Origin of the sequence: Aromatoleum evansii, from assembly GCF_012910805.1 — a bacterium.
Lineage (GTDB): Bacteria > Pseudomonadota > Gammaproteobacteria > Burkholderiales > Rhodocyclaceae > Aromatoleum > Aromatoleum evansii.
On sequence record NZ_WTVK01000048.1, the window covers coordinates 1 to 41,215 of the forward strand.

34 protein-coding genes are annotated in these 41,215 nt (G+C 66.6%); 18 read left to right on the plus strand and 16 right to left on the minus strand.

The genetic code is table 11. From position 1 onward, the window contains the following. Nucleotides 1-130: 130 nt before the first annotated feature. From GO615_RS20590 to GO615_RS20645, 12 genes are all read left to right on the plus strand, one after another. Complete coding sequence (locus tag GO615_RS20590; protein WP_169131535.1) at nucleotides 131-1,462, plus strand: spinster family MFS transporter; 1,332 nt, start codon at nucleotides 131-133, stop codon at nucleotides 1,460-1,462. 228 nt (nucleotides 1,463-1,690) lie between these two features. Continuing rightward, nucleotides 1,691-2,872, plus strand: coding sequence for a CaiB/BaiF CoA transferase family protein (locus GO615_RS20595; RefSeq protein ID WP_169131537.1), 1,182 nt, complete (start codon nucleotides 1,691-1,693; stop codon nucleotides 2,870-2,872). Nucleotides 2,873-2,903: 31 nt separating this feature from the next. Then, a complete protein-coding gene (locus tag GO615_RS20600) occupies nucleotides 2,904-4,112 on the plus strand; it encodes a CoA transferase (RefSeq protein ID WP_169131539.1) in 1,209 nt (402 codons plus the stop codon). 19 nt (nucleotides 4,113-4,131) lie between these two features. Continuing rightward, the gene (locus tag GO615_RS20605) at nucleotides 4,132-5,052 is read left to right on the plus strand and encodes an enoyl-CoA hydratase-related protein (RefSeq protein ID WP_169131541.1); all 921 of its coding nucleotides are present in this window, start codon (nucleotides 4,132-4,134) and stop codon (nucleotides 5,050-5,052) included. Between the two features lie 13 nt (nucleotides 5,053-5,065). Continuing rightward, the gene (locus GO615_RS20610) at nucleotides 5,066-6,229 is read left to right on the plus strand and encodes a thiolase C-terminal domain-containing protein (protein ID WP_169131543.1); all 1,164 of its coding nucleotides are present in this window, start codon (nucleotides 5,066-5,068) and stop codon (nucleotides 6,227-6,229) included. A gap of 20 nt (nucleotides 6,230-6,249) precedes the next feature. Then, complete coding sequence (locus GO615_RS20615) at nucleotides 6,250-6,681, plus strand: Zn-ribbon domain-containing OB-fold protein (RefSeq protein WP_169131545.1); 432 nt, start codon at nucleotides 6,250-6,252, stop codon at nucleotides 6,679-6,681. A gap of 22 nt (nucleotides 6,682-6,703) precedes the next feature. After that, nucleotides 6,704-7,483, plus strand: coding sequence for an enoyl-CoA hydratase-related protein (locus GO615_RS20620; RefSeq protein ID WP_169131547.1), 780 nt, complete (start codon nucleotides 6,704-6,706; stop codon nucleotides 7,481-7,483). Nucleotides 7,484-7,524: 41 nt separating this feature from the next. Then, on the plus strand, nucleotides 7,525-8,499 hold the full coding sequence (locus GO615_RS20625; RefSeq protein WP_169131549.1) for an amidohydrolase family protein: 975 nt from the start codon (nucleotides 7,525-7,527) through the stop codon (nucleotides 8,497-8,499). Nucleotides 8,500-8,509: 10 nt separating this feature from the next. After that, nucleotides 8,510-9,232 carry an EthD domain-containing protein gene (locus GO615_RS20630; protein WP_169131551.1) on the plus strand — a complete coding sequence of 241 codons (723 nt, stop codon included), beginning with the start codon at nucleotides 8,510-8,512 and terminating at the stop codon, nucleotides 9,230-9,232. Between the two features lie 19 nt (nucleotides 9,233-9,251). Then, nucleotides 9,252-10,427: an MFS transporter gene (locus GO615_RS20635; protein ID WP_169131553.1), complete on the plus strand. Its 1,176-nt coding sequence runs from the start codon at nucleotides 9,252-9,254 to the stop codon at nucleotides 10,425-10,427. 128 nt (nucleotides 10,428-10,555) lie between these two features. Continuing rightward, complete coding sequence (locus GO615_RS20640) at nucleotides 10,556-11,074, plus strand: nitroreductase/quinone reductase family protein (RefSeq protein ID WP_169131555.1); 519 nt, start codon at nucleotides 10,556-10,558, stop codon at nucleotides 11,072-11,074. Nucleotides 11,075-11,152: 78 nt separating this feature from the next. Further along, a complete protein-coding gene (locus GO615_RS20645) occupies nucleotides 11,153-13,150 on the plus strand; it encodes an oxidoreductase (protein WP_169131557.1) in 1,998 nt (665 codons plus the stop codon). Between the two features lie 347 nt (nucleotides 13,151-13,497). On the opposite strand, the gene GO615_RS20650 is transcribed toward GO615_RS20645, so the two are convergent. The 15 genes from GO615_RS20650 to GO615_RS20720 form a co-directional block, all read right to left on the minus strand. Continuing rightward, nucleotides 13,498-14,754 (minus strand): CaiB/BaiF CoA transferase family protein, encoded by a 1,257-nt coding sequence (locus GO615_RS20650; RefSeq protein ID WP_169131559.1) that lies wholly within the window; start codon nucleotides 14,752-14,754, stop codon nucleotides 13,498-13,500. 14 nt (nucleotides 14,755-14,768) lie between these two features. Beyond that, entirely contained in the window at nucleotides 14,769-17,177 is a 2,409-nt protein-coding gene (locus GO615_RS20655) for a xanthine dehydrogenase family protein molybdopterin-binding subunit (RefSeq protein ID WP_169131561.1), read from the minus strand. Nucleotides 17,178-17,197: 20 nt separating this feature from the next. Then, nucleotides 17,198-17,692, minus strand: a complete 495-nt coding sequence (locus GO615_RS20660; RefSeq protein ID WP_169131563.1) for a (2Fe-2S)-binding protein — start codon at nucleotides 17,690-17,692, stop codon at nucleotides 17,198-17,200. A 29-nt stretch (nucleotides 17,693-17,721) separates the two neighbouring features. Then, a complete protein-coding gene (locus tag GO615_RS20665) occupies nucleotides 17,722-18,597 on the minus strand; it encodes an FAD binding domain-containing protein (RefSeq protein ID WP_169131565.1) in 876 nt (291 codons plus the stop codon). Between the two features lie 83 nt (nucleotides 18,598-18,680). Next, nucleotides 18,681-19,376, minus strand: coding sequence for a nuclear transport factor 2 family protein (locus GO615_RS20670; RefSeq protein ID WP_169131567.1), 696 nt, complete (start codon nucleotides 19,374-19,376; stop codon nucleotides 18,681-18,683). Between the two features lie 115 nt (nucleotides 19,377-19,491). Beyond that, nucleotides 19,492-20,322 carry an enoyl-CoA hydratase/isomerase family protein gene (locus GO615_RS20675; protein WP_169131569.1) on the minus strand — a complete coding sequence of 277 codons (831 nt, stop codon included), beginning with the start codon at nucleotides 20,320-20,322 and terminating at the stop codon, nucleotides 19,492-19,494. 75 nt (nucleotides 20,323-20,397) lie between these two features. Beyond that, nucleotides 20,398-21,321 (minus strand): TIGR03619 family F420-dependent LLM class oxidoreductase, encoded by a 924-nt coding sequence (locus GO615_RS20680; protein WP_169131571.1) that lies wholly within the window; start codon nucleotides 21,319-21,321, stop codon nucleotides 20,398-20,400. Between the two features lie 56 nt (nucleotides 21,322-21,377). Continuing rightward, nucleotides 21,378-22,598, minus strand: a complete 1,221-nt coding sequence (locus tag GO615_RS20685; RefSeq protein ID WP_169131572.1) for a CaiB/BaiF CoA transferase family protein — start codon at nucleotides 22,596-22,598, stop codon at nucleotides 21,378-21,380. 15 nt (nucleotides 22,599-22,613) lie between these two features. Next, nucleotides 22,614-23,858, minus strand: coding sequence for a CaiB/BaiF CoA transferase family protein (locus GO615_RS20690; RefSeq protein WP_169131574.1), 1,245 nt, complete (start codon nucleotides 23,856-23,858; stop codon nucleotides 22,614-22,616). A 16-nt stretch (nucleotides 23,859-23,874) separates the two neighbouring features. Beyond that, nucleotides 23,875-24,660, minus strand: coding sequence for a DUF2889 domain-containing protein (locus GO615_RS20695; protein ID WP_169131576.1), 786 nt, complete (start codon nucleotides 24,658-24,660; stop codon nucleotides 23,875-23,877). Between the two features lie 29 nt (nucleotides 24,661-24,689). After that, nucleotides 24,690-25,853, minus strand: a complete 1,164-nt coding sequence (locus GO615_RS20700) for an acyl-CoA dehydrogenase family protein (RefSeq protein ID WP_169131578.1) — start codon at nucleotides 25,851-25,853, stop codon at nucleotides 24,690-24,692. Between the two features lie 40 nt (nucleotides 25,854-25,893). Then, the gene (locus GO615_RS20705; protein ID WP_169131580.1) at nucleotides 25,894-26,391 is read right to left on the minus strand and encodes a hotdog family protein; all 498 of its coding nucleotides are present in this window, start codon (nucleotides 26,389-26,391) and stop codon (nucleotides 25,894-25,896) included. Then, entirely contained in the window at nucleotides 26,388-26,933 is a 546-nt protein-coding gene (locus GO615_RS20710; protein WP_169131581.1) for a MaoC family dehydratase, read from the minus strand. Before GO615_RS20710 ends, GO615_RS20705 begins: the two co-directional genes overlap by 4 nt. Next, nucleotides 26,930-28,090, minus strand: a complete 1,161-nt coding sequence (locus tag GO615_RS20715; RefSeq protein ID WP_169131583.1) for a CaiB/BaiF CoA transferase family protein — start codon at nucleotides 28,088-28,090, stop codon at nucleotides 26,930-26,932. Before GO615_RS20715 ends, GO615_RS20710 begins: the two co-directional genes overlap by 4 nt. A gap of 13 nt (nucleotides 28,091-28,103) precedes the next feature. Then, complete coding sequence (locus GO615_RS20720; RefSeq protein WP_169131585.1) at nucleotides 28,104-29,285, minus strand: acyl-CoA dehydrogenase family protein; 1,182 nt, start codon at nucleotides 29,283-29,285, stop codon at nucleotides 28,104-28,106. 423 nt (nucleotides 29,286-29,708) lie between these two features. Between GO615_RS20720 and GO615_RS20725 the strand changes: the two genes are divergently transcribed. The 3 genes from GO615_RS20725 to GO615_RS20735 all read left to right on the plus strand — a co-directional run bounded on the left by GO615_RS20725 (nucleotide 29,709) and on the right by GO615_RS20735 (nucleotide 32,426). Continuing rightward, nucleotides 29,709-30,665, plus strand: a complete 957-nt coding sequence (locus tag GO615_RS20725) for an electron transfer flavoprotein subunit alpha/FixB family protein (RefSeq protein WP_169131587.1) — start codon at nucleotides 29,709-29,711, stop codon at nucleotides 30,663-30,665. Between the two features lie 14 nt (nucleotides 30,666-30,679). Further along, nucleotides 30,680-31,117: a Zn-ribbon domain-containing OB-fold protein gene (locus tag GO615_RS20730; RefSeq protein ID WP_169131590.1), complete on the plus strand. Its 438-nt coding sequence runs from the start codon at nucleotides 30,680-30,682 to the stop codon at nucleotides 31,115-31,117. Nucleotides 31,118-31,232: 115 nt separating this feature from the next. Beyond that, nucleotides 31,233-32,426 carry a thiolase C-terminal domain-containing protein gene (locus GO615_RS20735; protein WP_169131592.1) on the plus strand — a complete coding sequence of 398 codons (1,194 nt, stop codon included), beginning with the start codon at nucleotides 31,233-31,235 and terminating at the stop codon, nucleotides 32,424-32,426. Between the two features lie 48 nt (nucleotides 32,427-32,474). Here the strand turns inward: GO615_RS20735 and GO615_RS20740 are convergent, their stop codons facing one another. After that, the gene (locus GO615_RS20740) at nucleotides 32,475-32,729 is read right to left on the minus strand and encodes a hypothetical protein (RefSeq protein WP_169131594.1); all 255 of its coding nucleotides are present in this window, start codon (nucleotides 32,727-32,729) and stop codon (nucleotides 32,475-32,477) included. Nucleotides 32,730-32,738: 9 nt separating this feature from the next. On the opposite strand from GO615_RS20740, the gene GO615_RS20745 reads away from it, so the two are divergent. The 3 genes from GO615_RS20745 to GO615_RS29540 form a co-directional block, all read left to right on the plus strand. Further along, nucleotides 32,739-34,424 (plus strand): heterodisulfide reductase-related iron-sulfur binding cluster, encoded by a 1,686-nt coding sequence (locus GO615_RS20745; RefSeq protein WP_169131596.1) that lies wholly within the window; start codon nucleotides 32,739-32,741, stop codon nucleotides 34,422-34,424. Nucleotides 34,425-35,046: 622 nt separating this feature from the next. Next, entirely contained in the window at nucleotides 35,047-40,110 is a 5,064-nt protein-coding gene (locus GO615_RS20750; protein ID WP_169131598.1) for an NACHT domain-containing protein, read from the plus strand. A gap of 1,036 nt (nucleotides 40,111-41,146) precedes the next feature. Continuing rightward, nucleotides 41,147-41,215: transposase (locus GO615_RS29540; RefSeq protein WP_169131142.1), on the plus strand; the 69-nt coding region annotated here is incomplete at its 3' end.

The following is a 41,215-nucleotide window of genomic DNA, read 5'->3' on the forward strand; positions in this document are numbered from 1 at the left end:
AGATGTGGTATAAGAGACAGTGGTTTGGCTGGCACGACGGAAACCCATCCCCCTCCTGGCCTCCCCCTTGAAGGGGGAGGAATGCGAGCCCCGAGCGCATTCCCGCACTGACCGATAGATAGGAGCCCCAATGTCCGCATCAAGCCCCACGACACCCGGCTGGCGCAGCCACGCGCTGCTCCTGCTGCTCGCGCTGATGTACGCGGACAACTTCGTCGGGCGGCAGATCATGGCGGTGATGATCGAGCCGATCAAGCGCGAGTTCGGCGCGAGCGACACGGCGATGGGGCTCATCTCCGGGCTCGCGTTCGCGGGCGTGTATGCGCTGCTGGGCCTGCCGGCGGGGCGCATCGCGGATCGCGTCTCACGCGTGCGCCTGCTCGCCCTGTCCGGCCTGCTGTGGTGCGCCGCGACGGCGCTGTGCGGGCTCGCGACCGGGTTCGGGCTGCTGGTTCTCGCGCGCATGGCGGTCGCGGTGGCCGAGGCGCCGGCGACGCCGGCTTCGCTGTCCATCATCGCCGATCTCTATCCGCCGCAGCGCCGCTCGTTTGCGATCAGCTGCTTCACCGCGGCGCCAACCTTCGCCGCGATCCTCGCCTTGAGCGTGGGCGCGTGGCTGGTCGGCACCTGGGGCTGGCGCAACACCTTCGTCATCGTCGCCTTGCCGGTGCTGCCGGTCGCCGCCTTGCTCGCGTTCGCGGTGCGCGAGCCGCGCCGTGGCGTCTGGGATGGCCGACATGCCCCCGAGGGCGCCGCCGCCGCGGGCATGTGGGCGACGCTGCGCAAGCTGTGGGCCTGCCGGCCCTATCGCTATCTGGTCCTCGCCAGCGCCGTGACGACGCTCGGCGCCAACGCCTACGGCATGTGGAATCCGACCTTCCTGGTGCGTTCGCACGACCTGCCGCTGCAGCACGCCGGTCTGCTCGCGGGTCTGATCGGCGGCACTTCGGCCGGCGTCGGCATGCTCTTCAGCGGCTGGCTCACGGACCGCCTGACGCATCGCAGCCCGCGCTGGCACCTGCGGATCCCGCTCTTCGGGCACAGCATCGCGGTGGTTTCGCTGGCGGCGTATCTGCTGTGGCCGCGTGCGACGTTGCTGCAGGCCGGGTCGGTCGCGGTGCCGACGGCGATGCTGTGGTGCGGGCTCAACGGCTTCTTTTCGGTGTGGTGGGTCGCGCCTTCCTACAGCTACATCACCCATCTCGTCGCGCCCGGCCAGCGTGCGGTCGCGCTGGCCTGCCTGACCATCCTCACTACGCTGTTGGGTGTCGGCGTCGGGCCGCTGCTAATCGGCGCGTTCAGCGACGGCCTGCAGCCGTGGTTCGGCGAGGATTCGCTACGTCACGCGCTGCTCTTCGTGTGCCTGACGACCTGTACGGCGATGCTCGCGATCCGGCGCGTGAAAGGGCTCGTCACAGGGTCGCCGGACAACACGCCTGCGATGGCAGGGTCGGTGCCCTGAGGCAGGCATGCCAGAGTGGAAGACGCGACCGTGGGTGAGAGCAGAAGGGGCCGGAAGGCCCCTTTTGCGTGCCGGATCGTCGCCGTTTCCGTACCGTCCGCAATTGATCCGCCATCGGCCGCAAATGACTCGCTGCCGTCCCTGACGCGGAAAGTCCGCTCGCTAAACTCGATTCGGCATGGAGGTGAAGTTCGCCTCCGACTCCCGAATTCGTCACGAGGATTTCCGATGAGCCGCGCTCTCGACGATGTGATCGTACTCGACCTGACCCGGCAGTTCTGCGCCTCGCTGTCGGCCGCCTTCCTGGCCGACTTCGGCGCGCGGGTGATCCGCCTTGACCTGCCGCCCGCGCGGGAATCGAGCGGCGGACGCTGGAACCACGAGGCCGACCTGATCCACCGCAACAAGGAGAGCCTCGCGCTCGATCCGGCGAGCGCGGGCGGTGCGGAGCTGCTGCGCCAGCTCGTCGCGAAGGCCGACGTCATCGTTACCGACTGGCAGCGCGACGAACTCGCGGCGCTCGGCATCGACTACGACGCCGCGGCGGCGCTGCGCCCCGACATCGTCTTCGGGCGCATCTCCGGCTTCGGCCCGCAGGGGCCGGATGCCGACCTGCCGCCCATCGACGAACTCGCCGCGGCGCGCACCGGCATGATGCCCATCCTCCCGCAGCCGGGTCAGCCGCCGATCTACACCGGCGCTGGCGCCATGCACGCGACGGTGATGCTCGCCTTCGGCGTGGTCACGGCGCTGCTGCATCGACAGGCGACGGGCGAGGGGCAGGCGGTCGACGTCTCGCTCTTCGGCGCCAACATGTACGGCGCGGCGCTCGACATCCAGGCCTTCCTCGCGATCGGCGAGGGCGAGCGTTTCATCACCCCGATCTCGCGCCTCGACGTGTCGAACCCGATGTCCGGTTCGCTCTATCCGAGCGCGGACGGCCGCTGGGTGACGCTGACGATGCCCGATACCGACCGCTGGTGGCCGGTCTTTTCCGCGGTGGTCGGCATCGCCGCCGACGATCCGCGTTTCGACACGCACGACAAGCGCACCGAGACGAACCGCCTTGAACTCATCCGCGAACTGGAAGTGGCCTTCCGGCGTCAGCCCGGCAGCCACTGGCGCCAGGTGTTCCAGGAAGAGCAGATGTCCGCCGACGTGATCGAGCGCTTCGACTACCCGGCCAACGATCCGCAGGTGCTCGCCAACCGCTACATCCTCGAACTCGACCACCCGAGCTTCGGCGCGGTGAAAAGCCTCGGCTTCCCGATCTTCCTGAGCGACAGCCCGGCGCGCCTCGAACGGCTCGCCCCCTGCGTCGGCCAGCACACCGCGCAGATCCTGCATGAGCTGCTGGCCTATCCCGAAGACCGCATCCACGCACTCCGCGCCGCCGGCGTGGTGGCCTGACCCGAAAACCCAGCGCGAACGGAGAACGCCCGTGGCGAAAGCACTCGAAGGAATCCGCGTCATCGACCTCACCGTGTGGTTCCAGGGCCCGGTGTCGGCCCAGTACCTGGCCGATTTCGGCGCGGAGGTCATCAAGGTGGAGCGCCCGCAGGGCGGCGACCAGGGGCGCGGCGTGCGCTCCATCAAGTCCCTGCCGGTGGGCGACTGGAACCAGTACTTCCTCGTCATCAACCGCAATAAGAGGAGCATGGCGATCGACCTCAAGACCGAGGCCGGGCGCGGCATCCTGTACCGGCTGGTGGAGAAGTCGGACGTGTTCCTGTCCAACCTCGCGCCGGAGATGTTGGAGGCGTGGGGGCTGTCGTACGACAAGCTAGCGGCGATCAATCCGAAGCTCGTTTACGCGACCAATACCGGCTACGGGCGCTTCGGCGGGGCGTCGAAGCCCTCGTTCGACATGACGGTGCAGGCGCTCACCGGCGCGATGGCCCGACTCGGCGAACCGGGCGAACCGCCGGTGTACCTCGGCATGGGCTCGGGCGACGCCTACGGCGGCATCATGTCCGCGCTCGGCATCGCGCTGGCGCTGTACCAGCGTCGGCGCACCGGGCGTGGCCAGTACCTCGATGCGTCGCTCTACGGCGCGCAACTCTTCCTCGCCGCGCCCTGGCTGCAGTCCTTCCTCGCCGGCAACACCGACGCCGCGCTGCAGCACTCGCGCAAGCAGGTCGAGAACCCGCTCTGGAACCTGTACCCGACCGCCGGCAAGTGGGTCTATCTGTGCGAACCCAACGAGGACGCGCGCTTCGTGGCGCTCTGCCGGGCGCTCGATGCGCCGTCGCTGCATGCGGACGGGCGTTTCGCGACCGCCGCGTTGCGCGCGCAGCACAACGAGGCGCTGATCGACGCGATCGAGGCCGTCACCCTCAAGCGCGACCACGACGCGCTGATGCGCGGCTGCGTCGCCGAAGGCGTGGTCGCGAGCCCGGTGAACAACCTCGCCGACGTCGTGCGCGACGAACAGGCCTGGCGCAACGACTACTTCATGAAGGCGTACTGCGAGGAAGTGCAGCGCGAGGTCGACGTGCGCGGCCTGCCGGTGACGCTGTCGAAAACCCCGGGCGAGATCCACTGTCTCGGCCCGCAACTGGGGCAGGACACCGAACTGCTGCTCATGGACCTGCTGGGCTACGAGTGGGACGAAATCGAAACCCTGAAGGCGCAGCGCGCCATTCCCTGAGCCATCCGGAGACGAATTGATGATGAACGAAAACGTGCCCGCATCCGCATGGGGCGAATGGCGTCCGGTTGCCGGGGAAGGCCTCGACGACTTCGTCGAGATCCTCTACGAGAAGAAGACGCATCGCGAACTGGGCGGCGGGGTCGCGCGCATCACGCTGAACAAGCCCGACAAGATGAACACGCTGACGCTCGCGACCGTCGACGAGATGTTCCGCGCCTTCTACGACGCGAACCACGACCCCGCGATCGGCGTCATCGTGATTGCCGGCAAGGGCAAGCATTTCGGCGCCGGCGGCGACGTGGAGTGGGAGCGCTGGGGGCTGCGCGAGGCCTTCTACAACCGCTACCCGCACAACCGCCTGATGCGCCTGTCGCGCAAGCCCATCATCGCCCAGGTGCAGGGCTATTGCATCGCCGGCCACAACCACATGGCCTACTGCTGCGACTTCACGATCGCGGCAGACAACGCGATCTTCGGCCAGGCCGGTCCGCGCGTGTCCTCGCCGGCGGACGGCTTCTTCGTGCCCTATCTGACCAAGGTCGTCGGCGCGAAGAAGGCGCGCGAGATGTGGATGCTGTGCCGCAAGTACAAGGCGCCCGAAGCGCTGCAGATGGGCCTGATCAACACCGTCGTGCCGCTGGCCGAGCTGGAGGCGGAAGTCGATCGCTGGTGCGAGGAGATGCTCGCCGTGAGTCCGGGCTGCCTGGAGGTGCTGAAGGCCGCGTTCGACCAGGAAATGGACGGCTACAAGGAGTCCTGCGTGACCTCCGCCGCGATGTATCCCGACTGGTTCGACATGCCCGAAGGCAAGGAGGGCGGAGCGGCCTTCCTCGCCAAGCGCAAGGCGCGCTTCTGGGACATCCGCGAGCGCGAGGCCGAAGCGCGGCGCGGCTTGATGGCGGACTACGAGGCGCAGCAGGCGCCGGCGTCCGAGTAGGGGAGGCGCGACGATGTTCAAGGACAAGGCCTGCATCGTAGGCATCGGCGAAACGCCCTTCTGCCGCAAGCCCGGCTCGGGGCTCTCGGAGATGGGCATCCAGCTCAAGGCGGCGGTCGCGGCGCTTGAGGATGCCGGGCTCAAGGCGGCGCAGATCGACGGCATTCTGCCCTTCCCGAACGTCGGCAAGGCCGAAGCGTTTGCCGCGAGCCTGGGCTGCGAGAACCTGCGCTTCGCGGCGACCCTGCACATGGGGGGAGCGGCGCCGGTGGGTTCGCTGCGGATGGCGGCAATGGCGGTGAGCAGCGGCGCGGCAGACTACATGATGGTGCCGGGCGGCTGGAACGGCTATTCCGGTGCGCGCGTGCGCGAGACCGCCGCCAACGACGTGAACTCCATCCCCGGGGGCGAGATCGCGCGGGACTTCTACATGCCCTTCGGCCTCACCGCGCCGCCGCAGTGGTACGCGCTGATGGCGCGCCGCCACATGCACGAATACGGCACCACCGAGGAACAGCTCGGCGCGGTGGCGCTGGCGATGCGCAAGCACGCGCAGCTCAACCCGGCCGCGCTGATGCACGGCAAGCCGCTGACGATGGCCGACTACCTCGCCTCGCCGACGATCGCCTCGCCCTACCGCCTGCTCGATTGCTGCGTGGAGACCGACGGCGCCGCGGCCTTCATCGTCACCACCGTCGAGCGCGCCCGCGACCTGCGCCAGAAGCCCGTCTACATCATGGGCGCGGCGGCGGGCCAGCCCTATCCGGCCGACGAGATCACCAACCGTGCGGACTTTCACCGCACCGGCCTCACGAACGCGGCGCCGGAAGCCTTCCGCATGGCCGGCGTGACACCGGCCGACGCCGATTTCGCGCAGATCTACGACTGCTTCACCTTCGAGGTCATCCAGCAGCTGGAGGAAGCCGGTTTCTGCAAGCGCGGCGAAGGCGGCGCCTTCGTCGAGCACGGGGGGATCGAACTGGGCGGACGCCTGCCCGTGAACACGCACGGCGGACTGCTCTCGCAGGCGCACGTGCTGGGCATCGCGCACGTCGTCGAGGCCGTGCGCCAGTTGCGCGGCGAGGCCGGCGCGCGGCAGGTGCCGGACGCCGAGATCGGTGTCGTCACCGGCTGGGGCGACTTCGGCGACGGCAGCATCGCCGTCCTGCGTCGCTGAACACGAATTGGAGAAGCGTCATGAGCGAAAACGCACTGCCCTGTGACAAACCGCTTCCCGCGCTGACCGGCCTGTACGGCGAGTTCTACGCCTGGTGCCGCGACCGCGAGCTGCGCTTCCAGCGCTGCACCGGCTGCGGCCGTTACCGGCACGTTCCGCGCGAGATCTGTGCGCACTGCAGTTCGATGGAGTGGGAATGGGCGCGTTCCAGCGGGCGGGGCACGGTCTTCACGTGGACCGAGGTCGTGCGCGCGCTGCACCCGGCCTTCGCCGCGGCCACGCCCTATGCGCCGGTCGTCGTCGAGATGGAGGAGGGCGTGCGGCTGCTGTCGCAGGTGGTCGATTGCGTACCCGGGGAGCTCGCCATCGGCATGCCCGTCGAGGTCGATTTCCAGCCGGTCAGCGATGCCGTGACGCTGCCCATCTTCCGCCGCGCCGCCGCGGCGCGATAACCATTCGAAAGGGGACACCACCATGGGCCTGAACCTGCCCGCCAGTCTGAGTTACGAGAAACGCGGCCGTATCGCGATCATCACGATGAACCGGCCGGAGGCGATGAACTCGCTGACGAAGGAGATGCTGATCGGCCTTGAGGCCGCCTTCGAGGACTACAACAACGACCCGGAACTGCGTTGCGCGATCTTCACCGCGACCGGCGACCGCGCCTTCTGCACCGGCCTCGACCTGAAGGTAGCGCTGCCGGCGCTCAACGAGGGGGACGCGCTGGGCTACGAGGATCCGGCCAAGCGCCCGTTCCAGAACGTCTACAAACCCATCATCACCGCGGTGAACGGCGTCTGCGTCGCGGGCGGGCTGGAGTTCCTGCTCGGCACCGACATCCGCATCGCCGCCGAGCACGCCAAGTTCGGCCTCGCCGAAGTGCGCTGGGCGGTCGTCCCGGCGGGCGGCTCCCACGTGCGCCTGCCGCAGCAGATCCCGTGGGCGATCGCGATGGAGATGCTCCTCACCGGCAACACCATCGATGCACAGCGCGCGTACGACATCGGCCTCATCAACAAGGTCGTGCCGGCCGACCGCCTGATGGACGAAGCCTTGGCCTACGCCGAACGCATCTGCGAGAACGGCCCGCTGGCCGTGCGCACGGCGAAGGAGATCGCGCTGCGCGCGCTCGACAACGAGCCGGCCTTCGTGCTCGAAAAGACCATGTCGGCGCGCGTGTTCGCCTCCGAGGACGCGCGCGAGGGCCCGCGCGCCTTCGCCGCCAAAACGAAGCCGGAATACGTCGGCCGCTGAGCCGCCGCAACCCCACGAACCCAAGGGAAGGAGACCGCAGCATGAGCAAGGATTACTTCGTCGCAATGACCGAATTCCACTTCATGAACCTGCAGACCATGAGTGAGATCGGCTACTACCCCGGCATGCAGCAGTTCCACGACAGCGTCAATGGCGTGCTGCGCGCCTGGGCCGGCCGCGACCTCGACAGCGAGTGGCCGCATCCGATTGCGAGCGAGCTCATCAAGTACATGGACAAGACCAGCGTCGACGTCGCGTTCTGCCTGCGCGAGCCGATGATGGACATCACCGGCGGCGTGGTGTCGATGTCGACCAACGGCTTCATGCTGCAGCAGATCGAGCCCTACCCGGAGCGCATGTACCTGGAGGCCAACGTCGGCCCGGTCATCAAGCGCGGCATCAAGCACGCCAACTGGGAACTGGAATACCTCGTGAAGGAGCGCGGCGCGAAGCTGTGCAAACTCTACACGCCCGAGGACGACGGCCCGCTCAACGACAAGCGCCTGTGGCCCTTCTACGAGAAGGCCGTCGAGCTAGGCGTGCCGCTGACCGTGCATACCGGCATGAGCTACGTGTGCCCGCAGCCGAGCAGCCATTGCCATCCGTCGCAGCTCGACGACGTGATGCTCGCCTTCCCCGACCTCAAGATCATCGCCTACCATGCCGGCTGGCCGCATTCCGAGGAATTGATCGGCCTGTGCGGCAAGCACAAGAACCTGTACCTGAGCCTCTCCGGCATCATCGGCTGGTTCCAGCGTGCCCCTTACCGCGGCTATCACACCATCGGCACGGCGCTGCAGTGGATGAGTTCCGAGAAGATCGTGCTGGGCTTCGATCTGCCCTTCGACGATCTCGGCCGCATCGTCGACTACATCAAGAACCTCGACATGCCCGCGGAGCTGCAGGAGAAGTGGGGCTACGCGCAGGTCACCGAGCAGGACAAGGCCAACATCCTCGGCCTCAACCTCGCGCGGCTGACCGGTATCGAGCCGAAGAAGCGCGCCCCGCTTCTCTGACGAACCGGCGATGGAAAAGGTTATCTACGCACTGTGGCGCGCCGACGGTACCGCGCGCGACGCCTTCGTCGAGCGCCTTCACGGCGAACTCGTGCCCCGGCTCGTCGCGCTCGGCGCGCTCGGCGCGCAGCTCAACGTCGCCGATGCCGCGGCGGACGGTGCGGCGCCCACCGTGCAGGCGCTCCCCACGCCGATGGACGCCTTCGTCTCCGTCTGGCTCGACTCGGCCAACGACGCGCTACGCAAACCCTTCGATGCCGCGATGGCGGCGGTGTGCGGGCGCTATGCCGCTTGGCTCGTGACCGAATCGCGGCCGATGCGCAACACCCGCTACCTGCCGGTGCGGGGCGAGCGCACGCCCGGTTTCGCGCAGGTCGCGCTGTTCCAGCGGCCGCCCCGCATCGAGCGCGAGGCCTGGCTGGACGTGTGGCTCGGCTCGCACACGCAGATCGCCATCGACACGCAGGACACCTTTCTGTACGTTCAGAACGTGGTCACGCGGGCGCTCACCGTCGATGCGCCGGCATACGACGCGATCGTCGAAGAGGGATTCCCGCCCGAAGCTGTCGGCAACCTGCACGCGTTCTACGACGCGGTCGGCGACGACGACCGATTCCGCTCGAACGTCGCGGCGATGCGCGCGAGCTGCCGGCGTTTCATCGACATGGACAAGATCGATGTGGTGCAGACCAGCCAGTACGTGCTGATGCCGCCGCGTGGCGGCGTGGGGTAGGCCGACGACGGAGGGGTATTTGAACGACGGGCGATTGATCGCGGTGCTGCGCGCCGCGCATATGACGCATCTGATCGACTTCATGGTCATGATGCCGCTGGGCGCCCATTTCATCGCGGCCTTCGGCGCGAAGCCCGCCGACCTCGGGCGGCTGGTCTTCGCCTATACCGCCAGCGCGGGCCTCTCCGGCGTGATCGTCAGCGCCGTCATCGACCGTTTCGACCGCGGCCGCGTGCTGCGCGTCGTGTATGCGGCCTTCCTGCTTTCGCTCGTGGTCACGGCCTTCGCCAGCAGCCTCGATGCGCTCGTCGTGGCGCGCGTCGTCGCGGGTATCACCGGCGGAGTGCTCTCCGCGCTGATCCAGTCGGTCGTCGCCGAAGTCATTCCGCCCGCACAGCGCGCCAGCGCCATCGGCCGGGTAATGAGCGGCCATGCGCTCTCCGCGGTGATCGGGGTGCCTGCAGGGCTCTGGGTGGCCGCAGCGTTCGGCTGGCAGGGGCCCTTCATCGCCGTGCTGGCAATCGCGTCCGCGGTCCTCGTCGGGCTGGGCCGCCACATGCCGTCGATGCCGGCGCGGCGTGCCGCGAGCGACGTCGCCGCCGGGATCTCGCTGCGAAACGTGCTCGCGGGCCGGGCCCTGGCCGGCCTGGGCCTGACCTTCCTCGTGACCGCGTCCTGCTACGCGGTGATCGCGTACATCGCCCCTTACTGGATCAAGAACGTCGGCATCAGCGAAGCGCGCCTGCCGTGGGTGTACCTGCTCGCGGGGGCCGTCAGCTTCTTCACGACGCCACATTCCGGGCGGATGGCCGACCGCCACGGGCGCTTCCCGGTGTTCGCGGTGACGACCGTCCTGTCCGTCGGAGGCATCCTGCTCGCCACGCACGCGCCGGCCCTGGCCCTGCCGGGAGCCCTGGTCGTGAGCAGCCTCTTCTTCGTGACCGTGTATGCGCGGTGGGTGCCCACGGTCGCCATCCTTGCGGAACTGCCGCCGCCTCCGGTTCGCGGCGCCTTCATGATGCTCAACGGCGTCATTACCCAGCTCGGCATGGGCGCGGGCGCGATGTTCAGCGGCGCCCTGATCGCGATCGGGGCGGACGGGCGGCTGAGCGGCTTCGGCACGGTCGGTGTCGTGGCGGCGCTGCTGTCGCTCTTCGCGATCGCGCTGGCCGCGCGCGTGAGCCGGCACCCCTGACGCCCCGGCGGACGCCCTGTCCGCAAATGAAATGCCAACGGCCGTATCGGAAGCCCTGCGGGCGCAAGGCGCGCGCTCCGCCTCACTACACTGGACTGCGGGTCGATCAGCTAAGGAATCCGCACAAAATGTCCACGCATAATCGCGACAATATGGTGAAGCCGGACTACATGTCCGAAGAAGAATGGCAGGCCATCAAGGACGCCACCGCATCGCTCGAACGCATTCGCGGCGACGCCAAGGCCGACGTCGAGCGCTATCTCGCCAACCCCGACGGCTGGGCCTCGGGCAAGGGCTCGCCGTCCGGCTTCCCGACGCTGCTGCTTACCATGCTAGGCCGCAAGTCCGGCGAGCCGCGCACCACGCCGCTGGTCTTCCTGCAGAACGGCAAGGATGTGGTCGTCGTCGCCTCATTGGCCGGGTATGACGAGCCGCCCGCCTGGTATCTCAACGTCACGGCCAATCCGAACTGCTGGGTTCAGCTGGATCGCAACAAATCCGCTGCCGTCGCCCGCGACGCCACCGATGAGGAGCGCAAGGCCCTGTGGCCGCGCCTCACCGCGCTGTTCCCGCCGTGGGGCTTCTTCCAGCAACAGACCGATCGCCCCTTCGGCGTCGTGATCATCTCGCCGACCGGGCCCGCCTGACGCCGCGCGCCCCCCGCGCGCCCCCCGCGCGCATCCGCCGGCTCCCTGTCCTGTCGCCTTCCCGTGGAGACGCTCGTCATGAGCAACGTGAATTTCGAACACCTCTTCAAGCCGCTGCAGGTCGGCCCGATGCGGATGCCCAACCGCATCTGCGAGACGACCAACACGATCAATTCCTCGCGGGCACCGGGTCTCATCGACGAGCACTTCATCGCCCACCACGGCGCGAAGGCGAAAGGCGGGACGGGGTGGATCGGCAGCGAGACCTGGCTGCTCAACGTCCCGCTGCCGCCCGGCGCGCCCGACGAAATCTCGCTGAAGGGCGGCTTCGGCTGCCGCTTCGCCGCGTATCAGAATCCGGCTTTCCTCGAAGGCTGGAAGACCTTCGTCGACGAGATCCACGGTCACGGTTCGGTCGTCGTCGTGCAGCTCACGCACCTCAATGCCTTGTGGTCGCCTTCGCCGGTGCCGGTCGTGGGCGCGCAGGACTACACTCCGCACGTGCTCGGCGAGGCCGAGATCGAGTTCCTGCTCGACGGCTATGCCGAGGCCGCCGCCGCGGCGCAGGCGAGCGGCGCGGATGCGGTCGAGATCCACTGTGCGCACGAAACGGTCGGCTACAGCTTCCTGTCGCCGGTCACCAATCGGCGCACCGACAAGTGGGGCGGCGGCCCCGGCGAGCGCATCCGTTTCGTCGTCGAAGCGCTCAGGCGCGTGCGCAGCCGCGTCGGCGATTCGATGGCCGTCGGTATCCGCGTGAATGGCCAGGAATCGCGCGCGGGCGGCTACGACAACATGCAGCTGCGCGAGATGCTGTTCCACATCGGCGAAACCGGGCTGCTGGACTTCGTCGACCTCGACGTCGGCCACTGCTGGGGCGCACCGTCCTACGTGCCCTCGTCCTATCACCCGCACGCCGAATACCGCGAATTCGGGAAGGCCGCGCGCGCCGACCTCGCGGACCTCGATCCGAAGATCGCCGTGCTGTTCACCGGCCGTATCAACGACCCCGTCCTCGCCGAGGAGCTCATCAAGGGCGGCTTCTGCGACCTCGTCGGCATGGTGCGCGCCGGCATTGCCGATCCTGATTTCGCGATCAAGGCGAAGGAGGGGCGCCTCGGCGAGATCCGCCGCTGCATCGGCTGCACGCGCTGCATCGACGAAGCGTCCGAGCCGGCCTACATTCCCTATACGCCGACCTGTTCGATCAACCCGATGATAGGCAACGAGCTGCAGTGGGAGGCCAACTTCCGTGCCGCCGACAAGCCCGGCCATGTAGTCGTGGTGGGTGGTGGTGCGGCCGGCTGCGAAGCCGCACGCATCGCAGCCCTGCGCGGCCACAAGGTCACGCTGCTGGAGCAGGGCAAGCGCCTCGGCGGCCAGCTCCTTCTCGCCGCGAAGGCGCCGGGGCGCGATTCCTTCGAGGATCAGGTGTACTTCGAGGAAAATGCGCTCGCGCGTCTCGGCGTCGAGGTCCGTCTCGAAACAGCCGCCGACCTCGCCGCGGTGAAGGCGCTGCAACCCGACGCCGTCGTCGTCGCCACCGGGTCGCTGCCGCGTGTGCCGGAGGAGGTGCCCGGCATCGAGCTGCCGCATGTCGTGCAGGGCTGGGACGTGCTGCGGGGCAAGGCGAAGACCGGCCAGCGCGTCGCGATCATCTCGCAGGAGGACTACTACCAGACCCCCTGCGTCGCCGAATACCTCGCCGAGCAGGGCAGGCAGGTCGAGATCTTCCACAAGTCCGTGCATCTCGCCACCGAAGTCGCCCGCTACTCCATCGGCATGGTACTGAAGCGCATGGAGCGCTGCGGCGTGAGGGTGCATCCCAACCTCATTCTCCGCCGGGTCGCGCCGGACGCGCTCGAATTCGTCTCCAGCTGGGGCGACCAGAGCTACCGCATGGAAGGCTTCGACAGCGTCGTGCTGATGTACGGCACGGTGCAGCAGCCGCAGCTTTACGAGGCGCTGAAGGCGGACGGTAGCGTCCCGCAGGTCTTCATTGCCGGCGGCGCCTGGGTGCCGCGCCGGCTGGCGGAGGCCACGCGGCATGGGGCGGCCGTCGGCATGATGATCTGACCCACTACTGCAGCAACACCCCGAGCCGCCCGGTGCCCTTCAAGGGCGCCAAGCGGCTCGTTTCATCGTGCCGGCTCGTCGAGGCCGCCGAAGATCGCTCTTAACGGCGAAGGCTCCCGAATCGGCATCATGCGTCGCGTTCAGGTTTGCGCCCGCCGGCCCGTGGCGCACACTATGCAGGCCATGGGCGTTCGCGTGTTCTGCGCTTCGGCGCCGCGGGTGTGAAGGCGCGCCTCACTCGCCAGCGTACGGTCGGAAGACATCGCCCGACACAGTGGGGCGCACATAGCAGCCGGGGTAACGTCCGGCCGCCCGTGGTCTTCGAGCGATTTTAATGGATGGGGGATTCAGGCCGTTTTGCGCGCCCGGCGTTCGTCGCGGCGCCGAGTCATGTCGGCGACGTCGGCGACCAGGCCTTCGCCGATCAGGGCGTCAACGTCGCCCTTGGCGTAACCCAGTTCCCCGAGGATCTCCCGCGTGTGTTCGCCCTGCATGGGCGGGTGGCGGGTGATTTCGCAGGGGGTGCCGTAGAAGCGGATCGGGACGCCGGTGAGGTCGAGGCGGCCCAGTTCGGGGTGCTCGACCGGGACGATCATGCGGTTGTGCAGGATCTGCGGATCCTTGACGACGTCCTCGACCTCGTTGATCGGGGCGGTGAGGACGTCGGCGGCGACGAGTTTGTCGACGAGTTCGGCGCGGTCGAACCGGCGCGTGCGCTCGGCCATGACGCGGTCGAGTTCGTCCTCGTTGGCGAGGCGGGCGTGGATGTCGTGGAAGCGCGGGTCGGTGTCCCAGTCGGTTCCGAGGGCGCGGCAGACCTTGACGAAGAACTTCTCGCCCGGCGTGGTGATGACGACGTGTTTGCCGTCTTTCGTCGGATAGACGCCGGAGGGGGCGAAATACAGGCTGCGGTTGCCGGTGCGTTTGGGGCGGTCGCCGGTGGTGAGCCATGTGCCGATGGAGCTGGCCTGCGCGTGCATCAGCGCGTCGAGGAGCGAGACCTCGATGCGCTGGCCTTCCCCGTTGAGTTCGCGGGCGCGCAGGGCGGCGAGGGCGGCGTTGCTGACGAGGAGCGAGGTCATCACGTCGACGGCGGGGAATCCGGTGCGCACGGGTTCGCCCTGCGGGTCGCCGTTGAGGGTGAGGACGCCGGTGTAGCCTTGGGCGAGGAAGTCGATGCCGGGGCGGCCCGCGTAGGGGCCGTCGGCGCCGAAGGCGGTGACGCGGATCCAGATGATGTCCGGCTTGTGCTTCCTGACCTGCTCGTAGGCTAGCCCGAGCTTCGACAGCGCCGGTTCGCGGATGTTTGTCACGAGGATGTCCGCAGTGGCGGCGAGGCGGGCGAAGATTTCCTGGGCTTCGTCGCGCTGCAGGTCGAGGACGAGGTCTCGCTTGCTGCGGTTGAGGCTGAGATACGGGCCGCGCTCCTCGCCGCGCTTGGGACCGAGGTGGCGGCTCTCGTCGCCGTAGTGGGATTCGATCTTGATGACGTCCGCGCCGAGGTCGCCGAGCAGCGTAGCGCCGTAGGGGCCGGCGAGCATCGTGGAGAGGTCGAGGACGCGCAGGCCGGCGAGGGGGCCCTGGCTGAGGTCGGGTCGGGACATGCGATGGCTTCCTGTCAGGCTTGATCGTGCAGCAGCTTCCACAGCCGCTGCGGCGAGGCGGGCGTCTCGCGGCATTCGAGGCCAAGCGGTGCGAGGGCGTCGTTGATGGCGCACAGCAAGGCGGCCGGCGTCGTGTGGATGGCGCCCTCGCCGCAGCCCTTGGCGCCGAGCGGCGCGACCGGCGAGGGTGTGACCAGGTGGTCCTTCACCGTCATCGGCACCTCGTGGATGGTCGGCACGAGGTAATCGACAAAGGTGCTCACGAGGGGTTGGCACTGCGCGTCGTAGACATATTCCTCGTACAGCGCCGCGCCCACGCCCTGCGCGACGCCGCCCTGCAGCTGGCCTTCGACCGAGGCAGGATTGAGGCGCGTGCCGCAGTCGTCGACGATGTAGTAGCCGAGGATCTTCACCTGCCCGGTGTCGCGGTCGATCTCGACCTGTACGACGTGCGTGGCGGCGGCCGCGGTGAGGTAGCTGCGGCAGCGGCCCTGGTCGTCGGGCTGGTTGCGGTTGGGCGACACCCACACGAAGGTGGCCTCCGGGCAGGGTTCGACGCCAGGGGGCAGCAGATCGCTGCGCGAGAGCATGAGGCCGGCGACCTCCGCGATGCTCATGCCGTGCTCTGGCGCCTGCTTCATCCGCAGGCGGCCGTTGAACAGTTCGATCTGCTCGGGATCGGTGTGCATGACGTGTGCGACGACGCGGCAGAAGGTCTGGCGCAGCTTGTCGCAGGCGCCAAGGATGGCGCCGGTGACGGCGACTCCCAAGCGGCTGCCGCCCTGGCCGAAGTGGGGCAGCGCGACATCCGTGGAGGCGGTGGTGACCTTGACACTGTTCATGTCGACGCCGAGGTAGTCCGCGACGACCTGCGCGGCGACGGTGAATTGCCCCTGGCCCTGGAGGTTGAAGCCGACCGCAACAGTGACGTTGCCGAAGACATCGACGGCAACCTTGACCCCTTCGGGTACGCCGACGCCCGGCACGCCGACGGTAGCATAGGCATTCCAGTCGAAAACACCCGGTTCAACCGTACTGACGACGCCGATACCAACCAGCCGGCCTTCGGCGCGGGCCTGTGCCTGCGTTTCGCGCAGCGCGCGGTAGTCCGCAAGTTCGAGGACGCGGTCGAGCACCGCGGCGTAGTTGCCGCTGTCGTATTCGTTGCCGCTCGGCACGGTGTAGGGGAACTGCTCGGGGCGGATGTAGTTGCGGCGGCGCAGTTCGGCCGGGTCCAGCGCGAGTTCGCGGGCGGCCACGTCCATCAGCGATTCGAGGACGAGGTTGTGCGGCGGGGGGCCGTAGCCGCGGTAGGGATACGTGGGGGCCCGGTTGGTCGCGACGAGGGTGAGGTCGTAGAAGGCCGCCTCGATGCGGTAGTTGCCGGTGAAGGCGGCGAGCGGCTTGGCGGCGGAGATGGTGCCGTAGCCTTCGGCGCCCGCGCCCTGGTCGTCGACCAGGCGCACCTTGAAGCCGGTGACGGTGCCGTCGGCCTTCACGGCGAGGGCGGCGTCATAGTAGCGATCCCACGACTGTCCGCCGCCGGCGAGCAGGTACTCCATGCGGTCTTCGATGTATTTCACCGGGCGGCCGCCGCTCTTGCGCGACAGCAGCGCGGCGATGTCGGTGCCGCGCGGGCCGCCCTTGCCGCCGAAGCCGCCGCCCTGCGCGTGGCTCACGACCTTGACCTTGTTGGCGGGCAGCCGGAGCGAAGCCGCACGCCCGATCGCCATGAAGCGCGGCGTCTGGTAGGCCCCGCGGCAGATGAGGCTGTTGTCGGCGAGATCCCACTGGCAGATGCAACCGAAGGTCTCGGTGGGGTTGGCGCCGACGCGGTTCCAGCGGAATTGGCGGCTGACGATGCGGTCGGCCGCGGCGAAGACGCGGTCGACCTCGCCCCAGGTGTAGGTACGGCTCTGGATGACGTTCGTGCGGCGCTCCTCGAAGACGACCGGCGCGCCCGGGGCCATGGCCTCGTCGGGGTTCGCGACCGCGTCGAGCAGCGCGTAGTCGACCTGGATCAGTTCCAGGGCGTCTTCGGCGACGTAGCGGCTGCTGGCGGCCACGGCCACGACCGGCTCGCCGACGAAGCGCACCTTGCCGACGGCGAGGCAATAGTTGCCCCAGCCTTCGGGCGCGGTGAAACAGGGATCGCACCAGCGCGCGACGTCCTCGCCGGTGAGCACGGCCTCCACGCCCGGCAGCGCGAGCGCGGCACTCGCGTCGATGCGCGTGATGCGGGCGTGCGGATGCGGGCTGCGCAGGATGGCGCAATGGAGCATGCCGGGCAGGGACAGATTGTCGATGAACTCGACGGTGCCGGAGACGAGGGCGGGGTCTTCGATGCGATTGACGGTCTTGCCGATGAAGCGCGGGGCATCGGTCGGCAGGTCTTCGGTGCGGGTGGGAATGTCGAACGCCATGGGGATCTCCGAAGGCCGCTTCAGGCGGCGGAGGCCGACTGGAGGCGGCGCGCGGCGAGGCGCACCGAGTCGAGGATGCTCTGGTAGCCGGTGCAGCGGCACAGGTTGCCGCCGAGGGCTTCCTTGATCTCGTCGTCGCTCGGGTCGGGGTTCTCGCCGAGAAGTTCGAGCGTGGTCATCATGAAGCCGGGGGTGCAGAAGCCGCACTGCAGGCCGTGCGCCTCGACGAAGGCTTGCTGGATCGGATGCAGCTGGCCGGTTTCGCGGTTGCGCAGCCCTTCGACGGTGGTGATGTTGGCGCCGTCGGCCTGCACGGCAAGCGTGAGGCACGCACGTGCCGAACTGCCGTCGATCAGGATCGTGCACGCCCCGCAGATGCCGTGCTCACAACCGACATGGGTGCCGCCCAGGTGCAGCTCGTGGCGGATGAAGTCGGCCAGGGTGAGGCGGGCTTCGACCTCGCGCTCGTAGGGCTTGCCGTTGACGGTGAGACGGATGGTTTGCCGGGTGCTCATGGGAGTCCTCGTGCCGTGGATCAGGGTGTTCAGCGCGCGCGTGCGGCGGCTTCGGCCAGCGCCCGCTCGACCAGAGTGCCGACGAGGTGGCGCCGGTAATCGGCGGACGCGTGGATGCAGCTCATCGGATCGCCGAGCGAGGCGGCTGCAGTGGCGCCCGCGCGGGCGAAGCTTTCGCTGTTCGGGACGGCGCCGCGCAGTGAGTCTTCCGCTGCGGTCAGGCGAACGGCGGTCGCATCCACGCCGAAGGCGGCGATGCGCGCATCGGTGCAGCGGCCGGCTTCGAGGCGCAACGTGAGGGCAACGCCCGCGAGCGCGAGATCGCCATTGCGCCGCGTGATCTCCTGAATGGCCCAGCCGCTTCCGGTTGGAAGCACGGGCATGCGAACCTCGGTGAGGATTTCGCCCGCTTCGAGTGCGGTGGTCATGTAGGTGACGAAGAATTCGTCGGCCGGGATAACGCGTTCGCCGTCCGGGCCGGTCGCGACCATCTGCATGTCGAGGATGAGGGCGACGGCGGGGTACTCGGAGGCCGGGTCGGCGTGCGCGAAGGAGCCGCCGACCGAGCCGCGGTTGCGGATCTGCTGGTGGCCGACGAGGCGCGTCGCGGCATGGAAGAGGGGCTGCTTCTCGCGCACGAGCTCGGACAACTCGGCTGCGCGCTTGCTCGCCATGGCGCCGATCGCGATGTAGCCGTCCTGCAGGCGGATGGCGTCGAGGCCGGGCACGCGGCGGAGGTCGACCAACGCCTCCGGGCGCGCCACGCGCATCGCGAGCATCGGCATCAGGCTCTGACCGCCGGCGAGGATCTTGGCGTCGCAGCCTTCGTCATCGAGACGCGCAAGGAGCGCCACCGCTTCGGCGAGCGAGGTCGGGGCGTGGTAGTCGAACGGTGCCGGTTTCATGGCGCGGACCTCGGTGCGGGGTCAGGGGAGTCGGTTGGAGCGAATGTAGGCGGGCAGAAAAATGCCCGCATCACCAAGACGGGTTATTGCGAAGGGCCGGGAGCGGGCGTCGGGTTGCCGGCGGGCGCGGCGGCGATGGGCGTCTCCTGGCCGCCGCGGCACAGGCCGTCGCCGTGGCAGTGGCGCTCGACCTTGCGGCCGTGCTCGGCGAGGTAGTCGACGGTGACGTTGGGCAGCGTCTCGAGTTTCTCGACGATCTCGTAGTGGCGCTTGTATTGGGTGCTGCGCAGCAGCCACTTGCCGTCCACCTTCACGTAGCGGTCGTGGTAGAAGGCGGTGCCGGTGGTGTAGAGGCGCTCGCGCAGGTTGTAGAAGTTGTCGTGCAGGTACCAGGTGCCTTCGGCTTCCGTGGCGCTGACGAGGCGGATTTCGGGGTGGTGGCCGTTGTGCTGGGCGATCACTTCGCTGTTGAAGTTGTTGCCGATCGCTTCGAGGTACTGCTCGCGCCCGGCGAGCTTCCATTCGTAGCCGCCGCCGATGAAATGCACGGTGACCTCGGGGTGCATGATGCTGCGCAGGAGATCGAGGTCGGCGCTGTCGATGCCGCGGAAATAGGCGTGCTTGAGCAGGCGGATGTCCTCGATGTCCTTGAGGGCCTGCACCTCGGCGCGCAGGGCCGCGAGCTCCTCGGCTGCGCGGTCGGCTTTGGGCGGTGCGGCGGCGAAGGCCGGCGTGGAGAGAAGGAACGCGGCCAGGGCCGCTGCGGCGAGTCTGCTCATGTCAACTCCATGTCAAGGCGCCCGTGCGCGAGGCGGCGACGGGGTGTTTCGGGCTCGGGTTGGCCATGAATGCGATGGGGCCGGCGCAATCTTCGTTGTGCTCGGCCGGTACTTCTCAGATGCCGCGATACACCGGTTTGCGCTTTTCGAGGAAGGACTGCGTGCCTTCCTTCGCGTCGAGCGACGACGCGACGATGACGCCGGCGATGCCTTCGTAGTCGAGCACCTGTTCCAGCGTCGCGGTCTGGCCCATGTAGATCATGCGACGGGCCATGTCGACGGCGACGCTGGCGCGCTGGGCGAGGGTCTTCGCGTAGTCGAGGGCGGCCACCAAGCTCGTGCCTTCGGGCACCAGTTCGTCGATGAGGCCCATCGTCTTGCATTCCTCGGCGCGGAACGTGCGGCCGGTCTCGACCATCATCAGCGCGGTCGGCAGGCCGACGATGCGCGGCAGGAACCACGACAGGCCGCAGTCGGGCGCGACGCCGACGTTGGTGAAGATCGCGGACATCTTGAGCGTGGCGTCCGCGAAGCGCCGGTCGCAGACCATCGCATACGCGAGCCCCGCCCCCACGGCATGCCCGTGCAGCGCGGCGACGATGGGCTTGTCGACGGCGATCATCTGGCGCGTTGCGTCCATGAACGGTCCGCCCGGGGTCTTGCGCTGGGAACGCGGGATCGGGCGCGAGGCGTCCGAGGTGCCCGGCATCGGCCGGTCGCTGTCGCCGGAGATCCAGTCGACATCGCCTCCGGCGCAGAAGGCACGCCCCGCTCCGGTGAGCACGATCGCGCGCACCTCATCGACGTAGCGCCAGCGGTAGAAGACCGTCGCCAGCTCTTCGGCCAGCTCCCAGCTCAGTGCGTTGAGCTTGTCCGGGCGGTTGAGGGTGACGATCCCGACGTTGTCCTCGATGCGGGTCGTCAGGAAGCGGTAGGTGTCGGTCATGAAGAGTTTCCAAGGGACATTTTTGGGGCGGAGGTCGTGAAGAAATCGGGTCGCGCAGTAGATCTATTCGCCACCTCAGCGGAATTGCGGGATGATTACCTTGTCATACCATTCGATCCATTCGAGGCACTGCTCGAAGGTTTCGAGCTTCGGCGGCATCACCTGCACCGAGGTGGCGCCGGCCTTCTGCAGGGCCTCGATCTCGCGCAGCACGCTGTCGCGGTCGGCGGAGACGTGGGTCTCGCCCTGCTCGGCATGCGAGTAGTCCTCGACCTTGTAGGCGGTAGTGGTGACGAGGATCTCGAAGCGCTCGGCCTTCTCCGCGTAGGCGGGCAGGCTCTTCATGTAGGCGATGCAGCCCGGGAGGTCTTCGGCGGTGACGAGCCAGGGGATCCAGCCGTCGCCGTGCACGGCGGCGCGGCGCATCGCGGCCGGCGAGTTGCCGCCGATGAAGATCGGCGGGTGCGGTTTCTGCACCGGCTTGGGCTCGACGAGGATGTTGTCGAACTTGACGAAATCGCCGTGGAAGCTCGGGTGTTCCGAGGTCCACACTTCCTTCAGGGCCTTCAGGTATTCGTCGGTCATCGGCCCGCGTTGCTCGAAGGGGATGCCCAACGTTTCGAACTCGCGTTCCAGGTGTCCGACCGCGGTGCCCAGCGTGAAGCGCCCGCCGGCGAGGAATTCCATCGTGCCGATCTGCTTGGCGAGCACCAGCGGGTGGCGGTAGGGCAGCGCGAGGATGTAGGTGAGCATGTGGATGCGCTCGGTCGCCCCCATCAGCACCGCCGACGCCGCGATGCCTTCGGCGAAACGCGAGCCCATCACGTCCTTCATGTCCGTGGGCATCACGATGTGCTCGGGAATGGTGAGCCAGTCCCACGAGAGCTCGTCGGCCCGGCGCGCGTAGCGCAGGATCTCGGGGCCGCCCGCGCGGGGCTCCCACGGCGCCATCGCGGCAGGGTAGTTGTTGAGGGCGGGCGTGGCGAGGGCGAACTTCATGGCGTGTCTCCTGTGTTGCGGGCCGCGGGCGCGGGGAGCGCCGGCTCCTGTGCTTGTCAGTAGATGATCCGGTCGCGCACGAGGCGCTCGTAGTCGGCGTCGGGGATGCCCAGCAGGCCCCTGAACACGCGTTCGTTGTCGGCGCCGATGGCGGGCCCGGGGCGCACGTCCGGGCGGCTGCGGCTCGTCTTCACGTAGGCGCCGTAAATCGTTTCGTGGAAGCCCAGCGGGTGCGTGACTTCGATGAAGGTCTCGCGCGCGCGGAAATGCGGGTCGTCGAGGAGATCGCCGACGTTGAGCACCGGGCACGCCGCGACGCCGTGCTCCTGCAGGCGCGTTGCGAGCTCGCGGTCGTCGAAATCCCGCGTCCACAGCGCGATGTGCGCGTGCAGGCCGTCGATGTGGGCGAGGCGCGCCGGTAGCGTCGCGAAGTCAGCCGTGGCGGCCCATTCCGGGCTGCCCATCGCCGCCACCAGTCCCTGCCACTCCTCGTTCCGGCACACTGCGATGCTGATCCAGCGGTCGTCGCCGCGGCAGGGGAAGACACCGTGTGGCGCGGCGGCGGCGGTCGGATGCTCGTTGCTCTTCGGGCCGCCGCTGCGCCCGTTCAGCGCGTAGTCCATCCACGCCGGCGCAACCATCTGCATCACCGCCTCCTGCTGCGAGAAGTCGACGTGCTGGCCCTGGCCGGTATTGCGGCGATGGTTGAGCGCGGTGAGCACCGCGAAGGCGCCGAAGATGCCGGCGTAGGGATCGGAGAAGGCGTTCTCGACCGGGACGGGATCGCCGCCCTTGTAGCCGACGAGGCTGTCGAGCCCCGTCAGCGAGGTGAGGCTCAGGCCGTAGGTGCGTACATGCTCGAGCGGCCCGTAGAGGCCGGCGGCGGGCATCGAGAACAGGATGATGTCGGGTTTGGCTTCGCGCAGGCGCTCGTAGCCGAGGCCGATGCGTTCCATCACGCCGGGGCCGAAATTCTCGACCACGACGTCCGCCGTGGCGATGAGCCGCAGCGCCAGTTCCAGCGCCTCGGGCTCCTTGAGGTTGAGCGACACCGAGCCGTTGCCGGCCCAGCAGGCGTGGTTCGACAGGCTGCGGTTGGGGCCCGGAATGCCGTCGGCGAAGGGCGGCAGGTTGCGCGTCATGTCGACCCGCGCCGCGGATTCGATCTTCAGCACCTCGGCGCCGAGGAAGCCGAGGGTCTGCCCGACCACGGGGCCGGCCCAGACCCAGCCGAAATTGACGACGCGGACACCTTCAAGCGGCAGATGCTTGGCCATGTTCATTTTCCCCGATCAGATGACGCCACGCTGCGCGAGACCGCGCACGTCGCTCGTGGTGAGGCCCAGCTGTTCGCGATAGACCTCGCCGTTGTGCTGGCCGAGGAGCGGCGCGGGGCGTTCCGGCCCGCCGGGGCAGGCCGGGAGCTTGAACGGCGCGCCGAGGTTCTTCAGCCGCCCGAGCTGCGGGTGCTCCATGTCGACGAAGTAGTCGCGCGCCTTCAGGTGCGGCTGCGCGGCGGCCTCGGCGATCGTGAACACCGCGGTGACCGGGCAGCCCGCGGCCTGGCACTTCTCCATGAGCTCCATCTTGCCGTGCTGCATCGTCCATTCACGGATGAACTCGTAGATGACATCGGCGTTCTGCGCGCGCGAGTACATGTCCTGGAACATTTCCAGGCTGGCCCACTCCGGGTCGCCCATGACCTTGCGCAGTCCGTTCCATTGGCCGGGTTCGAGCGCCAGCATCCACACGTGGCCGTCGCGGCAGGGCAGGATCGTCGCCGGCGCACCGAGCGGCATGCCGACGCCGGTGCGCTTGTCGAAGCGGCCTTCCTGCGCGTAGCAGCCGATGTTCTGCCCGCCGACGAAGGCCGCGGCGATCGCCTCGGCGCACGAGACGTCGACCTGCTGGCCGCCGCCGGCCTGGTCGCGCCCATACACGGCGGCGAGTCCCCAGGCCGCGGCGGTGACGGCGCCGAAGTAGTCCGCCGAGAAGGTGCCATGCTCCAGCGGCATCTCGCCGGGCCGGCCGCAGTAGCGCGAGCTTGCGCCGGAGAGGTGGTAGGCGTTGAGGTCGTAGCCGTTCCACCCGCTGTAGGGGCCGCTCTGGCCGAAAGGCGTGATCGAGATCACCACCAGATCGGGATTCGTCGCCGCGAGCGTGGCGTAGTCGAGCCCCCACGCGCGCATGCGCTGCGGCAGGTTGTTCTCGATGAGCACGTCGCTGCGTTCCAGGAGATTCAGCAACAGGCGGCGCCCTTCCGGGTGGGCGACGTTGCAGGTGATGCCGCGCTTGTTGGTGTTGTGGAAGAAGTAGAGACCGCTCTTCTCCGGATGCGGCCGGTCGCCGGGGAAGGGGCCGGCGAGCCGCGCAGCGTCGCCTTCCGGCAGTTCGACCTTGACGACGTCGGCGCCGTAGTCGCTGAAGAGCTTCGCGCAGTACGGGGCGGAGACCATCTGGCCGAAGTCGATGACGCGGATGCCGGACAGGGCGCCGTGGGGGGCACCGAGTGGGGCGGCAGGGGAAGTTGGGGTCATGGGACCTCCGCTCGGTTCAGGGCAGGAACTTCAGCAACAGGTCGGGCGTGTGGGTGAAGTCGCGCACCGTTCCTTCGCTGCGGAAGGCGCGCTCGACGACGCCGGTGTTGTACGAGTAGCAGGCCCCTTGCGGCATCCCGTCGGAGATGCCCGGATGCTCGGCGACGGGCTCGAAGCTGTGGCGCCGGGCCCGGGCGACGAAATACGCACGCTGCAGGGCGACGGCCGCCTCGCGCGGCATTCCTTCGAAGGCCTGCGAGGCCCAGGCGTGGAAGCCGCGCATTACTGGGCGCCCGGCGAGTTCGGGGGGCGACATGAGGGTGTGCGGCGGGATTTCCGGCGGCTGGCTCGCGATCTCCCAGTCATGCACCGGCACGCCGTCGCAGGCGATGCGCGCGTGGATGACGCCTTCGCGTTCGTCGTCGACCGCCATGTCGTAAAGCCGGGCGCTCACGCCTTCGCCCCGGTGCGCGGCGCCGTGCGCGACGGCGAGGATCGCCATGTCGTGCATGTGCGTGCAGTTGTCGCCCGGTACGAGGCGGCTGCGCAGCGTCGCCTCGCCTTCGTCGAGCCGGTGGCCGACCGCGCGCTGCAGCGGCCGGATCGCCTCGGCGCAGGTGTTGAACGGGATGCGCAGCGGATCGACCTCGACGGTCGTGACGCGCTCGCCGTCGTGCCACAGGCGCAGGCGGAAGCCGTGGTTGCAGTCCTCCAGCTCCACCGCGACCTCGCTCGGCGCTGCGCGTACGCGGATGCGGCGGCGGAAGGTGCCGGTGCCGTACAGGGGATTCGGGCGGACCATGGCGTAGCCTCGTGCAGTCGGGAAGGGCGTCAGGCGCAGAAGGGGTCGGGAATCGTCCGCTCGCCCTCGCGGTCGAGAATGTCGGCGGCGATCAGCCCTTCCAGATAGCGCGAGTCCCACCAGTTCATCTGCAGCTGCTTGGCGCGGCGATAGAAGAGCTGGATGTCGTAATCGAGCGTGAAGCCGATGCCGCCATGCACCTGTTGGGCCATGTGCGTGACCTCGCGGAAGGCGCGGCACGCGAAGAGCTTGGCCATCGGTGCGAGGCGCTTCACGTCCTTGCCCGCGGCGTGTGCCCAGGCGGCTTCCTGCACGAGCACCTTGGCGCCATCGACCACGGCGCTGGCGTCGGCCATGTAGTGCGCGAGCGACTGGAAGGCGCCGATCGGCTTGCCGAACTGCTCGCGATCCTTGGAGTACTGGACGGTGATCTCGAGCGCGCGTTCGGCGCCGCCTGCGGCCCAGGCGGCGAGCAGGATGATGCCTTCGTACATGGCGGCTTCCCACGCCACCCAGCCACGGCGCTCGGCGCCGACATGCTTGTCAGCGGAGACGCGCACCTGATCGAAGTCCACACGGTACTGTGTGTCGGAGGCCATCGAGTGCTGCTGCGTCAGCGTGACGCCGGGCGCCTGCGTGTCGACCAGGAAGAGGTCGATCGCATCGGCCGCGTCAGATGTGCGTGCGAGCACCAGCAGCTGCTGCGCGGCGGCGGCGTGGAAGACGTGGCGCTTGGTGCCGGTGAGCACATAGTCGTCGCCGCGGCGCTCGGCCCGCAGCTGAACGCCCTCGGGCCCGAAGCCGCCGTCCGGTTCCAGCCAAGCCGGCACGACGATGGTCTCGCCCGCCGCGATCGCGCCGAGCAGGGCGCGGCGGTCGGCGGCCTCGCCGGCGTGACGGAGCACCCCAGCACTCATGATGGTGCTGGGAAAGTAGGGGCCGGGGGCTAGGTGGCGGCCGAGCTGTTCGTAGATGACGGCGCAGTCGAGCATGTTGAGGCCCATGCCGCCGTCTTCCTCGCGGATCGCCATGCCGAGCAGGCCGGTCTCGCGCATCTTCTCCCACAGGGCGTCAGGAATGCCCAGCGGGTCGTTTTCCATCTTGCGCACGACGTCCGTGCCGCTGTAGTCGGCACAGAGGTTATGGGTCATGTCGCGGAGCATGTTCTGCTCGTCGGTGAACTGCAGGTCCATGGGCAGCCTCTCGAAAAGTGGTCCGTCGCGCGCTGATGCCTCAGGGCATCCAGCGCTCGCCCTTGCGGGTCCAGGGGTTGTCGGTGGGGTCGCCGGGCACGGCGACGCGGGCATGGCCGGTGGTGCGCACTTCGCCGTCGACCGAGATCGTCAGATCCAGGTCGACCCAGTGGCAGCCGGCCGCATCGGTGGCGAGTTCGCGCACGACGCCGGCAAAGCACATCTCGTCGCCGGGGAAGACCGATTTCTTCATTTCGAAGCGCAGGCGGCCGAGGCGGCCCTTGGGGCCGGTCCAGTCGGTGATGTAGCGCTCGAACCACGCGGCGTTGTTCGGCGTGTTGATGAAGATGTTCTTCACGCCGTTGCGCTCGACGGCGAAATCCTTGTCGTGGTGCATCGGCCGCCAGTCGCGGCTGGCGAGTGCGCCGAGCACGATGGTGGTGGCGCTCACCGGGTGGCGCAGCGGGGGCAGCTGCTGGCCTGCCGTGATCTCGGCCGCGGTGATGCCGGGGAGGCTCCGGAATGTGGTCGTGCTCATTGTTCCGGCCTCCGATAGCCCAGCATGGTGTAGATCTCGGTGCCGACCCACTCGCCGCGCTGGTTGGTGGTCTCGACGTCGATTGTCCAGAAGCGCCCGAGGCCCAGCTTCGTCTGTTTGAGGGGGCCGATGGAGCGCACGATCTGGCAGGTGGTGAGCCGGTCGCCCGGGCGCACCGGTTCGCCGAACACGGCTACGTTGCTCGCGACCACCGCTTCGGGCAGATCGAGCAGCTCTTTGAGGTCGAAGTGGGTCTGCAGCGCCTTGCGCTCCCCGGTCGCGCCGGGGGCCCAGTGATGCGGGCGGAACCACACCGACATCATCGTCGGCGGCGCGATCGGCCCGCCGGTGACGGCCTCGGCGACGGCTGCATCCCAGAAGATCGGGTTCGCGTTCTGCACCGCGGCGCAGGTGTTGTAGACGTAGCCGATCTCGATCGGGAATTCGGTCTCTTCCTCGTACATCGCCGCGCCGATCATCTGCTGCACAGAGGCGGGCAGATCGGTGGCGCTGGGAGCGGGAGGTGCGTTCCGGATGTTCATTCGATGCACCCCGCGGTGCGCAGTTCGGCGATCTGGCGGGCGGGGAAACCCGCTTCGGCGAGGATCGCGTCAGTGTCGGTATGGCCCGCCGGGGCGACGTGATGCACCGGCTGATGGCGTTCGCAGCCGGCGAGCAGCGGCGCGAGCTGCTCGAAACGCCCGCGTTTCGGATGTTCGGCGGTCATGAAGAGGTCGCGCGTGCGGAACTGCGGATGCGCGACGACTTCCGGCACGCTCAGCACCGGCGCGACGCAGGTATCGGCGCCGGCCAGCAGCGACACCCATTCGTCGCGGCTGCGGGTCAGGAAGCGCGCCGCGAAGGCCGCGCGCATCGCGTCCTGCTGCGCGTCGTCGTACTGGTGGTCGGCGAAGGACTCGAGCTCCAGCAGGCGGCACAGGTTGCGGAAGAAATGGCCCTCGATCGCGCCCACCGCGAGATGCCCGCCGTCGCCCGTCGCATACACGCCGTACCACGCGTACTTGCCCGTGAGGACGCCGGAGCCGGGGCCGGTGTCCTCGCCGGTGGCGAGGTACTGGTCGAGATAGAGCGACATCAGGTTCAGCACGCCGTCGGTGATCGCCACGTCGAGGCAGGCGCCTTCGCCGGTGCGCTCGCGGCGCAGCAGTGCGGCGAGGATGGACTGCGCCGCGTGCATGCCGCCGCCTGCGCCGTCGGCCAGCGTCGCGCCGGGCAGGGCAGGGCGGCCTTCGGCATCGCGGCCGCTGCAGGCGAGAAAGCCCGACATCGCCAGATAGTTGAGGTCGTGCCCGACCCACTGCGCGCAGGGGCCGTCCTGGCCGTAGCCGCTGGTCGAGCAATAGACGATCTTCGGGTTGTGCGCGGCGAAATCCGTGTAGCCCACGCCCAGTCGGGCCGCAACGCCGGGGCGGTAGCTTTCGATCACGACATCGACGTGCGCGGCCAGGCGCATCAGCGTGTCGCGCCCCGCGTCGGATTTCAGATCGACGCGCATGCGGCGGGTGCCGCGACCCGCGCCGTAGGCGTGGAAGACGGGATCGACCTGCTTCGCGCCGTTTGCCGCGACCGGTGCGACCTTGATGATGCGCATGCCGAAGTCCGCCAGGATGCGCGAGGCGCGCGCCGCCGGTCCGACGCTTGCCAGATCGAGAACGGTGTAGCCGTCGAGGAAACTCATCGCCGCGGCCTCGTCAGAAGTTCTTCGGCAGGTCGAGCTTGCGCTTGGCGATGATGTTGCGCTGCACCTGCGAGGAGCCGCCGCCGATGGTGTCGATCACCGTGTAGGTGTAGCAGCTCTCGCCGCGGCCCTTGAGCGGGGCGTCCTCGGTATGCAATGCGAGCTGACCGCCGGGGCCGACGATGTCCATCGTCGCATCCGCGAGGCGGCGGGACAGCTCGGTCGCGTACAGTTTGTATTCGGAGGCCTCGACGGTGGGCGTCTTGTTGCTGTTGATCGCGGCATCGACGAACTTCACCCCCAGCACGCGCGCCACCTCGCATTCGGTCGCGAGTTCGGCGATCTTCTGGCGCACAACCGCGTCGTCCTTGAGTGCCTTGCCGTCGCGCTTGGCGGTCTTCACGTAGTCGGCCAGCACCTCCATGCGGCCGCGGATCGGCGCGAACGTGAACATGCTGAAGCGTTCGATATCCAGCGCTTCGGCGATGTACTGGAAACCCTTGTTGAGTTCGCCGACGCGGTAGTCGTCATGCACGAAGACGTTGTCGAAGAACACCGCGTTGGTGCGTTCGTTGCCCATCGTGTACATCGGGTGGATGGTCAGGCCGGGATCGTCCATGCGCACCAGGAACAGCGTGATGCCGTGGTGCTTGGGCGCATCCGGGTCGGTGCGCGCGCCCACCCAGTACCAGTCGGCGAAGTGCGCCGAGGTCGTGAACACCTTCTGTCCGTTGAGCACCCAGCCGTCACCCTTGCGCTCGGCCTTCAGCCGCATCGCGGCCGCATCCGAGCCGGCGGAGGGCTCCGAATAGCCGACGGCGAACTCGATCTTCGCGTCGAGGATCTGCGGCAGGAATTCGCGCTTGAGCTTTTCGGAGCCGACGTTGATCAGCGTCTTGCCAATGATGCCGACGCCCTTGCCGATCTGCGGCGCGCCCACCGAGGAGAGCTTTTCATTGAGCAGATACTCGAAGAAGCCTTCGCCTTCCTGCCCGCCGTATTCCTTCGGCCAGGTGATGCCGAGCCAGCCCTTTTCCGCGACCTTCTTCATGAAGGCGCGCCGCTCGGGCGTGTCGCACACCTGCGCCATGTTCTCGCGGGTGACGTCCATGACGTCCGGATCGTAATTGTCTGCGAGGAATTGGCCGACTTCGCGCAGGAATTCGCGTTCTTTTTCGGAAAACTCAAAATCCATCTTTGCCCCCGATTCAGGAATTGATTGATCCGCAGGCAATTCGGCAGTGGCCGGGATGCCCCGATTCGATGAACCGATTCTAGAGAGCGCTTCCCGGCGATGTTGCGCGGCGGCAGTTCCGAAGTGGACGCAGCGATGTCAGAAAAGGCCATGGCCGCCAAGCGCGTCCCGCCGCAGCCCATGCTGGTGACGCGAATCCCTTGCGGGGCGTGCCTTTCAGCCTGGCCGGAAATGAATTGGCAAAGTCCCCATCGGATTCGAAGCGGGGCGGTGCGGAAAAAGGCGCGCAATTAGACTGATTTGCAAAGCTCAGGTCCCGCGGCACGGGATCGAGCCGCCCGGGATCAATGGCCCATTGCGTAATCGGGCACTTATTTTTCGGCCGATTTTTCAATTCATCGTATTGAACAAGGAGTCCTCGCTATGGCCGTTGTGCTGTGTTCATGGGGTGATGCCATCGACGGCGGCACCGAAGAGGCGCTGACGCTCGCGCACAAACTGGCCGCTGCCACCGGCGCGCAATTGCGCTGGCTGGTGCTCGGCGGGGCCGCCGCGGCAGCGGTGGAGGTCGGCGCGCGCTACGGCGTCGATCGGCTCGACACGGTGCAGGGGCCCGGCGCCTCGGCTGGCGGGCCGGACGCGCTGGTGGCCACGCTGGCCGATTACTGCAACCAGACTGCGCCGCGCGCGGTGCTCTTCAATCAAGGGGCGGAGTCGCGCGTGATCGCGGCGCGCCTGGCGGGCCGACTGGGCGTGCCGGTGGTGGCCAACGTCTTCGACGTGGAACCGGCCGGCGGCGGGCTTCAGGTCACCGCCACGGCCTTCGGTGGCGACACGCATGCCGTGTACCAGGTTGCCGCTCCCCTCGCGGTGCTGTCGGTAAGCACGACCGCCATCGTGGCCGCTCCGGCGGTGGCACCCAGCACGGTCGCGCAGCACAGCGTCGCGCTCAACGGCGCAGCCGTGGCCGAGCGCTTCGCCGTGACAGCTGCGCCGCAGGTGGCCGAGGCGCGCCTAGAGGATGCGCAGGTCATCGTCTCGGGCGGGCGCGGGCTCGGCAGCAAGCAGAACTTCGAGCTGGTCAAGGACATGGCGGCCGCGCTGGGCGGTATGTGGGGCGGTTCGCGCGCCATCGTCGACGACGGCTGGATCGACTCGTCGCATCAGGTAGGACTCACCGGAAAGATCACGCGTCCGGCGCTGTACGTGGCGGTGGGCATCTCCGGCGCGAGCCAGCACATGGCGGGTTGCTCCGCGGCGAAGACCATCATCGCGATCAACAAGGATGCCGACGCGTCGATCTTCCGCTACGCGCACTTCGGCGTCGTCGGCGACTGCCTGGAGATCCTGCCGGAACTCATCAAGGCCGCGAAGGCATGACGGAGCGCAATGCGATGACCGATCTCAGCACGAATACCGCGCTGCGCGAACCCTGCGTTCCCGGCCTGTTCTCGGAAGACGAGGGCCCGCTCCTGCACGGCGCCCGCTGCATCACCTGCAGCACGCCGTACTTTCCGCGCGTGGCGCACTGCCGCAATCCGGCCTGCGCGGCATCGCACATCGTGTCCTGCACCTTCGGCGGCGAAGGGCGGTTGTGGAGCTATTCGGTCGCGGACTTCGCGCCGCCGCCCCCGCACCGTTACGACAAGCCCTTCGTTCCCTACGCGATCGGCGTCGTCGACCTCGATAGCGGCCTCCGGGTGGTCGGCCAGATGGTCGATCCCGTCGAGTCCATGCGCGTCGGTGCGCGCGTAAGCCTGGTGATTGAGCCCATCCACCACGACGAGGGCAAGGCCTTCACGTCGTGGAAATTCAAACTGCTTGATCGTTGATGTCGGGTTGAGCGCTGCACGATCACTCCCTCCCCCTTGAACGGGGAGGAACGATGTGCGCGAGCCAATTCCAATTAATTCGTTGCCGGTTTGATAACCGGTAAGGTGGGGAACCATGCAGGAAGTCGTCGTTCTGGGAGTGGGGATGCATCGCTTCGGCAAGACGGGCGATGCGATCGTGGGGGGAAAATCGGTCACCGAGCTGTGCCGCCACGCGGTGGACATGGCGATGAAGGACGCCGGCGTGTCGTGGCGGCAGGTTCAGGCCGTGTCGGCCGCGAGCTCGCGCTTCTCGGGCGGCAAAGGCTGGGGGCTCAACGGCAACGACGTCGTCGAGGACCTCGGCTGCACCGGCATCCCGGTCTACAACCTGTCCGCGGGCTGCGCCGCGGGCGGCAACGCCTTTAACGTCGGCTATTCGCTGGTCGCGGGCGGCATCCATGATCTGGTGCTGGTCGTCGGCGGCGAAGTGATGCCAAAGGGCATGATCCAGACCTCCGGCGTCGAGGACATCAACGACCCCGAGTACCTGCGCCAGCGCTGCGTCGGCATGCCGGGGCCGGCCTTCTGGGCGACGCTCGCCCGCCGCCGCATGTTCGACCACGGCACGACCGAGGAGCAGATGGCCCAGGTCACCGTGAAGGCGCGCAAGTGCTCCGAGAGCAATCCCTTCGCGCGTTTCCAGAAGGCCGTGTCGCTCGACGAGGTGCTCGCCTCGCCCTACGTCAGCAATCCCCTGCGACTGTTCGAGATCTGTCCCGTGTCGAACGGCGCCGCCGCGTCAGTGATCTGCTCGAAGGACATGGCCCGCCGCTTCACCTCGAAGCCGATCACGGTCGCCACCAGCACGGTCGCCACCATCGGCTTCGACGACGCGCTGCCGCGCAGCCTCGCCGGCCCAGTTCCGAACGGGCCCAGCTTCCACACCGAGGCCAAGGCGGCCGTCATGAAGGCCTTCGAACGCTCGGGTATCGGCCCGCGCGACATCGGCTTTACGGAGCTACAGGACAACACCTGCTACTACGAACTCGCCTTCCCCGAGGAGTGGGGCCTGTGCGAACCGGGCGAGGCGGAGCGCCTGCTCGAAGCCGGCGAGACGACGCCGACCGGGCGCATGCCGATCAACCCGTCCGGCGGCTTCGTGTCCTTCGGCGAGGCGACCACGGCGATGGGCGTGTTCCAGATCGCCGAGCTCACCTGGCAACTGCGCGGCCAGGCGGGCGGGCGGCAGGTGCCCGGTGCCAAGGTCGGCCTCGCGCAGACCAACGGGCTCGGCGGCAACGCCACCGCGGCCATCCTCAAGCGCTGATCCAACCGTCACCGGGGCTCCGACCATGGCCGCGATCTCTGCTCTCGACTATTCGATCCTGGCGCTGCTGCTCGGCGCCGCGCTCACGAGCGTTTTCCTTGGCCTCAAACGCCGCGCGGCGCTGATCGCAGCGGGGAAGGGGGGGCGAACGGGGCCGGCGGGCCCTCGACCTGGCGCGACCGCCTCAACCTGCGCGCCTTCGCCGAGCGCGGCCTGCTCACGTCGCGGCTGAAGAAGCGGCCCGTCGCGGGACTCGCGCACGGCCTGCTTTTCGGCGGCGCGCTGGTCGCGATCTTCGGCCACGCCGCGTTCGTGCTGAGCTTCGTCGGCGTGCCGGTGTATGAAGGACGGTTCGGCTTCCTGGTGATGGAGCTGGGACGCGAACTGGCCGGCATCCTGATGTTCGTCGGCGTCGCCTTCTTCCTCGTGCGCCGGCTGACGCGCCTCGAACGCCTCACGGCCGGGGGCGAGCGGAAGGGCTTCGTCGTCATGGAGCTGCTCTTCCTCGCGACCATCGCCGCGGGCTTCACCGCCGAGGCCTTCCGCCTCGCCGAACCCGCGTCGGCGAGCCGCGGTGAGTTCCTCGGACTGGCATTGGCCGGTGCCCTGCAGGGCTTCGATGTCGGCCTCCTCGCGGCCGGCGGCCACTTCGGATGGTGGCTGCATGGCCTGCTCGGCGTCGCTTTTATCGGCCTCATCGCCCACACGCCGCTCTCGCACATGCTGCTCGCGCCCGCCAACGCGGCGCTCGCGCGCCCACGCTCTGGCATCACGCTGGCGCCGATCGACTTCGACGCCGAACCCGAAGGCGATGCCGAGATCAGCTTCGGCGCCGCGAAGCTCGCGGATCTCGACCGCAAGAAGCTGCTCGATTTCTCCGCCTGCCTGTGGTGCGGGCGTTGCCAGGAAGTGTGCCCCGCGGCGCAGACCGGCAAGGCCCTGTCGCCCAAGAAGGTCATGACCACCTGCGCCACCTGGCTCGACGAGAAGCGCTTCGACGATCCGGGGCTGATCGATGCCGTCGGCCTGGAGGCGGTGTTCGACTGCACGACCTGCGCCGCCTGCGTCGAGGAGTGCCCCGCAAGCAACAGCCCGGCGGAAACCATCCTCGAATTCCGCCGCCACTTCGTCATGGATCGCTCCGAGATGCCCGACACGCTGGCGCTCGCCAACCGCAACCTCGAATCGCGCGGCCACCCCTTCGTCGGCACTGCCGCCAACCCCGACGACTGGCGCAAGGGGCTGGACGTGCCCTTCTTCGAGCCCGGCAAGACGGAGTATCTGCTGTGGATCGGCTGCTCGGTCGCCTACGAAGCGCGGGCGCAGGAAGTCGCCCGCGCAATGCTGCGTATCCTCGATGCCGCCGGCGTGTCCTACGGCATCCTCGAAGAGTCGCGCTGCACCGGCGACCCCGCCAAGATGGCCGGCGACGAGATGCAGTTCGTCGAAATCGCCCAAGCCAACATCGAGGATTTCCGCGAACGCAAGATCCAGAAAGTCATCACGATGTGCGCGCACTGTTTCAACAGCTTCGACCGCTACTACCCGGAGCTCGGCGCCGACTGGCAGACCATCCCGCACTCGGTGCTCATCGACCGCCTCATCGCCGAAGGCCGCCTGCAGGTCGTGCGCGACGAAGCCGAGAAGATCACCTTCCACGACCCGTGCTACCTCGCGCGCCACAACGACATCGTCGCCGAACCGCGCCGCGCCCTCGCGGCCGTCGGCCAGGTGATCGAAATGCCGCGCAACCGCAAGGAAAGCTTCTGCTGCGGCGCGGGCGGCGGCAACTACTGGGGCGGCAAGGGCGGCACCGCCCGCATCAACGACGTGCGCATGCAGGAGGCCATCGACACCGGCGCCGCAAAGGTGGCGACCTCGTGCTCGTTCTGCCTGCTGATGCTCACGTCGAGCGCCTCGAAGCACGGCGAGGCGAGGCGGGTGTTCGATGTTGCGGAACTGGTGGCGGCCGCGCTGCCTGCCTCAGAGACCGCCTGACGGGTCATATAGAAGTCTTGCCCAATTTTTGAGCGCGGCCCCGCACTCCAGCAGCCGCGCGCCCTTCGGGCGCTTCCCCGCAGCTTATCCACAGGCTCGCCCACAGAGATTGTGGAGGAAGGCGCGGTTCATCGGTTCCCCCGCGCCTTCCAAACGAAGGCGCGTCTGCACATACTTCAGGACACTACCGGCGGCCGGATTTCGGCCACTCGAGCCGTTCACTGGACAGCATCTATGAGTCGGCAATGCGACGATTAGCCGCCGTTGCTCCTCAACTCGCTTCGAACGCCTAGGGCAGGCGAACAATCGAGCTTCTGTCGCCTGATGGCAGGCGACGAGGTATCCTTTTGGAATGGTTACAAATTCTGCCAGCTCTCCAGAGGGCACTCATCCAGAAGTCAGCGCGCACAGTCCTGCCGCAGCCAACCCTGAACTTACCGGAGGGGCAGGTTTCACGTTCGAGGATGCAGTTGCTGCTGTCTATATAGTTGCCCTACTGAGTGAGTCGACAGCGCCGGGGCTGCCAAACCGGCAGGTGAGGCACGTATCCGTCCAACGGGGTGCGCTGGCTCACCCGCTTGATGACCTGATCGTGGAAGCACAAGGCGCCGACGCGATTCGAATGCGTCTGAGCCTGCAAGTGAAACGCAGCTTGGTGGTAAGTCGCGCGACCAGCAACACTGACTTCAGAGATACCGTCCTGCGAGCCTACGTCACCGTCACGGGGTCGCAGTTCGACCCAGATGCAGACCGAGTTGGCGTGGTCACCGGTGAGATTTCTGACGCAGGTAAGCGCAACTTCGAGACATTGTGCGAGTGGGCTCGCTCGGAAAGCAGCGCGGCCGGGTTGGTAGAAAAGCTTCGAGCGAACGGAGTCGCTGGACAGAAACAGGCCTATTTCGATGATGTTCGCAGCATTTTGTCGTGTGTCGTCGAGGAGCAATCTCTCGATGAGGCGACTTGGTCGCTCTTATCGCACTTTGTACTTATGCGATTTGAGATGCTGCACGAGGGGTCAGTAACGGAAGCGACCACAGTGGCCAGCCTGGCGACCTGTCTTGCGCCAACCGAGCTGCCGAGGGCTGACGACTTGTGGCGGCGAATTCTTGCGTTGGTGCGGGTGGCAGAGGGTCATGCGGCCTCCTTTGACCGAAAGACGCTTATTGCCAGGCTCAACGGTGCAGTGAGACTCAAGGGAGCAGCGTCCATGCAGGGCGCGCTGACTGCTTTGGGGACCGAAGCGCGATTGGCCGTCGCGGAGATTGGCAACACCATTGACGGTTTCGCGGTCCCCAGAGAACTGCTTATCCAGAAGACCTACGAAGCGCTGGAGGAATGTCGATTCGTCCAGATTAGTGGCTTGCCGGGGACTGGGAAATCGGCCGTTCTGCGAACGCTGGTACATGAGTCGTCGGGGAAGGGTACCGCGCTATTTCTGAAAGCTGACCGGCTCACCGGCTCGACGTGGGTTCAGTACGCCATGAGCACTGGGATTGGCGGGGCTGACCTTGAGGACGTGCTTGTCGAGGTAATGGCTGTTGGGATTTCCACTGTGTTCATCGATGGCTTAGACCGCGTTGAGGTGCGGCATCGAGGCGTCGTGCTGGACGTGATCAACACCATGCTGGACTCCCCGCTACTCAGCAGTATGCGGATGCTCGTAACGGTCAGGGACTCCGGTATGGAGCCACTGAGGACGTGGCTACCGGCACGCCTTTTTGCCGCCGGCGCGAAGACGGTAGAGGTCGCTGAACTCGACGATCAGGAAGCCAGGGCCCTCGCAGCCCAAAGGCCTGCCCTTGCCGACCTCTTGTTTGGGCCTGCCCAAGTCAGAGCGATTGTGCGACGTCCCTTCTTCGCAAGCGTGCTGACAAAGCGGTACGCCAATGAAACGACCGTCCCCAGGTCCGAAGTTGAGCTGGCGACCGCTTGGTGGAGCGGCGGCGGCTATGGAGCGGAGGCAGCGCGAGCCGGCCAGCGGCGCAGCGCGCTGGTCGAGCTAGCGCGCTCCGGCGCTACGGCACTGGGCCGGCGCATTCCGTCGCTGAACCTTGACCCTCAAGCGCTCGCCGAACTCGAGGCAGATGGAATCATCCGCGAAGTCCGAGTAGGGCAAACCGTTCGATTTGCTCATGACATTTACTTTGAGTGGGCCTTTTTGCAGCTTCTGGTGTCTGAGGGGCCGCAATGGCTCGGGGTCATTCGTCAGGTTGGAGAACCACCGGTTCTCGGGCGAGTGGTCGAATTGTTGTCGCAGGCCGAACTGAAGGAGGGGCAGGATTGGCAAGCACACTTGGCGCAACTCGAGGCGGCTGGCTACGTGAGGTCGCAGTGGTTGCGGGCTTGGATGCTCGGCCCCTTCGGGTTGCCGGACTTTGATAATTACGAGACGACCTACAACGAGGCGATGCTTGCGACCGGTTCCAAGCGGGTATCGAAGCTTGTTGTCTGGTATCAGGCTGAGAAGACAAAGCCGAACCCGCTGGCACTGGATGCTGATCGGTTTCCCGACATCGAACTGGCCCAGCGTCTGCGCTTCGCGGACGCGCTCGCTTTGCCATCCGACATTGCCCAGTGGCGACGCTTATGCTCTTGGCTCGTCAGACACATCGAACAGATCCCGGTCGCGACGCGTCCCGAGATGCTCTCCGTCTTCGAGGTCTGGCAAAACGTGGCAACCGACGTGGAAAACCCGGTGTCGACGCTCATCCTGGCTCTGGTGAAGACATGGTTGGTCGACATTGAAGCCCGATTCCATTCGCACAAGTTTCCTCGGGATCACGGCGAATGGGATGAGCTTGAGGATGGCGTTGCAGAGGAGTTGGAGTCTCGTCTGCGCTCAACGCTATTGCGCGCGGGCAGAGCCTATCCAGCACAGGTCAAGGACTATTTAGCCGCCCTGCGGTCAACCGAGCGCGTGCCACGCGGAGCTGGCAAGGAGGTGATCGACTACTCGCCCGTCCTCAGTGATGCGTGCGCCCACGAGCTGGTCGACTTCGTCCTGCACTTCATGATTCGTCCGTTGCCCGAAGAGCAAAGACGGCGGTCACAAGGAACGCGCTACGGATACAGCCCACACAGCCATGACTGGCAGTCCTTGTCCATTGACGACCAGCACGCCTACTTCCCCTGCGCCCCCACTCGCCAGCCATTCCCGTCACTCTTTGCTGCGGCACCGGACGAGGCGCGTCGCCTAGTACGCGAGCTGGCCAATCACGCCACGACTGCTTGGCGACAGCTTCAGCAGCTTGACCGGGAGCGCAGGGCAAGACCGCTACCCCTGACGCTTACCTTCCCGTGGGGCGAGCAGACATTCTGGGGCGCATCGCAACAGTTCCTCTGGTCGCGAGGCATCTGGGGCTCGCACGCTGTCGGATCTGGGTTAATGGCGCTTGAGGATTGGGCCTTTCGAGAGATTGAGAGTGGTCGTTCAGTCGACGAAGTGCTCAGGTCCGTGCTAGAAGGGCACGTCTCAGTGGGCGCGCTGGGGGTGGCCTGCGCAGTGACCGTTGAGACCCAGCACCGCTCAGAGGTGACGTTGCCGCTGCTGACGAGCCAGCGCCTCTGGAAATGGGACATCGAGCGCAATGTCCAAGACATGGGCAGTCACTCGAGCAATCTCATCGGCTTCCAGCCACACGATCGCATTCACCACAAAGCGGTTGTGCTTTCGAACAAGCGGAAGTGTCGAAAGCAGGAGATTCGGTGGCTCGGCTCCATATGTGTCCTGTTTGGCGGTGACTTGGCGGAGAAGGCCTCAAAGGCAATAGCCGCCTTTGCTTCGAACCTTCCCTTCGACTACGAGGAAGAGCGCGAGGACGAGGGCTGCGTTGAGTACCTGCGGCGAACTGCGGAGATTTGGGCCGAGATCGGTAAGCGCGAGAACTATCGCGCGGCGCCGGCGCAGGACGGCTCAGGTGTCGTCATCGAAATGGAGAACCCGAAGGCGCAAGGTGCGGACATCGAGGAGATCAAACAGCGCCAAGTCACGATGGAGGAGAACCTCCGGCTCCTGAACTGGACACATGACAGCTTCGAAAAGGGGGGGATTTCTGACCGACTTACTGTGGCGGACGCGCTTCGCGATGCGAGGCGACTGGATTCGCCAGAACTGTTCGACGAGGTGCACCGGCACGTTGATCCTAGCGGTCAGCGGCAGGCGGCTGTCGCGGGAGTAGCTGCAGTCGCTATTCGATTCGGCCACTCGACCCCGACGGACGATCTCGGGTGGGCAGCAGACGTGTGTTCGCGGGCCTGGCTGACGTGCGAGGCTCCAGACGACCTCTTCTTCCGTGGCTCCGCGTTGCTGCACCACCCAGTGCTTTTCGCCTGCCGCGGCTTAGCTGGACTACTTCAGCACGAAGCCTTTCGGCAGCAGTCGCTGGAGGCACTGATCCAGCTGACGGCGCATCCGTACGATCAAGTCGTGACCGAGGCTCTGGCCGGCATGTTGGCAGCCTGGAGCCATGCGCCAGCTATTGCTTGGACGGCGCTTCGGTTGGCGAACTCGCTTGCTGTTATTGAGCGCTATCCGTACGACATCACGCCAGCTGATCGCAAAGAACGTGAACGCGCGCACGTGATCAGGGCCGTCGAGGCCACTTTGGCGCAATGCGCGGACCTGGAGATGCAGGTGGCACCCATGCCTGAACTGCCTCCTGCATGGGTCGAAAACTCAAAAGGCCCGCAGATTGTTAGAGGCAAGCGAGGCAGGGATGTGGTGGTCGAGTGGGCGCATCCTACGAATGATCTACATGCCGACTTTCTCGCGAAAATTCTCCCGAGCATTCCGGTCGCCTCGGCAATGCAAGACGGAATGCGACGTGAGATGTTTCTCTCGTGGTGCGATGAACTGGTAGCGTGGACTGTCGAGCGACTATGCCCTGCTTGGTCGCGCGGCAAGCCAGATGCCTTTGAAGCTGATGCACTAGAGCTTTTCGATTGGCGCCGCGAGCTCTACCGCTTTTTCGCTCGGGTGACTTTGCATCTTGATCCTGCCGAAGGCGTGACACGCTTCTTTGAGCCGGCGGCCGCAGCTGACGACGAGACGTTTGCGTCGTTGGTTCAGAGCTTCGTCACGCATTTGGCCTGCAATGTAATGGACGAGCCAACCTTTCCTATGCGTCCGCTCGCGGTGCTCCAGGCGACTGTTCCGCGACTTCTGTCACATCAAAGCTGGAAGCATCTAGCGAGACACGGGGTGTCGACCAGCGATACAGACCTTGTCGAGATGGTTCGGTCGCTGTTCTTTGTCAGCGTCGATGGCGCGATGGGCGCAAAGCGGTTTGCCAATCACGATTGGCGCGACGTTGCGGTGATCTTTCCGTTAATTGAGCCATTCTTGGAGACGCATGGTCGCATCCCTACAGTCACAACGGCCTTTTTGACGTTGTGCGAGCGTGCCATCGAAACATATCCGGTAGAGCGCTTTGTCAAGCACCTTCACATGGTGCTGCCGAATTCTGAGGGGCTTCCGGCCGGTTGGCGAGCCACAACGATCGTGGCCCGGCTATCTGGCTTGATTCAACGGTTCTCGGAGAAGACGCAGCCGCTGCCGTTGTTAGCCGCCCGGGAGTTACTCGTTGCTCTGGATGTTTTGGTGGACAGGGGCGACCGGAGGGCGGCTGCCATTCAAACAAGTGAGGTTTTCAAGGATATTAGGATAAGCGTCGCCACGGGCCGATGAGTTCAAGCATATGGCCACTGCTCGTCTCACAGACAAGTAAATTATGCGGTGGCGGATTCATTCGTGCTCGGCCAGTCTTGCCTAAAGCATCAGTTATCTCGCGTTTAGACTGTTGGATACGGGTCGATTTCTTATGCCGGAGGTATCGAGAGGCGGCTGCACCGTATACGTTTTGTTCTGTGCGTCTGACTTCGGTCATTACGCATGATGTTCTCCGATCAGTTCCCTACTGCGGATTTCGATCCAGCGAGTGGACATGAATTATTCTGTTCGTTCCCAGACGGTGTCATCCAGCCGAAACCATATGAAGAAGCGTCGTCTCCATTAAGAATCCAGAGATATCTAAAATGCATGCATTTCGATCAGATCGACCAGCCGGCCTTCAGTATGCAGGTCTACCAGGAGTTTCCAAAAGCTGTTTGGATGCTGTGCGGCGTTTTGTTCAATTCGGAGATCGAATTGAAAGGGTAAAGGTATTGACTGCCGGCCAAACGCATTGCCTGCTGCTAGAGTTGGAGTCCGTTGAAACAGTTGCCATAAAGTCTGGTTTTGCGTCCGGTTATCCTGGCGAAGGGCCAAGAACGTTTGCTGATGTACTTTGGCTCCTGGATGTCCACGGTGCAGATATTGAGGAATACGAGGTTCCCAACGATTTAACCGAAAGGTTAGATGCGTCTGCTTTGACACTGCAGGACCTAGAGTGTCTTAAGGCGTTGCTGCCTATCCGTCCTATGCGGTGGCATGACTACATCTACGACAAGTACGGAGACAGCCTGAACCAGCATCAGGTTTGGAAGAAATTCCCAGCAGTCATGCCATGGGCTCTTATCGAGCCGCGTCTTCTCGATTTAGCGATACGATTTTTCGACGACCCGGACCGTTGCATTTTGACGGGCTTCCGCCGTCTCGAGGATGTGATAAGAAAAAGGCTTTCCTCAGACGAGCATAGCACCCGACTTTTCTCGTTAGCCTTCAATATGGCCTGCTCCCGATTCTCCGGACACATTGCATGGCAACATGTGTCTAGGAGGAATCGATGCGAACAAGAAGGAAGTTCTCGGACGAGTTCAAGCGCGAGGCGGTGCGTTTGGCAACGCAGCCGGGT

Excerpts from the sequence above, each read along its gene's own strand:
- GO615_RS20675 (WP_169131569.1), bottom strand. The coding sequence starts at position 20,322 with ATGACCGACACCTACCGCTTCCTGACGACCCGCATCGAGGACAACGTC.
- GO615_RS20630 (WP_169131551.1), top strand. The coding sequence starts at position 8,510 with ATGGAAAAGGTTATCTACGCACTGTGGCGCGCCGACGGTACCGCGCGC.
- GO615_RS20665 (WP_169131565.1), bottom strand. The coding sequence starts at position 18,597 with ATGAAACCGGCACCGTTCGACTACCACGCCCCGACCTCGCTCGCCGAA.
- GO615_RS20615 (WP_169131545.1), top strand. The coding sequence starts at position 6,250 with ATGAGCGAAAACGCACTGCCCTGTGACAAACCGCTTCCCGCGCTGACC.
- GO615_RS20710 (WP_169131581.1), bottom strand. The coding sequence starts at position 26,933 with ATGAACATCCGGAACGCACCTCCCGCTCCCAGCGCCACCGATCTGCCC.
- GO615_RS20680 (WP_169131571.1), bottom strand. The coding sequence starts at position 21,321 with ATGAAGTTCGCCCTCGCCACGCCCGCCCTCAACAACTACCCTGCCGCG.
- GO615_RS20695 (WP_169131576.1), bottom strand. The coding sequence starts at position 24,660 with ATGGTCCGCCCGAATCCCCTGTACGGCACCGGCACCTTCCGCCGCCGC.
- GO615_RS20610 (WP_169131543.1), top strand. The coding sequence starts at position 5,066 with ATGTTCAAGGACAAGGCCTGCATCGTAGGCATCGGCGAAACGCCCTTC.
- GO615_RS20655 (WP_169131561.1), bottom strand. The coding sequence starts at position 17,177 with ATGGCGTTCGACATTCCCACCCGCACCGAAGACCTGCCGACCGATGCC.
- GO615_RS20690 (WP_169131574.1), bottom strand. The coding sequence starts at position 23,858 with ATGACCCCAACTTCCCCTGCCGCCCCACTCGGTGCCCCCCACGGCGCC.
- GO615_RS20730 (WP_169131590.1), top strand. The coding sequence starts at position 30,680 with ATGACCGATCTCAGCACGAATACCGCGCTGCGCGAACCCTGCGTTCCC.
- GO615_RS20715 (WP_169131583.1), bottom strand. The coding sequence starts at position 28,090 with ATGAGTTTCCTCGACGGCTACACCGTTCTCGATCTGGCAAGCGTCGGA.
- GO615_RS20660 (WP_169131563.1), bottom strand. The coding sequence starts at position 17,692 with ATGAGCACCCGGCAAACCATCCGTCTCACCGTCAACGGCAAGCCCTAC.
- GO615_RS20700 (WP_169131578.1), bottom strand. The coding sequence starts at position 25,853 with ATGGACCTGCAGTTCACCGACGAGCAGAACATGCTCCGCGACATGACC.
- GO615_RS20670 (WP_169131567.1), bottom strand. The coding sequence starts at position 19,376 with ATGAGCAGACTCGCCGCAGCGGCCCTGGCCGCGTTCCTTCTCTCCACG.
- GO615_RS20595 (WP_169131537.1), top strand. The coding sequence starts at position 1,691 with ATGAGCCGCGCTCTCGACGATGTGATCGTACTCGACCTGACCCGGCAG.
- GO615_RS20605 (WP_169131541.1), top strand. The coding sequence starts at position 4,132 with ATGATGAACGAAAACGTGCCCGCATCCGCATGGGGCGAATGGCGTCCG.
- GO615_RS20650 (WP_169131559.1), bottom strand. The coding sequence starts at position 14,754 with ATGTCCCGACCCGACCTCAGCCAGGGCCCCCTCGCCGGCCTGCGCGTC.
- GO615_RS20625 (WP_169131549.1), top strand. The coding sequence starts at position 7,525 with ATGAGCAAGGATTACTTCGTCGCAATGACCGAATTCCACTTCATGAAC.
- GO615_RS20720 (WP_169131585.1), bottom strand. The coding sequence starts at position 29,285 with ATGGATTTTGAGTTTTCCGAAAAAGAACGCGAATTCCTGCGCGAAGTC.
- GO615_RS20705 (WP_169131580.1), bottom strand. The coding sequence starts at position 26,391 with ATGAGCACGACCACATTCCGGAGCCTCCCCGGCATCACCGCGGCCGAG.
- GO615_RS20685 (WP_169131572.1), bottom strand. The coding sequence starts at position 22,598 with ATGGCCAAGCATCTGCCGCTTGAAGGTGTCCGCGTCGTCAATTTCGGC.
- GO615_RS20640 (WP_169131555.1), top strand. The coding sequence starts at position 10,556 with ATGTCCACGCATAATCGCGACAATATGGTGAAGCCGGACTACATGTCC.
- GO615_RS20590 (WP_169131535.1), top strand. The coding sequence starts at position 131 with ATGTCCGCATCAAGCCCCACGACACCCGGCTGGCGCAGCCACGCGCTG.
- GO615_RS20620 (WP_169131547.1), top strand. The coding sequence starts at position 6,704 with ATGGGCCTGAACCTGCCCGCCAGTCTGAGTTACGAGAAACGCGGCCGT.
- GO615_RS20645 (WP_169131557.1), top strand. The coding sequence starts at position 11,153 with ATGAGCAACGTGAATTTCGAACACCTCTTCAAGCCGCTGCAGGTCGGC.
- GO615_RS20725 (WP_169131587.1), top strand. The coding sequence starts at position 29,709 with ATGGCCGTTGTGCTGTGTTCATGGGGTGATGCCATCGACGGCGGCACC.
- GO615_RS20750 (WP_169131598.1), top strand. The coding sequence starts at position 35,047 with ATGCGTCTGAGCCTGCAAGTGAAACGCAGCTTGGTGGTAAGTCGCGCG.
- GO615_RS20735 (WP_169131592.1), top strand. The coding sequence starts at position 31,233 with ATGCAGGAAGTCGTCGTTCTGGGAGTGGGGATGCATCGCTTCGGCAAG.